The organism is Streptomyces sp. NPDC088923, assembly GCF_044749745.1.
Taxonomy (GTDB): Bacteria; Actinomycetota; Actinomycetes; order Streptomycetales; family Streptomycetaceae; genus Streptomyces.
On the sequence record NZ_JBIVIO010000005.1, the window covers coordinates 170,757 to 226,763 of the forward strand.

The window sequence follows — 56,007 nt, forward strand, 5'->3', positions numbered from 1 at the left end:
TGAGGCCGTCCGGGACGGCGGGCCCGTCCGAGACCGCGAGAGGGAGACCGCCCCGTGACGTCCGCCGAAGGAATCCTCGAAGCGACGGGCGGCACCCACGGGCGGCTCTACCGCGCCGCCTGCCCCGGGTGCGGGGCCCGCTTCGAACTCTCCGCCGCCGCGCTGCGGCTCGCCATCGGCGGCAGCCGCAAGACCACCTTCTACTCCTTCACGTGCCCCGAGTGCGGCGAGGCGGTCCGCAAACCGGCGGGGGAGCGGATTGTGGAACTCCTCACAGAAGGCGGCGTCCGCACGCTGCGGCTGCACTCCGCCCACTGACCCCGGCTCTCCTCACCCAAGGAACTAGGCTCGCCCGCATGCCCTCGCCCTCCGCTCTCTCCTGGTCCATGATCGCCGTCGCCCTCGGCTTCGCCGGGCTCGCTGTCCTCGGGGTTCTCGGGGTGCGGGTGTGGATCGAGGTCCGCCGGCTGGGCGTCCAGGTGGCCCGCACCTCGCAGCGGATCAGCGAGGCGACCGGGGACCTGGAGCGCGCGGCCAGCGATCTCGCCCGCACCTCGGGCAGCCTGCCGGCCCAGCGGAGGTGAACGACCGGCGCAGCGACCTGTCATAATCCCTGACCCGCCAGGTACGCTGCTGGCGCGGCCCGGAGCGAGGCGCGGGTCGCGAAACCGGGAATGCGCACAGGGATAGCCCGGTGTTCACCTGTGAGCGCTACGATCGCGGAGCGTACGGAAACCGGACGAGTGTCCAGCTCCCGCTCGTAGCTCCCCATCCCAGCCGCCTCGGTGAGAAGGTAGTACGCCTATGTTGTTCGGAAAGATCGGCGCCCCCGAGATCATCCTCATCCTCGTCGTCGTGGTGCTGCTGTTCGGCGCGAAGAAGCTTCCGGACATGGCCCGTTCGCTCGGCAAGTCCGCGCGCATCCTCAAGAGCGAGGCCAAGGCGATGAAGTCCGAGGGCAAGCAGGACGAAGCCGCCCCGGCCGACCCGCCCGCCGACCAGGCGGTCCCGCGTACCATCCAGGCCGCCCCCGGTGACGTGACCAGCTCCCGCCCGGTCGCCGAGCCCACGGACACCCCCCAGCGCTGAGCGCCCACACGGCGCCGGAGCAGGCCGGCGCCGCCGTACGCACGAGATGAGGACGTGGGTTGCTGAAGTCTGCCCGCACACGAGCCGAGAAGGACCCCGAGGGGCGCATGCCGCTCATGGATCACCTCCGTGAGCTGCGCAACCGCCTGGCGAAGGGGGTCCTCGGCATCGTTGTCGTGACGATCGTGGCCGCGTTCTTCTACCAGGACATCGTCGACTTCGTCACGCGTCCCATCATGCACTCGGTGGGGTGCGAGCAGGCGTTCTCCGACCTCGCGCGGCGCGAGAAGGGCGAGTGCGCCAGGATCGTGATGAACGGGCTGCTCAGCCCCTTCAGCCTGGCGATCAAGGTCTCGCTCATGGCCGGAGTCATCGGCGCCTCGCCGATCTGGCTCTACCAGCTGTGGGGCTTCATCGCGCCCGGCCTGCACCGCAACGAGAAGAAGTACGCGGTCGGTTTCGTCGGCGTGGGCGTCCCGCTCTTCCTCGTCGGGGCCTTCATCGCGTACCGCACCCTGCCGACGATGGCGGAGGTGCTCCTCGGTTTCACCCCCGAGAACGCCGAGAACCAGCTCCCTCTCGACGACCTGCTGAACCTGATCACGCGCATGGTGCTCGTCTTCGGCGCCTCGTTCGAACTGCCGCTGCTCCTCGTCATGCTCAACCTGACGCACGTCCTGACGGGCAAGCGGATGCTGAGCTGGTGGCGCTGGATGATCATGGGCATCACGGTCTTCGCCGCCGTGGCCACCCCCAGCACCGACCCGGTGAGCATGCTGGCCCTCGCGGGCCCCATCTGGGTCCTCTACTTCGGCGCCACGGTCTTCTCGCTCCTCAACGACCGGCGCCGCGTGCGCAACGACCCGTACGCCGGCCTCGACGACGACGAGGCGGCACCCCTCGACCTCAGCCCCGAGGACATCGGCGAGGTCGAACGCGTCACCACTCCCCGCGCCCTCCCCGAGCAGACCGGCCGGGACCGCGTCAACGGCTACGACGACGTGACCTGACCGCCCCTGTCCCGCGAGCCCTACCGGACGGTAGGGTCGCGCCGTGACCAGCGAGATCACCCTCTTCGTCAACCCCACCGCAGGCCGCGGCCGAGGCGCCGCCGCCGCCCGGCCCGCCGCGTGCGTCCTGCGCGAGGCGGGCTTCCGCGTGCGCACGGTCGTCGGGGCGGACGCCGAGGACGCGGCCCGTCGCGCGAAGGAGGCCGTCTCCGCGGGAACGGGCGCGCTCGTCGCCGTCGGCGGGGACGGGCTGCTCTCGCTCGCGCTGGGAGCCGTCGCGGGGACCCGTACCCCCCTCGGTGTCATCGCGGTCGGCAGCGGCAACGACTTCGGGCGCTCCCTGGGACTGCCGGTACGGGCGCCCGCCGAGGCCGCCGCGGTCATCGCGCGGGCGCTGCGCGAGGACACCCGCCGCCCCATCGACCTCGGGCGGGTCGCGGGCCGCTGGTACGGCACCGTCCTCGCCACCGGCTTCGACTCGCGCGTCAACGACAGGGGCAACCGGATGCGGCTCCCGCTCGGCCGCTTCCGCTACGACCTCGCGATCCTCGCGGAACTCGCCGCCTTCAAGCCCACCGCGTACCGGCTGCGCCTGGACGACGGGCCCGTGCGCGAGATCGAGGCGACGCTCATCGCCGTGGGGAACTCGACCTCGTACGGCGGCGGCATGCGGATCTGCGCGGACGCCCGCCTCGACGACGGGCTCCTCGACGTCACGGTCGTCGGGCCGTGCGGCCGCGGGACGCTCCTCAAGGTCTTCCCGCGCGTCTACCGGGGCACCCACCTCTCGCACCGCGTCGTCACGAGCTACCGCGCGGGCCGCGTCGAACTCGACGCGGTGGGCCTCACGGGATACGCGGACGGCGAGCCGCTCGGCCCCCTCCCGCTCACGGCGACGGCCCACCCCGCGGCCGTACGGCTGCTCGCCCCGCCGGTCAAGGAGAAACGCCGGCCGAATTTCAGCCCCTCCGGCGTTTGAGGAGCGGGGTGCGGGGCGGAGCCCCGCGGGGACGGTGCTCCGGGCAGGAGGGGCACGTATACGGATCGTGCTCCCTCCGCCCAGGCCGGTAGGCTCGCTCACACGATGACAGAGGACCTCACCCCGGCCGAGCGGTACGCGGCCAGCCGCGCCCGCACCGCCGAAGCCGCCACCGCGCTCGGTTCCTTCCGCGAGATGTACGAGTTCGGGCTCGACCCCTTCCAGATCGAGTCCTGCCAGGCCCTGGAGGCCGGCAAGGGCGTACTCGTCGCGGCGCCCACCGGCTCCGGCAAGACGATCGTCGGCGAGTTCGCCGTCCACCTCGCCCTGCGCGAGGGCAAGAAGTGCTTCTACACCACGCCCATCAAGGCGCTCTCCAACCAGAAGTTCGGTGACCTCAGCAAGCGCTACGGCGCCGACAAGGTCGGGCTGCTCACCGGGGACAACAGCGTCAACGCGGACGCCCCTGTCGTCGTCATGACGACCGAGGTGCTGCGGAACATGCTCTACGCGGGCAGCCCGGCGCTCACCGGGCTCGGCTACGTCGTCATGGACGAGGTGCACTACCTCTCCGACCGCATCCGCGGCGCCGTCTGGGAAGAGGTGATCATCCACCTGCCTGAGTCGGTCACGCTCGTCTCGCTCTCCGCGACCGTCTCGAACGCCGAGGAGTTCGGAGACTGGCTCGACACCGTCCGCGGTGACACCGAGGTCGTCGTCTCCGAGCACCGGCCCGTCCCGCTCTTCCAGCACGTCCTGGCCGGGCGCCGGATGTACGACCTCTTCGAGGAGGGCGGGGGCCGCAAGCGCGCGGTCAACCCCGACCTGCTCCGCATGGCCCGCATGGAGGCCGGACGCACCGGTTACGGCGGCAGGCGGCGCGGGCGCGAGGCCGACAGGGAGCGCGAGCGGCGCCAGCGCAGCCGGACGTGGACCCCGGGCCGCCCCGAGGTGATCGACCGGCTCGACTCCGAGGGTCTGCTCCCCGCGATCACCTTCATCTTCAGCCGCGCGGGCTGCGAGGCCGCCGTGCAGCAGTGCCTCTTCGCCGGGCTGCGCCTCAACGACGAGGCCGAACGCCTCGCCGTGCGCGAGATCGTCGAGGAGCGCACCGCCTCGATCCCGCCCGAGGACCTGCACGTCCTCGGCTACTTCGAGTTCCTGGAGGGCCTGGAGCGGGGCATCGCCGCGCACCACGCCGGGATGCTGCCGACCTTCAAGGAGGTCGTCGAGGAGCTGTTCGTACGGGGCCTGGTCAAGGCCGTCTTCGCGACCGAGACCCTCGCGCTCGGCATCAACATGCCGGCCCGCTCCGTCGTGCTGGAGAAGCTCGTCAAGTGGAACGGCGAGCAGCACGCCGACATCACGCCCGGCGAGTACACCCAGCTCACCGGGCGCGCCGGGCGACGCGGCATCGACGTCGAGGGGCACGCCGTGGTGCTGTGGCAGCGCGCCATGAGCCCCGAGCACCTCGCCGGCCTGGCGGGCACCCGTACGTACCCGCTGCGCTCCAGCTTCCGGCCCTCGTACAACATGGCCGTCAACCTGGTCCAGCAGTTCGGGCGGCACCGCTCGCGCGAACTCCTGGAGACCTCCTTCGCGCAGTTCCAGGCCGACCGCTCCGTCGTCGGCATCTCCCGCGACGTCCAGCGCAACGAGGCGGGCCTCGCGGGCTACAAGGAGTCGATGACCTGCCACCTCGGCGACTTCGAGGAGTACTCGCGGCTGCGCAGGCAGCTCAAGGACCGCGAGAACGAACTCGCCCGCGAGGGAGTCAGCCAGCGGCGTGCCGCCGCTGCCGCCGCGCTGGAGAAGCTTCGCCCCGGCGACATCATCCACGTGCCCACCGGCAAGTTCGCCGGGCTCGCCCTCGTCCTGGACCCGGGCGTCCCGGCCGGGCGCGCGGTGGGTGGCCGCCGCGGACGCGACGTCGACGCCTTCGACGGGCCCCGCCCCCTCGTGCTCACCGCCGAGCGGCAGGTCAAGCGGCTCAACGGCATCGACTTCCCCGTGCCCGTCGAGGCCCTGGACCGGATGCGCGTGCCGAAGTCCTTCAACGCGCGCAGCCCGCAGTCCCGCCGCGACCTCGCCTCCGCCCTGCGCACCAAGGCCGGGCACCTCGTCCCCGAGCGGCACCGCAAGGGCCGCGCCGAGGCCGCCGACGACCGCGAGATCAACCGGCTGCGCGCCGCACTGCGCGCACACCCCTGCCACGGCTGCGCCGAGCGCGAGGACCACGCCCGCTGGGCGGAGCGCTACCACCGGCTGCTGCGCGACACCAAGCAGCTGGAACGCCGTATCGAGGGCCGGACGAACACCATCGCGCGCACCTTCGACCGGATCGTCGCGCTCCTGACCGAACTCGACTACCTGCGTGGCGAACAGGTCACCGAGCACGGCAGGCGGCTCGCGCGGCTCTACGGCGAACTCGACCTGCTCGCCTCCGAGTGCCTGCGCGCCGGGGTCTGGGAAGGGCTCGGCCCGGCCGAGCTGGCCGCCTGCGCCTCCGCGCTCGTCTACGAGTCGCGCTCGGGGGACGACGCGGGCGCGCCCAAGGTGCCCTCGGGCAAGGTGACGACGGCGCTCAACGAGATGGTGCGGATCTGGGGCAGGCTCGACGCGGTCGAGGAGGACTTCGGGATCAGCCGGACCGAGGGCGTCGGCCAGCGCGAGCCGGACCTCGGCTTCGCCTGGGCCGCGTACGAGTGGGCCTCGGGCAAGGGGCTCGACGAGGTGCTGCGCGAGGCGGAGATGCCGGCCGGGGACTTCGTGCGCTGGACCAAGCAGATCATCGACGTCCTGGGCCAGATCGCCGCGGCGGCACCGGGGCAGGGGAGCACGGTGCCGAAGGCCGCCCGGCGGGCGGTCGACGCGGTCCTGCGCGGAGTGGTCGCGTACACCTCGGTGAGCTGAGGATTTCCGGCGATCAAATCCAGTCGCTACTGATCGGAATTGATCCCGAAAGAAAGAAGGTGGGCTCCTTTCTCCCGTGAGGGAAAGGAGCTCGCCTTCTTTTGTGCGAAAAAGTATTAGCGCATATGTGCGTCGGTGGAGCCGAAAGAGTGAACGCGGGGCCTCTGACCTGCGGTGATTCCCGGCGGTCGAGGTGGAACAAGCCGCTTTCCCCGCCCCCGTTGGCGTATAAATGGGCTCGATTCTAGGCCGTGCGCGGTGCGCGGTGGGCTTGCTCGCGGAATATGACACCCGGCGCGTCGAGGCGCATTAGGCTCACCGACGCAGCGCCCCGGTCCCCCGGTCGTGTCCTTCGCGCATGTCCGCGCCCCGGACCGGATCGCGCCGTCCTTTCCGTCAATCGCGCTTGAGGGCATACATGGTGAGTGTCGCTTCACCCCCCGCTTCGCCTCCCGCCGTCCGGCTGGCGCCTCTGCCGAGGATGCTGCTGACCGGCCTCCCGCTCCTGGCGGCCACCGCGGTGGCGGGCTCCCTGCTGACCGGGGCCGCCAGGATCACGGCGCTCGTGGGGGGAGTGGTCGCCCTCGCGCTCGGGCTCGCCCTCACCGCCGAGGTGACCCGCGCCCAGCGGGCCCGGGCGGCCGAGTACCGCGCCTTCCGCAGCCACCTCGCCGAGGTCCAGAACCTCGTGGACACCAACGACGAGCGCCTCTACTACCTCACCGACGTCGTCCTGCCCCGCATCCACGAACTCGCCTGCGCCGGCATCATGGACCGGCGCATGGAAGAGCTGATCCGCGAGTACCCGAAGTGGCGCGACGACTTCACGGACCCGGAACTGCACCTCGTCAGCTCCATCATCGGCTCCCTGCACGAGATGGAGAACATCCGTCACTCCACGGTGTGGCACTACATCAACATCACCCGCAGGCTCCAGGCCGTCGCGCACTCCATGTCCGAGGAACTGCGCGAGATGGAGGAACGCCACGGGCGGGCCCCCGAGTACTTCGACGACCTGCTCCGCGTCGACCACGCCTGCTCGATGATGATCCGCTGGGCGGACGACCTCGCCACCCTCGGCGGCGGTCGCCCCAGCCGCCGCTGGCCCGGGCCCGTGTCCCTGCTCAGCACGCTGCGCGGCGCACAGGGCCGCATCCTTGAGTTCCCGCGTATCCACATCATGGACATCCCGGACATCGACCTCAAGGGCAACGAATGCGAGGGGGTCCTGCAGGCCGTCGCCGAACTCATGGACAACGGTTGCAAGTACTCGGCGCCCAGCTCCAAGGTCTTCGTCAGCGCGATGCGCGTGGAGAAGGGCATCTCCATCTCGGTGGAGGACCAGGGCGGCAGCACCGACATGATCGACAAGATCATGCGCCGCTTCAAGAACATCTACCGCTACGCCAAGACCAACCGGGACATCGGCCAGTACCGCTACGAGACGGGCATCGGCTACTTCGTCCTCGGGCGCCTGTGCCTGAGCTACGAGATGAACCTGGAGGTCCGCCCCTCCGCCTACGGCGGCCTGCGCGCCATCCTGTTCGTGCCCGAGCACCTCATCGAGGGCATCAACATCGACTACCCCGCCCTCAAGCGCAAGCGCCTGCTCGCCCACGGCATCGGCGCCGAGGCGGTGCCCCGCTTCGACGAGAACGACGAGCCGATCGTGCCGCTCCCGCGCCGGGAGCACATCCCCTACAGCAAGTACGCGGGACCGCCCGAGCGGAACGAGGACGGCGAGGCGATCCCGCCCACGACGCCGCCCGACGCGCCGGTCTACACCGAGCGCACCCCGGAGGGCCTGCCGCAGCGCCGCCGCACGATGCCGTACCACCCGGGCGTCGGCTTCGCCCAGTACGCCACCGAGGAGGAGTACCTCGCCGAGCAGGCGAGCATCGCGGAGCAGACGGAGATCAACATGCGCGCGGCCGCGGCCGAGTCGTGGAACGGCCCGGCGCGCGAGCGCGAAGCGCCCTACGGCACGGGTCGCGAGGCGCCGTACGGAGCGGACCGCCGCGAGGCACCGCACGAGGACGACGACTGGGAGCAGCCCGAGCCCGGTATCGCGATGGCCGCCTTCTTCGCGGCGGCCAAGGGCGGCGGCCTTCCCGAGGGACACGGCGAGGCCGAGAAGAAGCCCGCCGACAGCGAGTACGACGACAACGAAGAGGGGGACGAGTACTGATGGCGCAGTTCGATCAACTGCTCAAGGAACTGGACGAGACGGTGAGCGGCATCCACCAGATCGTGGTCCTCTCCGCCGACGGGCTCCAGATCGCCCGGTACGGCGGGGAACAGGACGCCGCCGACCGCGTCGCCGCCGCCTGCGCCGGGCTCCAGAGCCTCGCCGCGGCCGTGGGCCAGGAACTCCCCGGCTCCAAGGGCCAGATGCAGATGGTCGTCATCGAGGTGGACGAGGGCTACTTCTATCTCATGGCGGCCGGTACGGGGGCGTACCTCGCGGTCCTGGCCGACGCGCGCACCGAGGCCGGAGTCGTCGGCCACCGCATGCGTGAACTCGCCCGACGCCTCGGCCCGCACCTGACGAGCCCGCCGCGCCGGACGGGCACCGTCGTCCGATGACCATCCCTTCCCGGCGCAGGCGCCGCAGCACGCAGGAGAGCCCGGCACCGGGCGGTGCCACGCGGGGGAGCCCGCACCCGGACGGCACGGCGGGGGAGCGGGACGACGCGACGGACGGCGGTCCGCGGGCGCACGACACGGCGGAGGAAGGCCCCCGGAAGGCCGGCGGGCCGGTGCAACCCGGGCGCTTCTACGCGCTCACCGGCGGCCGGGGCGGCGGCGAGGAGATCGACCTCGTCTCGCTGGTCCAGACCGTCGCCGTCCCCGCCTCCGGCCTCCAGCCCGAAGGCGCCGCGGTCCTGCGCCTGTGCCGCACCTCGCTCTCGGCCGCGGAACTCTCGGCCTACCTGCGGCTGCCCTTCAGCGTGATGGCCGCGCTCCTCGCCGGTCTCCACGCCGAAGGGCTCGTACGAATCCTGCGCCCGGTACGGCCGTCGCACGACACAGCCGACCGTTCCCTCCTCGAAGCGGTGATGCATGGACTTCAACGACTCTGACCTCCTCCCCGGCCCGCGGACCGAGGACCTGCTCCCGGACACCGTCACGGCCGGTGTGAAGCTCGTCGTCGTCGGCGGCTTCGGCGTCGGCAAGACGACGATGGTCGGCTCGGTGAGCGAGATCAGGCCGCTCACCACCGAGGAGACGATGTCCAAGGCGAGCATCGGGGTCGACAGCCTCTTCCGCACCCGCGCGAAGACCGCGACGACGGTCGCGATGGACTTCGGCCGTATCCGCATCAACGACGAACTCGTCCTCTACCTCTTCGGCACCCCCGGCCAGGAACGCTTCTGGTTCCTGTGGAACGGCCTCTTCGAAGGGGCGCTCGGCGGGGTGGTGCTCGTCGACACCCGCCGTCTGGAGACGAGCTTCGAGGTGATGGGGCGGCTGGAGGAGCAGGGCGTGCCGTACGTCGTCGCCGTCAACCGCTTCCCGAAGTCGCCCCGTTACCCGGCTCAGACGCTGCGCGCCGCGCTCGACCTGCCCGCCGAGGTCCCGATCGTGGAGTGCGACGCCCGCGAGCGCTCCTCCAGCAAGAACGTCCTGCTCGCCCTCGTCCACTACCTGGGTGTCATCGCGGACCGGCGGGGCCCGCGGGCCTGAGCCGCACCTGTCCGCCCGGCGACCGCACGTCCCCGTGCCCACGCACCCGCCCACCCCCGGCACCCTTCTCCCGGAGATCCCGTGACCACACCCGTCCCGCCCGAGGGCGCCGTCCCGCCGCCCGGCTGCCCCGCCCACGTACCCCCCGCCTCCGGCATCCCCGCCGCGCGGGCCCGGCCGCGCCCCGACTACTCCGGCGTGCCCGCTCCCGAGGGGCGCGACCCGGCGACGGAGGCGGACAACCCCAACATCGGCCCCGGGCGGGCCCGCAGGCTCAACGGCCCGGACGCCGAGCGCGACCAGCAGGGGCTCTACGACACGCTGCGCCTGGAGTACGGCGAGGTCGCCCCCGTGCTGCTGCCGCGTGACGTGCCCGCCTGGCTCGTGCTCGGCCACGAGGAGAACCGCTTCGTGTGCGCGCACCCGGAGCTGTTCACCACGGATGGCCGCCAGTGGCGTCTGCTCCAGGACGGCACCGTCGGCCCCGACCACCCCATGGCGCCCATCTTCATGTGGCAGCCCGTCTGCGCCTTCGTCGAGGGCGAGGAGCACGAGCGCCTGCGCGAGCCCCTGGAGGAGAACCTCCGCGTCACCGACCTGCGCGAGCTGCGCCGTCTCGTGCAGACGGGCACCTACACCCTCCTCAACGACCTGTGCGAGGAGGGCTTCTGCGACCTCACCGAGGACTACTGCGAGCGCCTCCCGATGATCGTGCTGCTCGGTCTCTTCGGCATGTCGCACCTCTACGACGACCGCTTCCTCGAAGCGGCCCGCGACCTCATCAAGGGCACCGAGACCGCCAACGCGAGCAACGAGCACCTCATGAAGCTCTTCCGCGCCGAGGTCGAGCGGGCGCGCGAGGAACCGGGCGACGACCTCGCCTCGCAACTCCTCGCCCACCCGGCCGGGATGAGCCCGCGCGAGGTCTCCGAGCACCTGCGGATCGTCCTCATCGCCGCCTACGAGACCACGGCGAACCTCCTCGCCAACGCGATGCGCATCCTGCTCGTGCAGATGGAGGTGCGCGGGCGGGTCGGGGCCGGGCGGCTCAACATCTACGAGGCGATCGAGCAGGCACTGTGGGACGAACCGCCCTTCAGTGCCATGCTCGGCCGCTACGCGCTCCAGGACGTGGAGCTGGGCGGACGGCGCATCAGGAAGGGCGACGCCGTCATGCTCGGCTACGCGGCCGGGAACGTGGACACGCGCGTGCGGCCCGAACTCGACGCGCCGGTACGGGACAACCGCTCCCACCTCGCCTTCGGCCGCGGCCCGCACGCCTGCCCGGGGCAGTACCTCGGCCGTCAGCTGTGCCAGCTCGCCCTGGACGATCTGCTCGCCTGGCTCCCCGACATGCGCCTCGCCGTGCCCTCCTCGCAGCTGCGCTGGTCGGGCTCGCTGCTCAGCCGTCACCTCGTCGAACTCCCGGTCCGCTTCGAGCCGCGCTCCCAGCGCGACGAGGAGAGCATCGGCACCTTCGGGCTCCCGCTTCCCAAGGGCGTGGGCCTCTTCCCGCCACCCGACGAGGAGTACGACCTGATGCCCGTCGAGGTCCCGGAGGGGATTCTCGAAGCCGAGCGGGAGGCGGGGGAGTGGCGGGCGGCGAAGAAGCGGCGCGAGCAGGCCGAGCAGGACGGTCCCGCGCCGGTGGACGCCGGGTGTGCGGGGGCGGAGGCCGAGGCGCTGCTTCCGGGGCCGCGTCGCCCGCTGCGGGACTGGCTGCGGCGCTGACCGCCGCTCAGTCGCGCGCGGTGCGGGCCCAGCGAAGCGGGTCGTGCCAGGCGGTGAGCGTGCGCCCGCTCGTGAAGCGGCGCCGTTCGCCGCTCAGCGGGTCCGTGAACTCGATGGATCTGGCGAGGAGTTGGAGGGGGCGGCGGTAGTCGGTGGGGTCCGGGTCCGTGACGCACGGGTAGAGCGGGTCGCCGAGGAGGGGGAGGCCGAGGCCGTTCATGTGGGCCCGCAGCTGGTGGGTGCGCCCGGTGCGGGGGAGCAGCCGGTAGCGGGCGAGGAGCGGGGGAGTGCCGGCGAGGGCGGGGGCGGTGCGCACGCCGAGGAGTTCGACGCGGGTCTCGCTGTTCGGCTCGGCGCCCGCCACCTCGCGCGCCGCCATCTCGCCGCGCTCCTTGACGAGGTGGCTGCGGACCGTGCGCGGCAGGGGCAGCTCGGGCGCGTACGCGGCGACCGCCTCGTACTCCTTGCGCACCTCCTTGCGCGCGAAGAGCGACTGGTACGCGCCGCGGTCCCCGGGCCGTACGACGAAGAGCACGAGCCCCGCGGTGAGGCGGTCGAGGCGGTGCGCGGGGCTCAGCGCGGGGAGGCCGAGGTCGCGGCGCAGGCGGGCGAGGGCGGTCTCGGTGATGTGGCTGCCGCGCGGGGTCGTGGCGAGGAAGTGCGGTTTGTCGACGACGAGGAGGCGGTCGTCACGGTGCACGACGCGGAGCGGGAAGGGGACGGCGGGCTCGGGGGCGCGGGTGCGGTGGAACCAGTACGTGGCGCCGGGGCCGCACTCCTCGCCGTGCGCCGGACGCCCGCTCGCGTCGACGAACTCGCCCGCGCCGAGCATCGCGTCGACGACGGCCGGCGACACGGGAAGCCGGGAGCGGAGGTACGAGCGGAGGGTGCCCTCGTGGGTGTCGGGGACACGGAGCCGGATGGCGTCGATGCCGTCCCGCTGAGGCAGGGGGGAGGAGGGACGGGGGCGACGCGGCACGGGCTAAGGGTACGGGGGCGGGGGCGTCGGAGTCGGCCCTCCCCGTACGCCCCCCCGTACCCCGGCGCTTCTCAGGCGGCCTCTCCGCCCTCCTGTTCGGCTTCGATCCGGGCGTTCCAGTCCCTCTTGCTCGCCTGCCAGCCGTCCTCGTTGTGGCCGAGCCGCCAGTAGCCGGAGATGGAGAGGCGGTCGCGGGTGATGCCGCGGTCGAGGCGGAGGTGGCGGCGGAGGTCCTTCACGAAGCCGGCCTCGCCGTGGACGAAGACCTGGACCGTCTCCGGGTCGCACTCGGCGGTGCGGACGGCGGCGACGAGCGCCTCGCCCACCGGGCGCTCGCCGCGGTGCAGCCAGCTCAGGTTCACCCCGGCGGGAACGTCGAGCTTCTGCTCCTCGGCGGCGTCCGCGACCTCGATGAAGACGTCGCCCCTCGCGTCGGCGGGCATGTTCTCGACGGCCGCCGCGATCGCGGGCAGCGCGCTCTCGTCCCCGGCCAGCAGATGGCTCGCCCCGGGCTCGGGGCGGTAGGCGCCGCCGGGACCGCCGAAGTAGAGGACGTCGCCCGGCTTCGCCGCCGCGGCCCAGGGGCCCGCGAGGCCCTCGTCGCCGTGCACGACGAAGTCGACGGTCAGCTCGCGGGCCGCGCCGTCCCAGCGCCGCACGGTGTACGTACGGGTCACGGGCCACTGCTCGCGCGGGAAGTCGGCCCGTACCCGCCCCATGTCGAAGGGCTCGGGGTACGTGACGCCCTCGCGCGGGAACATCAGCTTGATGTAGTGGTCCGTGAACTCGTCGGCGGCGAACTCGGAGAGTCCCTCGCCGCCGAAGACGACCCTGACCATGTGCGGGGTGAGCTGCTCGGTGCGCAGCACCTGCCCGGAGTGGGTGCGGCCGCCCTTGCGCGCGGGCCGTTCGGTGTCAGCCATGGGTTCCCCCCGATCGATCTGCTTAGGTAAGCCTAAGCTAGCACTTCACCCCGCGAGGGTGTGCAGCACGCGATCGAGGGAGCTGCCGAGGCCCCAGCGCTCCCCGAGGGCCGCGAGGACCTCTCCGTCACGCGGTTCGTCGGGCAGCCGCTCGTCGAGGTCCTCCGGTACGGGGATGTCCCGCGCGACCCGGACCACCGCGGGGGCCACGTCCAGGTACGGGGCCGACTCGACGAGGCGGCGGCGCTGGGCCGGGGTGATCTTCGAGGCGGGGTCGGCGGCGGCGGCGCGGATGCCGTCGAGGTCGCCGTAGGCCGCGAGGAGCTTCGCGGCGGTCTTCTCGCCGATCCCGGGAACCCCGGGCAGTCCGTCGCTCGGGTCACCGCGCAGGGTCGCGAGGTCCGCGTACCCGGGCCCGTCCACCCCGTACTTCTCGCGCAGCAGCGCCTCGTCCGTGACCTGGAGGCTGCCGACGCCCTTGAGGGGGTACAGCACGCGGATTGCGCGCGCGTCGTCGACGAGCTGGAAGAGGTCGCGGTCGCCCGTGACGATGTCCACCGGGCCGTGCGCGCGGGTGGCGAGGGTGCCGATGACGTCGTCCGCCTCGTACCCCGGGACGCCGAGCCGCGCGATGCCGAGCGCGTCGAGAACGGCCTCGATCACCGGGACCTGCGGCGAGAGGGTGTCGGGCACCTCCTCCTCGTCGGGTCCCGTCTCGGTCTCCTCGGCCACCCGGTGCGCCTTGTAGCTCGGGATGAGGGAGACCCGCCACTCGGGCCGCCAGTCGGCGTCCATACAGGCCACGAGGGCGTCGGGGCGGTGGTCCTGGACGAGCCGCGCGATGAAGTCGAGGAGGCCGCGCACCGCGTTGACCGGGGTGCCGTCGGGGGCACGCACCGAGTCGGGGACGCCGAAGTAGGCGCGGAAGTAGAGCGAGGCGGTGTCGAGGAGCATGAGCGGGGGAGTCTGCGTCACGCCTGGCATCTTGCCGCACCCGCGGCGCCGTGGCCGAACCTTTGCGGTGCGCGCCCCTCTCCGGGTGTGGGCGCACACCTCACACCATAACGGGGAGGTAACGCAAGCACTTTGGGGCGATCGGGAAGTGATCTGAATCACATAATCGTTTGATGGGTATAGCCATGGGCAGCAGCGCCCCCGGAGCGAACCCGACGCGCCGATTGGAACGACTCGGGTCAGCGGACGGAATCCGCAAGCTTCACGGCTCGCCGCGACAGGGGGTGGCGGGCCGCTTTCCGTGCGATCCGAGAGGTGTTTGTGGCAAAGCTACAAGCCGAGAACTTGTTCAAGGTCTTCGGCAGACAAGCCGAGACCGCCGTCAGCCGACTGAAGGACGGTGCCGCGCGCGAGGACCTGCGCGCCGAGGGCACCACGGCCGCCGTGATCGATGCCTCGTTCTCCGTGGACGAGGGCCAGATCTTCGTGGTCATGGGCCTCTCCGGGTCCGGGAAGTCGACGCTGCTGCGGATGCTCAACGGGCTCCTGGAGCCCACCGCGGGCCACGTCCGTTTCGACGGGCAGGACCTCACCGAGCTGAGCGCCGCCGGGCTGCGCGAGGTGCGCGCGAAGAAGATCAGCATGGTCTTCCAGCACTTCGCGCTCTTCCCGCACCGCAGCGTCCTGGAGAACGCCGCCTACGGCCTCCAGGTGCAGGGCGTGCCGCGCGAGGAGCGCGAGCGCCGCGCCACCGAGGCACTGGAACTCGCCGGGCTCAAGGGCTGGGAGAAGTCCTGGCCCGACGAGCTGTCCGGCGGCATGCAGCAGCGCGTGGGCCTGGCCCGCGCGCTCGCGACCGACGCCGACCTGCTGCTCATGGACGAGTCGTTCAGCGCGCTGGACCCGCTGATCCGCCGTGACATGCAGGACCAGCTCGTCGAACTCCAGAAGCGCCTGAAGAAGACCATCGTCTTCATCACCCACGACCTCAACGAGGCCATGCGGCTCGGCGACAAGATCGCCGTCATGCGCGACGGCCGCATCGTGCAGACCGGGACGGCCGAGGACATCCTCGTCACCCCGGCCAACGACTACGTTGCCGCCTTCACCCAGGACGTCGACCGTTCGCGTGTGCTCACGGCCGGGGCCATCATGGCCGAGCCCGAGACGGCGTACGGCAGCGATCTGCGCGCCCCCGCCGACGTCCTCGCCGCAGCGCCGGCCACGGTGCGCGACACCACCCCGATCTTCCAGCTCTTCGGCCCGAGTTCGACCAGCAGCGTGCCGGTCGCCGTGACCGACGCGGACGGCTCGCTCGTCGGCGTCGTGCCGCGCGACCGCCTGCTCGCGGTCCTCGGCGAGCCGATGACTCCCCAGGATCAGGACGTCACGCTCGCCAAGACTCCGGAACAGCGCCCCGAGGACGCCACCGGAAAGGTGAGTGCACGTGCCTAGGCTTCATCTCGGGGACTGGGTCGACTCGATCGTCGACTGGCTCCAGACCAACCTCTCCTGGCTCTTCGACTTCATCTCCACGTGTGCGAAGGGCATGTACGACGGCGTCAACGCCGTGCTCACCGCGCCCGAACCGCTGCTGCTCGCCGGAATCCTCGCGATCATCGCGTTCTGGCTGCGCGGGCTCACCGCCGGGGTGCTCTCCTTCGTCGGCTTCGCGCTGATCGACTCGCTCGAACTGTGGGAACCGGCGATGAACAGCTTCTCGCTGGTCATCGTCTCCACCGTGATCGCGCTGGTCATCGGCGTCCCGCTCGGCATCTGGACCGCGAGATCGCAGCGGGCGAGCGCCATCGTGCGCCCCCTGCTCGACTTCACGCAGACGATGCCCGCCATGGTCTACCTGATCCCGGCGATCTTCTTCTTCGGGCTCGGCGTCCCGGCCGGCATCGTGGCCACGATCATCTTCGGCTTCGCGCCCGCCGTGCGCATGACCGAACTCGGCATCCGGCAGGTCGACGAGGAACTCGTCGAGGCGGCCGACGCCTTCGGCACGACGCCGCGCAAGACGCTCCTCGGCGTCCAGCTGCCGCTGGCCCTGCCGACGATCATGGCCGGTGTCAACCAGGTCATCATGCTCAACCTGTCGATGGTCGTCATCGCGGGCATGGTCGGCGCGGGCGGCCTCGGCGGCTCCGTCTACCAGGCGATCGGCAACGTCGACATCGGTCTCGGCTCCGAGGCCGGTGTCTCCATCGTCGTCCTCGCGATCTTCCTCGACCGCGTGGTCGCGGCCCTCGGCCAGCAGATCTCGCCGCTCGGCCGCCGCGCCGCCGCGCGTGTGCGCGCCATGCAGGGCCTGAAGCTCTGGAGCTACCGGCCCCGCCCGACCGTCGCCGTCATCGGTGTCGTGATCCTCGGGCTCGTCGCGGGCGGCATGGGCGTCTTCGGCGGCTCGAACGACGCGAAGACCGTCGACGCCACCGACGTCGGCAAGGGCAAGACCGTCAGCGTCGGCTACATCCCCTGGGACGAGGGCGTCGCCTCCACCTTCCTGTGGAAGGAGATCCTCGAACAGCGCGGCTTCAAGGTCGACGCCAAGCAGTACGAGGCGGGCTCGCTCTACACCGGCATGGCCAACGGCCAGGTCGACTTCCAGACCGACTCCTGGCTGCCCACGACCCACGCCCAGTACTGGAAGAAGTACGGCGACAAGCTGGAGGACCTGGGCAGCTGGTACGGCCCGACCTCGCTGGAGATCGCCGTCCCCTCCTACGTCAAGGGCGTGAAGTCCACGGCGGATCTGAAGGGCAAGGAGTCGGAGTTCAAGAACCGGATCGTCGGTATCGAGCCGAGTGCCGGTGAGATGGGTCTGCTCAAGGACAAGGTCGTGAAGGACTACGGCCTGTCGAAGTACAAGGTGATCGACGGTTCGACGCCGGGGATGCTCGCCGAGCTGGACCGGGCGTACAAGAAGAAGGAGCCGATCGCGGTCACTTTGTGGTCGCCGCACTGGGCGTACGACAAGTACGACATGACCAAGCTCAGCGACCCGAAGGGCAGCTGGGGCAAGGGCGACGAGGTCCACACCCTCGCGCGCAAGGGCTTCTCGAAGGACTTCCCCGAGGCCGCGAAGTGGCTGAAGGACTTCAAGCTCGACGAGAAGCAGCTCGCCAGCCTGGAGAGCGAGATCCAGGACGCCGGCAAGGGCAAGCAGCAGGAAGCCGTCAAGTCCTGGATCAAGAAGAACCCCGGCATCGTCGACAAGCTCGCCCCCGTCCAGCAGACCGACGTCAACGTCGGCAAGGGCAAGACCGTCAACATGGGCTTCATCCCGTGGGACGAGGGCATCGCCTCCTCGTACCTCTGGAAGGAGATCCTGGAGCGTCGCGGCTTCAAGGTCTCGGCCAAGCAGTACGAGGCCGGAGCGCTCTACACCGGCATGGCCAACGGCCAGGTCGACTTCGAGACCGACTCCTGGCTGCCCAACACGCACAAGCAGTACTGGGACAAGTACGGCGACAGACTGGAGGACATGGGTGCCTGGTACGGGCCCACGTCCCTGGAGATCGCCGTCCCCTCCTACGTCAAGGGCGTGAAGTCCACGGCGGATCTGAAGGGCAAGGAGTCGGAGTTCAAGAACCGGATCGTCGGTATCGAGCCGAGTGCCGGTGAGATGGGGCTTCTGAAGGACAAGGTCGTGAAGGACTACGGCCTGTCGAAGTACAAGGTGATCGACGGTTCGACGCCGGGCATGCTGGCCGAGCTGGATCGCGCGTACAAGAAGAAGGAGCCGATCGCGGTGACCCTGTGGTCGCCGCACTGGGCGTACGACAAGTACGACCTGACCAAGCTCAGCGACCCGAAGGGCAGCTGGGGCAAGGGCGACGAGGTCCACACCCTCGCGCGCAAGGGCTTCTCGAAGGACTTCCCCGAGGTCGCCAAGTGGCTGAAGGGCTTCAAGCTCGACGAGAAGCAGCTCAGCAGCCTCGAAGGCGCCATCCAGGACGCCGGCAAGGGCAAGCAGCAGCAGGCGGTCCAGGGCTGGATCAAGGACAACCCGGGCATCGTCGACAAGCTCGCCCCGGTCCGGGCCGCCTCGTCCTCGGCCTCCTCCGCCGTCGACTTCAAGAACGGCGCGGGCAAGGACGAGCGCGACCGCGCGATCAACGTCGCCTGGTTCCCGTGGGAGGAGGACATCGCCGCCACGTACCTGTGGAAGCACGTCCTCGAAGACCGCGGCTACAAGATGAACCTCAAGCAGTTCGAGGTCGGCCCGATGTACGCCGCCATGTCCCGCAACCAGCTCGACGTCCAGTTCGACGGCTGGCTGCCGTACACCCAGAAGAACTACTGGGACAAGTACGGGAGCAAGCTGACGAAGATCGGCGAGTGGTACTCGCCGACCTCGCTGGAGATCGCCGTGCCGAGCTACGTGAAGGACGTCAAGTCCCTCGGCGACCTCAAGGGCAAGGGCGACAAGTTCGACGGGCGCGTCATCGGCATCGAGCCGGGCACCGCGACGATGGACATCCTGAAGAACAAGGTGCTGCCCTCGTACGGCCTCGACAAGGAGTACAAGGTCGTCGACGGCTCGACGCCCGGGATGCTCTCCGAGCTGAAGCGGGCCTACGCCAAGAAGGACCCGATCGCGGTCATGCTGTGGTCGCCGCACTGGGCGTACAACCAGTACGACCTGACCAAGCTCAAGGACCCCAAGGGCTCCTTCGGCAAGGGCGACCGCATCACCACCGTGGCCTCCAAGCAGTTCCCCGAGCAGTACCCGCAGCTCACGAAGTGGCTCAAGGACTTCAAGATGAGCGACACCCAGCTCTCCTCGCTGGAGAACGAGCTGCACAAGCAGGGAACGGGGCACGAGGACGAGGCCGTCGACAACTGGGTCAAGAAGAACCCCGGCATCGTCGACAAGATGGCGCCGATGTAATCGCGTCGGCTTCGCCTCCGGGAGCGCCCAAGCCGGTGTCGAGTCACCCGACGTGCTCGGTCACTCGTTCCTCGCGACCTGCGCGCGACGGGCGTCTCGACACCGTCGCGCTCCCTTCGGCTCTGCCGACGCTGCTCGGCCCTGCGGGCCTCGGGTGGCGGAGCCTGTCACCTGGGCTCTGCCACTCCCCCCACGTGGAGCGGTACGGCGGGAACCCGCCGTGTGCGCGCACGGACACCCGGCAGGGGTCCCGCCGCCGCTTCGCCACCCGGCCGCCGCTCCAGTGTGGAACGGCGGCCGGCTTCCCCACCCCGTGAGGGCGGGACCCATCCCGGGGTCCCGCCCTCACGGGCGTTCCCGCGCGGGGCCGACCGCGGTACTCGGCTCCCCTCGCGCGCCCCGACTGCGTAGGCTGCTCACATGCCCCGGTGGACGGGGCCCGCAGGAGGGAGCGGCAGCGATGGACGAGAAGGAAGCCCCGAGGGTCGGCAACGCCGTACGCCGTCGCCGGCGTGCCCTCGAACTCACGCTCGCCACCGTGGCCCGCCGCTCGGGTCTCTCGGTGCCCTTCCTGAGCCAGATCGAGAACGAACGCGCCCGCCCCTCCACCCGCTCCCTGCGCGCCGTCGCGCACGCCCTGGAGACGACCGTCGACGAGCTGTTCGCCGCAGCCGACCCCGCACACACCGTGGACGTCGTCCGCGGGGACGACGAGGACACCGCCCTGATGGCCCCGGCCCCCGGCGTGCGCTCCCTCGTGCGGGGCCAGCACCAGCTCCAGGCCATGGAGTACTGCGGCGACCACGACTCGGGCCGCGAGTTCCAGTACCGCAACGACTCGCTGCTCTACGTCGCCGACGGCGCGGTCACCGCCGAGGCCGAGGGCCGCGTCCACCAGCTGTGCGCCGGGGACACGCTCTACCTCAGCGGCGGGGTGCGGCACAGGTGGCGGGCCACCGAGCCCGACACACGGCTCCTCGTCGTCGCGGTCGGAGACCACATCGAGGCGGGCGAGGCACCACCCCGGTAGGGGCGCTCAGGCCGTTGCCGCGGGGCGCGCGCCCAGTTCCCGTACCGTGCCGAAGGCCGCCGCGCACCACGCGAGCAGCAGGAAGACGTAGATCACGGCGGCGAGCCAGCGGTACGCGGGCAGGCCCGTGTGGGCGGCGAGCTGGGTCGCGCCCGTGACGCACGTGCCGACCGGGAAGGTGAACGCCCACCACGTCGCCGAGGGCCGCAGGCCCCGGGCGAGGGCGCGGGCCACGAGCGCGCCGGCGATGAGCAGCCACAGCAGCGCGAAGCCCATCACGGGGACCCCGTACACGAGCGAGAAGACCCGCAGCCCCTCCGCCGTCCCGTCCGGGAGCACCCCGCGCGCCGCGTCCGCGATCGCGCCCGTCGCCGTCGTGGACTGACCGAGCGGCCCGAGGACGAGGAAGAGTGAGGGTGCGAGCCGAACCGGCCAGCCCCCGCCGGTGAGCAGTCGCGCCCCGACGAGCGGCAGCACGACGAGGACCGCGAGCAGCGAGGTGCCGAAGAAGGCCAGGCACGCGTACACGAGCGTCTCGCGCGCCTGCCCGGCGGGCAGCTCGGCGACCAGCCCGGGACCCACGGAAGCGGCCACCATCGGCGCGACGAGCGGCAGCAGCCACACCGGCGACACGTCGGCGAAGCGCGCCCGCGCGTGCACGATCATCAGCGCCGGAATCCCCGCGGCGACGAGGACGGCGAGCACCGCGCCGATCGCGAAGAGCACCTCGGCCACACCCATCGCCGCGCCGTGCCCGAGCACGTCGGGACCGACCCGCTGCGTCGCGGCCGACAGCGCCAGGAATGCCATCGCGAGACAGCCGTAGAACGGGGCGACGGCGGGGGAGCGCAGGTGGTCCCGCGCCTGGTCGCGGTGGCGTGCCCAGTGCGCGCCGCGCGCCGCGAGCACGGCGCACAAGGCGAGCGCGGCGAGCACCCACAGCGCCGTGCACAATCCCCGCAGCCCCCCGACGTGCTGGGGCAGACCGCTGCCCGCCGTCGCGAGGATCGCCGTGCCCATCACCGCCGCGTAGTGGTTCGGCCCGAAACCGCGCAGACGCGAGACGGGAGCGGGTGCGTGGGTGGCGGGGGACGGGGCCACGGCGACGGATGGGAGGCTCATGCATCCATCTTGTCCGGGGCGTCAGTGCCCTCACCAGGGACGATGTGGCTATGAGGGCATAAGGTGAGCTTATGAGCGGGCGGAACGGGCGCAAGGCGGACGGCGGTTCGGGCGGCGAGCGGGCCGAGGAGCCGCCACGGAGCGTGAGCGGAATCACGGGCGGCGCGCTCGCGGACGGCTGCCCCGAAGGCGGTTCGCTCGCCCGGCGCGTCCCCGACCTCGGGCTGCTCGAAGTCCTCCTCGCGGTGGACCGGCTCGGGAGCCTCGGGCGCGCGGCGAAGGAACTCGGCATCACGCAGCCCGCCGCTTCGGGACGGGTGCGCAGCCTGGAGCGCCACCTCGGGGTCGGCCTCGTCGCACGCTCCCCGCGCGGCTCACGGCTCACCCCGACCGGGGTGCTCGTGGCGGGCTGGGCGCGGCGCGTGACCGAGGCGGCGGAGGCCTTCGACGCGGGGGCGCGGGCGCTGCGCGGGCGGCGCGACTCACGGCTGCGGGTCGCGGCGAGCATGACGATCGGCGAGTACCTGCTGCCCGGCTGGCTCGTCGCACTGCGCGCGGTGCGCCCGGACACGGCGGTGTCGCTGCGGGCGGGCAGTACGCGCACGGTCGTGCGGGGGCTGCTGGACGGGGAGGCCGACCTCGGTTTCGTCGAGGGGCTCGGCGTCCCGGCCGGTACGGACGGCGCCGTCATCGCCCGCGACCGGCTGCTCGTGCTCGTCCGCCCGGGGCACCCGTGGACCGCCGTACGCGGCGGACTCGAACCGGCGGAGCTCGCGCGGACGCCGCTCATCCTGCGCGAGGAGGGCTCGGGCACGCGGGAGGTCCTGGACGCCGCGCTCACGCCGTACGGGGGCCCCGAGCGGCCGCTGCTCGAACTGTCCTCGACGACCGCGCTGAAATCGGCGGCGCTGAGCGGCGTGGGACCGGCGGTTCTGAGCGAGCTGGTCGTGGGGGAGGAGGTGGAGGCGGGTGTGCTGGTGCCCGTTCCCGTGCGGGGCCTGGGGCTCGGGCGGGTGCTGCGCGCGGTGTGGCGCCGCGGCGAGCGCCCTTCAGGAGCGGCAAGAGACTTGCTGTCGCTCACGAGGGGAAACGCGTAGGGAGCGCGGGGGCCTCGGATGCGCCGGACGGACGCGGCTCAGGCCGTCAGGCTCACCGGGGTCGCCGCCGCCCGCACGAACGCCTCGGTCACCCGCAGGTCCGTGTGGTCCATCTCCGGGTGCCACTGGACGCCCAGGGTCCAGGCTGGGCCCGGGAGTTCGACGGCTTCGACCGTGCCGTCCGGGGACTCCGCGCCCACCACGAGGCCCGTGCCGAGGCGGTCCACGCACTGGTGGTGGTGGGTCGCGACCTGGACGGGCCCGGGGGCGAGGCGCGCGTAGCGGGTGCCGGGGCGGGGGTGGACGGGGTGGGTGCCGAAGACGCCCCGGCCGCCCTCGTGGCCGCTCATGTGCTGGCGCAGGGTGCCGCCGAGCGCCACGTTCAACAGCTGCATGCCCCGGCAGATGCCGAGCAGCGGGGTCCCGCTCGCCAGGGCGGCCGCGATGAGGGCCAGCTCCCACGCGTCCCGCTCCGGCGCGGGCGGACCGCACTCGGCCTCGCGGGCGGCCCCGTACCTCGCCGGGTCCACGTCCGCGCCGCCCGCGATCACGAGCCCGTCGAGCCGCGCGAGAAGCCCCGCCGCACGCGCGGGCGCGTCCGGCGGGAGCAGCACCGCGGTGCCGCCCGCCTTCCGTACGAGCGCGGGGTACTGCGCGGGCAGCAGCGCGGCCGGGAGCGTCCACTCGCCCCAGCGGGCCTCCGCCTCCCAGTACGTGCTGATCCCGATGACCGGCTCCGCGCCCCACGCCGCCTCGGACACCCCGGACCACCTTTCGCTCACCCGTCGCGCTTCAAAGGTACGGTCCCATACCTTTGTGTCGCGCGAGTTTCCCCCCGACAGGGGCCCGCCCTCACGCCAGGAAGCCCCGCAGCAGCGCCGCCGTGCCCGCGCAGTGCTCCCGCATCCGCTCGCGCGCCCCGGCCGCGTCGCCCGCGAGGATCGCCCGGGCGAGCGCGGAGTGCTGCGCCTGGGAGTGCTCCAGACTCCTGACGAGGAGCGGGATGCGGTCGAGGAGGTCGTTGACGGCCGCGCGCACCGAGGCGTAGGAGGCGGCGAGCGAGGGAGAGCCGGTGCGCTCGGCGAGGCCCAGGTGGAGCCGCGTGTCCGCGCGCCGGTAGGCCGCGACGGGGTCCAGCGGGGCGTCGTCGAGCGCGGTGAGGCGCGCCGAGAGCCACGCCCGCAGCGCGGGCCCGTGCACCGGGTCGACGGCCCGCCGCGCGCACAGCTCGGCGGCCCCCGTCTCCAGGACCTCGCGGTGCGCGAGCACGTCCTCCAGGTCCACGCCCGCACGCCGGGGCGCCCGCGCCCCCGCCCGTACGAAAGTGCCCCCGTACCGCCCCCGCCGGGACTCGGCCAGCCCCTCGGTGTGCAGTACGGAGACGACTTCCCGCAGCGTCGCCCGGCTCACCCCCAGCCGTTCCGCCAACTCCCGCTCGGGCGGCAGCCGTTCACCCGGAGCGACGAGGCCGAGGCGCAGCACCTGGAGCACCTGTTCCAGGGCCTCCTCGAAGCCGTTGCCGCCCCGCACGGGCCGCAGGACGCGGCCGAGGCCGTCGTCGCCCCCACCGGTCGCACCCCCGCCCCCACCGGTCGCGCCCCCGCCCTCGTCTTCCATCCAGCCGGACACGGCCCCGCCCTCTTCCGTCCAAAGGTCCCCGGCCCTACCTTAAGGTTCCCGGCTCACCGAAGGAGACCTCCGTGGCGGACCGCACCACCTCCCCCCGTACCGCGCCCCTCGGCGTCGAGGCGCTGACCGCGCAGGTGAGGACGGGCGAGGTGGACACGGTCGTGCTCGCCTTCCCCGACATGCAGGGCCGCCTCCAGGGCAAACGCTTCGCCGCCCCCTTCTTCCTCGATGAGGTGCTGCCGCACGGCACCGAGGGCTGCGACTACCTCCTCGCCGTCGATGTCGAGATGAACACCGTGGACGGCTACGCGAGTTCGTCGTGGGAGCGCGGGTACGGCGATTTCGCGCTCACCCCCGACCTCGCGACACTGCGCCGCCTCCCCTGGCACCCCGGCACCGCGCTCCTCCTCGGCGACCTCGCCACGACCGACGGCGCCCCCGTCACCGTCGCCCCGCGCCAGATCCTGCGCCGTCAGCTCGACCGCCTCGCCGAGCGCGGGCTCTCCGCGCGGGCGGGCACCGAGCTGGAGTTCCTCGTCTTCAACGACACCTACGAACAGGCGTGGGACCGGGGCTACCGGGGACTGACCCCGGCGAACCAGTACAACACCGACTACTCGGTGCTCGGCACGGGTCGCGTCGAGCCGCTCCTGCGCCGCATCCGCAACGAGATGGCGGGCGCCGGACTGACCGTCGAGTCGGCGAAGGGCGAGTGCAATCCGGGACAGCACGAGATCGTCTTCCGCTACGACGAAGCGCTCACGACGTGCGACCAGCACGTGCTCTACAAGACCGGGGCCAAGGAGATCGCCGCGCAGGAAGGGCGCGCCCTCACCTTCATGGCGAAGTTCAACGAGCGCGAGGGCAACTCCTGCCACATCCACCTCTCCCTCGCGGGCACCGACGGCACGTCCGCGATGCCGGGCGAGGGGCCGCTCGGCATGTCGCCCCTCATGCGGCACTTCCTCGCGGGACAGCTCGCCGCGCTGCGCGAGTTCACCCTGCTGTACGCGCCCACCATCAACGCCTACAAGCGCTTCCGGCCCGGCTCCTTCGCGCCCACCGCGGTTGCCTGGGGCCCCGACAACCGCACGTGCGCCTTCCGCGTCGTCGGCCACGGGCAGGGGCTGCGCTTCGAGAACCGGCTCCCCGGCGGCGACGTCAACCCGTACCTCGCCGTCGCGGCGATGATCGGCGCGGGGCTGCACGGCGTCGAGCGGGAACTCGAACTCCCCGAGCCCTGCACCGGCAACGCCTACGAGGCCGACTTCCCGCACGTCCCCGCGACGCTCCACGAGGCCGCCGCGCTGTGGCGGGACAGCGCCCTCGCCCGCGAGGTCTTCGGCGAGGACGTCGTCGCCCACTACGCCAACATGGCGCGCGTCGAACTCGACGCCTTCGACGCCGCCGTCACCGACTGGGAACTGCGCCGCTCCTTCGAACGGCTCTGAGCGGGACGGCGCCGAGCCGTGCGAAGGAGCGGCGGCGGTACGGGCCCCGCCCTCGCCACCCGCCCCGCCCACGCCCTGGCCACCCGCCCGCGCCGCCCTCGTCCCGTCCACCCCCCCCCGTACCACCCGCGCTTCCCCGAGCCCCCGCGAGGACCCCGCCATGCCCGAAGCCCCCACCGAGCTCCCCGTCCTCAACCCCGCCACCGAGGAACTCCTCGCCACCGTCCACGCCGCCACCCCCGAAGAGGTCGACCGCGCCGTCCACCGGGCCACCGCCGCGCAGCGCCGCTGGGCCGCCCTCGCCCCCGCGGACCGCGCCCGCCTCCTGCGCCGCTTCGCCGCAGCGGTGGACGCGCACGTCGAGGAGTTGGCCCGCCTGGAGGTCGCCGAGGCGGGGCACACCCTCGGCAACGCGCGCTGGGAGGCGGGCAACGTGCGCGACCTCCTGGAGTACGCCGCCGGGGGAGTGGAACGCCTGACGGGACGGCAGATCCCAGTCGCGGGCGGCGTCGACCTCACTTTTCTCGAACCCCTCGGCGTCGTCGCCGTCATCGCCCCCTGGAACTTCCCGCTGCCCATCGCCGGCTGGGGCAGCGCCCCCGCGCTCGCCGCCGGGAACGCCGTGATCATCAAGCCCGCCGAGACCACCCCGCTCACCGCCCTGCGCCTCGCGGAACTCGCCCTGGAAGCCGGACTGCCCGACGACCTCTTCCAGGTCCTGCCGGGCACCGGCCCGGGCGCGGGCGAGGACCTCGTGCGGCACCCGGGCGTGCGCAAGGTCGTCTTCACCGGCTCGGCCCGCACCGGCAAACGCGTCATGGCGCTCTGCGCGGAGCAGGTCAAACCGGTGACGCTCGAACTCGGCGGCAAGAGCCCCAACCTCGTCTTCGCCGACGCCGACCTCGAAGCCGCTGCCTCCGCCGCCCCCATGTCCTTCCTCGACAACGCGGGCCAGGACTGCTGCGCCCGTACCCGCGTCCTCGTCGAACGCCCCGTCTACGAGGACTTCCTCGCCCTGCTCGAACCGGCCCTGCGCGCCGTCGTCGTCGGCGACCCGGCCGACCCCGCGACGCGGATGGGCCCGCTCATCTCGGCGCGGCAGCGCGAGCGCGTCGAGTCGTACGTCGGTCCCGACCTCGACGTCGTACGCGGCAACGCGCCCACCGGGCCGGGCTTCTGGTACCCGCCGACGCTCGTGCTCGGCGCGCGCCCCGAGGACCCCGTGGCGGTCGAGGAGGTCTTCGGGCCCGTCGCCGTCGTGCTGCCCTTCGACGGCGAGGAGGAGGGCGTACGGCTCGCGAACGCGACCCCGTACGGGCTCTCGGGCTCCGTGTGGACCCGCGACGGGGCCCGCGCGCTGCGCGTCGCGCGCGGCATCGCGGCGGGCAACCTCTCCGTCAACTCGCACAGCAGCGTCCGCTACCACACCCCCTTCGGCGGCTACGGCGAATCCGGGCTCGGGCGGGAACTGGGCCCCGACGCGCTCGCCGCCTTCACCGAGACCAAGAACGTCTTCATCAGCACGGAAGGCTGAGGACCACCCATGAGCGAACAGCGGGACACGCCCCCCGGCACGGACACCCCCGTCTGCCGCCGCCTCGTCGGCCGCACCGCCGTCGTCACGGGCGCGGGCAGCGGCATCGGCCTCGCGACCGCGCGCAGGCTCGCCTCCGAGGGCGCCCACGTCGTGTGCGCGGACCTCGACGAGGAGACCGGCAAGGCGGTCGCCGAAGAGGTCGGCGGGCTCTTCCGCCGTACCGACGTCACCGTCCCCGAGGACGTCACCGCCCTGTTCAAGACGGCCTTCGACACCTACGGCAGCGTCGACGTCTCCTTCCACAACGCGGGCATCTCGCCCCCCGAGGACGACTCCATCCTCACCACGGGGCTCGACGCCTGGCGCCGCGTCCAGGAGGTCAACCTCACCTCCGTCTACCTGTGCTGCCAGGCCGTCCTGCCGTACATGCGCCAGCAGAGGCGCGGCTCCATCATCAACACCGCCTCCTTCGTCGCCCGCATGGGCGCGGCGACGAGCCAGATCTCCTACACCGCCTCCAAGGGCGGCGTCCTCGCCCTGTCGCGCGAACTCGGCGTGCAGTTCGCCCGCGAGGGCATCCGCGTCAACGCCCTGTGCCCCGGGCCCGTGAACACCCCGCTGCTGCGCGAACTGTTCGCCAAGGACCCCGAGCGCGCCGCGCGCCGCCTCGTGCACATCCCCGTCGGCCGTTTCGCCGAGGCCACCGAGATCGCCGCCGCCGTCGCCTTCCTCGCGAGCGACGACTCCTCCTTCGTCAACGCCGCCGACTTCCTCGTGGACGGCGGAATCTCCGGCGCGTACGTAACTCCCCTGTGAACCAGGGATGTACGGTGCATGACATCCGGGGTCGCCACCCCTCCCGCGTCCCGCGTCCCGCGGCCGCGGGACGGCGGCGGCCCCGCGCTCCGCCCTGCCGTCGGACAGATCGGACCCCCCATGCGCCGCACCACCCCCCTGCTCGCCTCGCTCGGCCTCGCCGCCGCCGCGCTGCTCGCCACCACCGTCCCCGCCGAGGCCCATTCCCCCGCACCTCGCACGCACTGCCCCCAGCTCAGCAAGAAGCTCCCCTGGTACGGGCACAACAGGGCCGCCCTCCAGCGCGTCGTCGACGAGCGCGGTACGTGCTCCCACCCGGCCCTCGCGAGCGAGCGCTACGAAGGGCAGCGCCCGGTCGCCGCCTTCGACTGGGACAACACGATCTCCAAGAACGACATCACGGACGCGACGATCGCCTGGTCCCTGCGGCACGACAAGATCCTGCGCCCGCGCGACTGGAAGGACACGAGCGCCTGGCTCACCGACGAGGCCGCCGCCGCGCTCACCGAGGCGTGCGGCACCGACGTCCCCGCCGGAGCCCCGCTGCCCACCTCGAAGCGGACCGCGTGCGCCGACGAGATCTTCGAGATCCGCAGCGCCGCCCGCACCATGAGCGGCGCCGAAGCCTTCGCGGGCACCTGGAACCACCGCCGCACCGTCCCCGAGTACGCCTGGGTCCCCCAGCTCTTCGCCGGGCACACCCCCGCCGAACTCACCGACTACACGCGCCGCGCCCGCGCCGAGTCCCTCGCCGCACCCGTCGGTGCCACCCAGCGCGTCGGCACCCACACCATCCCCGGCTACGTGCGCTACTACGAGCAGCAGCGCGACCTCGTCGACACCCTCCAGCACGCCGGCTTCGACGTCTACATCGTCTCGGCGGGCTCCGAACCGGTCACCGAGGTGTGGTCGGCGGGCATCGGCATCGACAAGAAGCACACCATCGCCATCCGGAGCCTCCTCGACCGGCGCGGCCGCATCACGACGGTCAACGAGGGCTGCGGCGGCGAACCCGCCTCCCAGGGGGCCGACATCCCCTACATCGACGGCAAGCGCTGCTGGATCAACCAGGAGATCTTCGGCGTGAAGGGTCCGCGCGCCTGGCAGCGGCAGGACTTCGCCCACCGCATCGCGATCGGCGGCGGCGACGCGGACACCGACGTCACCTTCGTCGGCGACGCGACGGGCGCGCACCTCGTGCTCAACCGGAACAAGAACGAGATCATGTGCCGCGCCTACGACAACGAGGACGGCCGCTGGCTCGTCAACCCGATGTTCATCGAGCCACTGCCCCGCAAGAAGGACGTCTACCCCTGCGCGACGACCGCGCGCACCGAGGAGGACGGCAGCCAGGGGCCCGCGCGGCGCGACGACGGCTCGGTCATCCCCGACCAGCGGGACAGCGCCTTCGGCGGGGCCTGACGGGGAGTGACCGCCGCGAGCGGGGAGCGCACGTTCCGCGCGGGACGGAGGGGCGCGTGGCACGGCCGCGCGCTCCTGTCCGCGGGAACGGGCGCGGCGTCCGGGTGAGTTCACCCGGCCGAACGGGCGAAACGCCCTAAAGTTGCCGCCATGGAGACGCCCCCCGCCCGGCCGGGCTGGTACCCCGACCCCCACGGCACCCACAGCGAACGCTGGTGGGACGGCGCCACATGGACCCCCGAGGTCCGGGCGCCCGGCTCCTCCTGGTTCGTCCCCGGGGGGCGCGGCAGGCCCCCGGGCCGCGCGATGCTCCTCGCCCTCCTGCTCGGCGGCGCCGCGCTCCTCACGGGTCTCGTCGTCGGCATCGCCGCGCTCAGCACCCGCGACGACCCCCTCGTCCGCGTCACCGACTCGGCGGACGGCGAGCGGGGGAGCGCGCCGGGCGGCGACGCGGGAAGCCCGGCGGGCGGCGCGGGCGCGACACTCCACGGTGTCGTCGTGCCCGTACCCGAGGGCTGGCGCGCCGAGGGCCCCGCGCTCGTCACGGGCCGCCCCCGGCCCTGCCACGACGCCGGCGGCTGCACCCCCGGCCGCATCACCGTCACCGCGCTCCCCGGCCCCCCGGAAGCCGTGCGCGCCCGCGCCGAGCGCGACAACGCGGCGGCCGCCGAGGCCGCCTACCCCGGCGCGAGCCACCGCCTCGCCGCCGCGGGCCCCGTCGAGGCCGCGGGCCAAAAGGGCTGGCTGGTGCGCCGCCGGTGCGAGCCACGCGAGGGCGCGGGCGGCTACGTCCAGTCCCTCGTCTTCCCCGCCCCCCACGCACCGGGCACGCTGCTCGTCGTACGGGCCCGCCTCGACGCGGACGCCGACCCGGCGGGACCCGAGGTGCTCGACGAGACGGCGGAGGGCATCGAGGCGGCGAACTGACCCTTGCCCGGGCGGCGTTCAGAGGAACGTACGGCCCTCGCCCCGGTACGTCGGCACCGTCTCCGTCACCACGTCGCCCCGCACGAGGTGCAGCCGGTCGAAGCGCTCGCACAACTCCCCGGCCTTGGCGTGCCGGAACCACACCCGGTCGCCGATGAGCAGGTCGTCGGCGACCGCGCCGAGCAGCGGCGTCTGCACCTCGCCGGGCCCCTCCTGCGGGTCGTAGGAGAGCCCCTCGGGCAGGTACGGGACGGGCAGCCGGTCCCGCCCGGCGACCCCCGACGCCGGGTAGCCGCCGCCGAGCACCGTGACCACCCCGACGCCCGGACGGCGTACGACGGGCATCGCGAAGAGCGCCGCGGGACGGCCCGTGAACGACGTGTAGTTGTCGAAGAGCCGCGGCACGTACAGCCCCGAACCCGCCGCGATCTCCGTCACCGCGTCCTCGGCCGCCGTGTGCTGCACGCTCCCGGTCCCGCCGCCGTTGACGAACTCCAGACCGGGCGCGACCGCGCGCACCGCGCGCACCACCTCAGCCCGGCGGGCGGCCAGTTCGCGGCGCGCGGCGGCCTGCATGAGCCGTACGGCCCGGGACCGCAGCGGACGCCCCGCCAGCTTGTCGCCCACGCCGGCCACATGGCCCTCGTACGCCATGATCCCGACGAGCCGGAAACCCGGCGTCCGGTCCACCGCGCGCGCCATGTCGGCGACCTGCGCCGGTGAGTGCAGCGGCGAGCGGCGCGCGCCCACCCGTACCCGTCCGCCCAGCAGCCGCAGCGAGGTGTCCAGTTCGAGGCAGACCCGGATCTCCTCCCTGCCGCCGTCGCGGGCCGCGTCGATGAGCCTGAGCTGCGCCGGGTCGTCGACCATGACCGTCACGGCGGCGGCGAGCTTGGGATCGGCGGCGAGTTCGGCGTACGCGGGACGGTCGGTGGAGGGATAGGCGAGCAGCACGTCGTCGAAGCCCTCGCGGGCCAGCCACAGCGACTCCGCCAGCGTGAAGGACATGAGCCCCGCGAACCCCGGCCGCGCGAGGACCCGTTCGAGCAGGGCGCGACAGCGCACCGACTTGCTCGCGACCCGGATCGGCTTGCCCTGGGCACGGCGGACGAGGTCGTCGGCGTTCGCGTCGAAGGCGTCCAGGTCCACGAGGGCGAGCGGCGCTTCGAGGTGTGCGGTGGCCCGGTCGTAGCGGGCCCGGTCGGCTGCGCGGGCGGTCATGCGCGCAGCCTGCCAGACCCCCCTACCGATGGGTAGAGGGAGGAAGCGAACCCACCGCCCCCGAGGGGATGTTCCGGGCCAAAGAGACGGCCCGCGCACACCGGCCCCGGAGGACTCCGGGACCCCGTAAAGTGACCGGCACCCGAGCCGCCGCGCCCGCCCGCCGCGCGGGCCCGGGCCCGTCGGCGAGCGGAAGGACACGGGCAGCGCATGAGCACGGACGCCCGGCCCCTCCCGCCCACACCGGAGCGCCCCACACCCGAGCGCCCCACACCGGAACACCCCGCGTCGGCGCCCACGCCCGCCCCCCGCGTCCCGCTGCCCCGCCTGCGCCCGCCGGGCGCGGAGAGGGCGAGCGGGGAGGCGCCGGAGGCCGCTGGTGCGGAGGCCCGCGAGCGGGACGCTCCGCGAACGGGCGGGACGAGGCTCCGGGAGCGGGGCGGGGCCGAAGCGCGGGAGCGGGAGGGCGGCGGGGCCGAAGCGCGGGAGTGGGAGCGGGGCGGTGCGGGGGTACGGGAGCCGGGTGGCGCAGGCGTGCGGGAGAGGGGCGGTGCGGGGGTACGGGAGGGTGCCGAGGCCGACGCGCCGAGCCGCATACCCCCGTACCCGCGGCACCGCCCGCACATGACCGGTACGCCGGGCGTCGCGCGGCCACTCCCCAGCCCCGCGCCGCCCCCGGCACCGCTCCCGCCCCTGGCCCCACCCCCGCTCCCCGTCCCCGGCGACCTCCTCGCACCGCCCGGGACCCTCCCCGGGAGCCTCGCGGTGCCGCGCCGCTCGCGGGTCTCCGCCGCCGTCTGCCTCGTCCTCGGGCTCGGTCTCGTCGGCGGGGCCGTGGCGGGGGGCGTGCTCGCCGAGGGGGCGGAGCCCGCCGTGCCGACGCGGTACGAGGCCGCCGCCGGGCTGTGGCACAGCGTCCCCGTGGACACGCTCTTCCCGCCCGTCGTGGACGGCGAGGGCGCGGGGCCCGGGGGCGCCGACCGGACCTGGACGCGGATCGCCGTCGCCCCCGACAGCGGCTGCGCGCACGCCTTCGACCCGCTCCTGCGCCAAGCACTCGCCTCCGCGGGCTGCCTGCGGCTGCTGCGCGCCACGTACACCGACGAGACCCGCAGCCACCTCACCACCGTGGGGCTCCTCTTCACCAGGGCCGACCCCGCCGGGATGACCGCGCTGCGCACCCGCTTCCGCGCCGAACACCTCGACGCCCGCACCGACCTGCTCCCCCTTCCCTACGGCCCGAAGGGCACGCCCGCCGAGGGCTTCGGCGCGCGGCAGCGCGTGAGCTGGAGCCTCGCGGTGCGCGCGGACCTGCCCGTCGTGGTCTGGGCCGTCTCCGGCTTCGCCGACGGACGCTCCTTCACCACCCCGGTCCCCGCCGCGCGCGCGACACGTAGGGGCGAGGAGGGCACCGTCGCCCTCTCGGGGCTCGGCCACGACACCGCCGCGCTCGCGGCCCGTACCGACCGCGCCCTCACGAAGGCCGCCGCTCCCACGGGGAGGCTCACCGGATGACCGCCCGCCGCGCCCTCCTCGCCGGGGCAACGAGCCTCGCCCTCGTCCTGCTGCCCGCCCACAGCGCCGCGGCGGACGGCATCCGCGCGCAGCAGTGGGGGCTCGGCGCCGTGCACGCGCAGAGCGCCTGGACCACGACGAAGGGCAAGGGCGTCACCGTCGCCGTGCTCGACACGGGCGTCGACGCCGACCACCCGGACCTCACGGGGAACGTGCTTCCCGGCAAGGACCTCGTCGGCTTCGGCGCGCACGCGGGCGAGAAGCACTGGGCCGAGCACGGCAGCGCGATGGCCGGGATCATCGCCGCGCACGGCCACGGGCCCGGCGCGGCCGACGGCGTCATGGGCATCGCGCCCGAGGCGGAGATCCTGCCCGTGCGCGTGATCCTGGAGGACGAGGACCCGCAGCGGCCCCGCGCCGGGCGCACCCGGGGCGAGGCGCTCGCCGAGGGCATCCGCTGGGCCGCCGACCACGGCGCCGACGTCATCAACCTCTCGCTCGGCGACGACAGCACCGAGGCCCGCCCGCAGCCCGCGCAGGACGCGGCCGTGCGGTACGCGCTCGGCAAGAACGTCGTCGTGGTCGCCTCGGCGGGCAACGACGGCGAGAAGGGCGATCACGTCTCCTACCCCGCGGCCTACCCCGGCGTCATCGCGGTCGCGGCCGTCGACCGCTACGGCGAGCACGCGCGCTTCTCGACGCGCCGCTGGTACGCGACCGTCGCGGCGCCGGGCGACGACATCGTCACCCTCAACCCGGACCTGCGCTACTACGAGGGCTGGGGCACGAGCGCCGCCGCCGCCTTCGTCTCCGGCACGGTCGCCCTCCTGCGCGCCGCGCACCCGGACCTCCCTCCCGACCGCGTCCGGTCCCTGCTCGAACGGACCGCGAGCGCCCGCCCGCCCGGCGGCCACGACGACTCCCGCGGCTTCGGCACGGTGGACGCGCGGGCGGCGCTCGCCGCGGCGGCGAAGGAGGACCCGGACCACCCGCGCACCACGACGGAACGCGCCCGCTACTTCGGCAAGGGGCCCAGCCCGCTCCCGCACGGGGGCGGCGGGACGCTTCCCTGGACGGTCCCGGCGGCGGCGACCCTGGGCGCGGTCTTCCTCGGCGCGGCGGCACTGCTGTGGCGGCGCGGGCGAGGGACGCGGTAGCGGGCCGGGGCCCGCCCGGCGGGAACAGCCGGCAGGCCCGGGCCGATCGGTCCGCGCGTCAGCGCCCTCCGCCGCCTCGGTAGGGTCGACGCGTGGCGAACAAGAACATCCCTGATTCCGGCTTCGGCGACGACGACGGCTCGGCCGATCCCGCGCTCGGCGCGGCGCTCGCCGCCTGGGCCGAGGACCGCACGGCGACGGGGCCGGTGCTCGCGGCGCTGCGCGGGGCGCGGCTCCTGGTGCCCGTCGTGGCCGTGCTCGGGGAGACCGAGGAGGCGCCGGACGGGCTCAAGCGCGAGAAGAACAGTGAGATGGCGGTGCCGACGCTCAAGGCCGGGGACCGCACGGCGCTGCCCGCCTTCACGTCCACGGCGAGCCTCGCCCGGTGGGACCCGACGGCCCGCCCGGTCGCCGTACCGCTCCACCAGGCGCTCCAAGCCGTCGCGCACGAGGGGGCCGACACGCTCGTCCTCGACCTCGCCGGGCCCGTTCCCTTCGAGGTCAGCGGCGGCGCCCTGCGCGCGCTCGCCGAGGGCAGGGACAGCGCGGCGCCGCTCGCGGACCCGGCCGTCACGGAGGCGGTACGCGACACGCTCGCCGCCGTACCGGCGGTGCTCCGCGCCCACCTGCTCCCCTCCCGCGCGGCGGACGGCACGCTCGCGCTCGTCCTGGCCGAGGGAGCGGAGGCGGAACCGGCCGCGCGCGCGGCCGCCGAGGCCCTCGCCGCCCACCCGGTCCTGCGCGAGCGCCTGGAACGCGGGCTGGAACTCGCGCTGTTGCCCGCGACGGCGACGGTGCCGGGGCAGCCGCTGTTCATTCGGTGAGGGGGGCGCTGTTCATGTGGTGAGGGCGGGGCGCTCTTCATCTGCTGAGGCCGGGGGGAGGCAGACCCCCGCCCTCCCAGGGGGGCGACCCCGAGAACAATTCTTCCAGCCCCGCCCCACCCCCCCGACCAATCCGCCCCGCACCCCCCGAATCTGTGGACAACTTCGAGGAAGTCGTCACGCGGCTCACCCTCAAGGGTGAGAGCCGTCGCGCGACAGCCCGAGTTGTCCACAGGTGCGCTCTGTACATGCGCTTTCCAGACAGGCGTGGCGTCGCGAACGTCAGCCGAACACCGCCCCCGTGTACTTCTCGCCCGGCCCCTGCCCCGGCTCGTCCGGGAAGACGCTCGCCTCGCGGAAGGCGAGCTGGAGGGACTTGAGGCCGTCGCGGAGCGGGGCCGCGTGGAAGGAGCTGATCTCGGTGCCGCCCGCGTCGAGGAGCCCCGCGAGCGCGTGGATCAGCTTGCGGGCCTCGTCGAGGTCCTTGTGCGCCTCGCCGTCCTCGGCGAGCCCCAGCTTTACCGCGGCCGCGCTCATCAGGTGCACCCCGACGGTGGTGATCACCTCGACGGCGGGGACCTCCGCGATGTCCCGGGTCGCGTCGTCGTGGTCGGCTGCGGGCGTCGCTTCGCTCATCGCGGGGGGCTTCCTTCATTTGCGTACCGTGGGCAGGGCGGCACAGCGCCCGCATCCCGTTCGCGGGCGGGCGCCCGCGAGCCCCGTCAGCCTAGTGGCCGCCCCCGGGACGCCCCGGCCCCCGGTACCGACCGCACACGGGGGCTCCGGCCCCGTACGCCCTGGTATGCTGGAGGGACGACCGGCCGGAGTGTGTCAGTGGTGCCCGCGAGGGAGCCCGAGACTCCGGCCACAAGTGGAGGCTCCGCACTCCCACCTGATCGCCCTCACGGGCGGCGGGTCACCGGTCAGACGGCACCGCACCCGAGGCGGTGAGCGTCCGAAGTCGCGCCCCGCGTCCACGCGGCGGTGCTCCGGTCAGTACAGGAGCCCCGCTCGTGATCGTCCGGGGCATTTTTCATGTTCCGGCGCGGTTGGTCTCAGAAGAAGCAAGAGTTGTGCGGCTGTCTGCCAGGCGGCCGTGCGGTGCTACCGAGGAGGATCCATCAGCGCCGAGCCCCGCATCGCCGAGCCCCGTATCAACGACCGGATTCGTGTTCCCGAGGTACGACTCGTCGGCCCCAGTGGTGAGCAGGTGGGCATCGTCCCGCTCGCGAAGGCCCTGGAACTGGCGCAGGAGTACGACCTGGACCTGGTCGAGGTCGCGGCGAACGCCCGTCCGCCCGTGTGCAAGCTCATGGACTACGGGAAGTTCAAGTACGAGTCGGCCATGAAGGCCCGTGAGGCGCGCAAGAACCAGGCGCACACGGTCATCAAGGAGATGAAGCTCCGGCCGAAGATCGACCCGCACGACTACGACACCAAGAAGGGTCACGTCGTCCGGTTCCTCAAGCAGGGTGACAAGGTCAAGATCACGATCATGTTCCGTGGTCGCGAGCAGTCCAGGCCGGAGCTCGGCCGCCGGCTGCTCCAGCGCCTCGCGGACGACGTCCAGGACCTCGGCTTCATCGAGTCGAGCCCCAAGCAGGACGGCCGCAACATGATCATGGTGCTCGGCCCGCACAAGAAGAAGACCGAGGCGATGGCCGAGGCCCGCGAGGCCCAGGCCGCCCGTAAGGCCGAACGGCAGGGGCGTGGCGCCTCGGCCGACGACCAGGACGAGGACCTCTCCGGCGCGGACGAGACCGCCGAGGAGCAGGAGCACGCCGAGGCCTGATCCGGGACAGCCGTCCCGGTGACACGGATACAACTGACGCCCCCGCGCGTCCGGTCCCCCCGGGGTCCGGCTGGGGGCGTCACCGACGAGGAGATAGACGGCGCCATGCCGAAGAACAAGTCGCACAGCGGTGCCAGCAAGCGCTTCAAGGTCACGGGCTCCGGCAAGGTGCTGCGCGAGCGGGCCGGCAAGCGCCACCTGCTGGAGCACAAGTCGTCCCGCCTGACGCGCCGCCTCACCGGCAACGCCGAGATGGCCCCGGGCGACGCCAAGAAGATCAAGAAGCTTCTCGGCAAGTGAGGCCGCGGCTCCCTCGCCGGGGGCCCGCAGCCCCGTACCGGGACCCAATCGAACCGGGCCGTGTGAACACCCCACGGCCCCGCTACAAGGAGTAATCAAGTGGCACGCGTCAAGCGGTCCGTCAACGCCCACAAGAAGCGCCGGGCGATCCTGGAGCAGGCCAGCGGCTACCGCGGGCAGCGCTCGCGCCTGTACCGCAAGGCGAAGGAGCAGGTCACCCACTCCCTCGTCTACAACTACAACGACCGCAAGAAGCGCAAGGGCGACTTCCGTCAGCTGTGGATCCAGCGCATCAACGCCGCTGCCCGCGCCAACGGCATCACCTACAACCGCTTCATCCAGGGTCTGAAGGCCGCCAACATCGAGGTGGACCGCAAGATCCTCGCCGAGCTGGCCGTGCACGACGCCGGTGCCTTCGCGGCCCTCGTCGAGGCCGCCCAGAAGGCGCTGCCCGAGGACGTCAACGCCCCGAAGGCCGCCGCCTGATCAGGGCCACCGCCCAGCCAGGCTCCGCGCGCCGCGTGTCGGCGCGCCGCTCCACCGGACCCGCAGGCCCGCGACGGCCTGCGGGTTCCGTGTGTTCCGGCGGCGCCCCGCGGCCCGCGCCGGACCCGTCCCCGTACGCCCGTCCCCGTCGCCCGTCCTCGTACGTCCGTCCCCGTACGTCCCCGAGAGTGAGCACATGCCGGCCCCCGAGCTGACCTCCCTGCGCTCCCCCCGCGTCGTCGCCGCGCGACGGCTCGCGAAGCGGAGCTTCCGCGGCAAAGAGCGCCGCTTCCTCGCCGAGGGCCCGCAGGCCGTGCGGGAGGCCGCCGGGCACCTGGTCGAGGTGTACGCGACCGAGGACGCCGCGCGCCGCCACCCCGAACTCCTCGCCGACGCCCGGGCCCGGGACGTCCCGGTGATCAGCGCGAGCGAGGAGGTCCTCGCCGCGATGGCCGACACCGTGACCCCGCAGGGCGTCATCGGCCTGTGCCGCTTCCTCGACACCGATTTCGCCGAGGTCCTCGCCGCGCGCCCCCGCCTCGTCGCCGTCCTCGCGCACGTCCGCGACCCCGGCAACGCCGGTACGGTGCTGCGCTGCGCGGACGCGGCGGGCGCCGACGCCGTGGTCCTGACCGACGCCTCGGTGGACGTCTACAACCCCAAGTGCGTGCGCGCCTCGGTCGGTTCGCTCTTCCACCTGCCCGTCGTCACCGGCGTGCCGGTCGAGGAGGCCGTCGCGGGGCTGCGCGGGATCGGGGTACGGGTCCTGGCCGCGGACGGGGCGGGCGCCGACGACCTGGACGACGAGCTCGACCGCGGCACGATGGGCGGCCCGACCGCGTGGGTCTTCGGCAACGAGGCCTGGGGCCTGCCCGAGGAGACCCGCGCCCTCGCCGACGCGGTCGTCCGCGTCCCGCTGCACGGCAAGGCCGAGTCCCTCAACCTCGCCACGGCCGCCGCGGTCTGCCTCTACGCCTCGGCACGCGCCCAGCGCGGCCGGACGGCGTAGCGGACGCGCGTACGCGGCCCGTCCCACCCCGATAAGGTGGCTCCTTCCAGCCCCTGCGGGGACCGCGAACCGGTCGGGAAGGTGGGGTACGGGGATGGCGGACGGTGGTACGGAGGGCGGGGCCCGCGAGGTCGTGGCGGGGGAGTGGCGCGGGCGGGTACGGCGTCCCGCGGCCGGGGACGAGGCCGCGGCGAGCGGCGTTCCCGCGCCCCGCACCCCGGACCCCCTCAGGCCCGACGACCTGCCGGACGGGCTCGTCGTCGCGGACGCGCGCGGGCTCGTGACCTGCTTCAACGCCGCGGCGACGCGGATCACGGGGAGGCCGGCCGAGGCCGTGCTCGGCAGCCCGCTGGAGGACGTGCTGCCGCTCGAGGACCTCGACGGGCGGCGGTGGTGGCGGCTCACCGATCCCTACGGGGGGCTCGCGATCAGGACCCGGCAGCCGGAGAGGAACCTGCTGCTCCCGGGAGGCCGCGAGGTCCTCGTCTCGGCCCAGTACGTGCGTGCGCGGCCGCGCGGGCCGCTGGACCGGCTCGTCGTCTCGCTGCGCGACACCGGGGCCAGGCGCCGTACCGAGCGCAGTCACGCCGAGCTGATCGCGACCGTCGCGCACGAACTGCGCTCCCCGCTCACCTCCGTCAAGGGCTTCACCGCGACGCTCCTCGCCAAGTGGGAGAGGTTCAACGACGACCAGAAGCGGCTCATGCTGGAGACCGTCGACGCGGACGCCCACCGCGTCACGCGGCTCATCACGGAACTCCTCGACATCTCCCGTATCGACGCGGGCCGCATGGAGTTGCGGCGCCAGCCGGTGGACATCGCGGGGGCGGCGGCCCGGCACGTGCAGGCGCACATCGCCGCGGGGCGCTCCTGCGACCGTTTCCTGGTCACCGTGCGCCGTCCGCTGCCCGCGCTGTGGGCCGATCCCGACAAAGTCGACCAGGTCCTGAGCAACCTCCTGGAAAACGCGGTGCGCCACGGCGGCGGAACTGTCACGATCGACATCGCGCCCACGGCGGGCGGCGAGGGACCGGAAGGGACCGTGATCACGGTGAGCGACGAGGGGCAGGGCATCCCCGAGGAGTCGATGAACCGTGTCTTCACCCGCTTCTGGCGCGGCTCCAAGCGCGGGGGCACCGGTCTCGGCCTCTACATCGTGAAGGGCATCGTCGAGGTGCACGGCGGCTGGATCACGGTCGGCCGGGCTCCGCGCGGCGGCGCCCGCTTCCGATTCATGCTGCCCGTCGCGCTGCCGGCCCACCTCCAGTAGCCGCGACGGGCGCCCTCCCCCGCCAGGCCCCCCGCCCCGTACCCCCTGTGACGTACGGCTCCGGGGCCGCCCACCCGCGCCGCCCCCCACCTGCCCCCCGGTAGACTCGGTCTTTGGCACGTCCGCGTCCCCTTTCGTGGACGAATCGTCCGCAGACCGAGACGGGACCCTCAGCCACCCACGTCGGAAGCACGGGAAGAAATGTCGGCACCCAACAAGTCGTACGACCCAGTAGAGGTCGAGGCGCTGAAGCCGGACGAGATCGCGCGGATGCGGGACGAGGCGTTCGCCGCCTTCGCCGCGGCCGCCGACCTCGACCAGCTCGCCCACGCCAAGACCGCCCACACCGGCGGCACCTCGCCGCTCGCCCTCGCCAACCGCGAGATCGGCGCCCTGCCCCCGCAGGCGAAGGCCGAGGCGGGCAAGCGGGTCGGCCAGGCCCGCGGCGCCGTGAACAAGGCGCTCGCGGCGCGGCAGGCCGAGCTGGAGGCCGAGCGGGACGCGCGTGTCCTCGTCGAGGAGACCGTCGACGTCACGCTCCCGTACGACCGCGTCCCCGCCGGAGCGCGCCACCCGCTGACCACGATGATGGAGCGCGTCGCGGACGTCTTCGTCGCGATGGGCTACGAGGTCGCCGAGGGCCCCGAGGCCGAGGCCGAGTGGTTCAACTTCGACGCGCTCAACTTCACCCCGGACCACCCCGCCCGGCAGATGCAGGACACCTTCTTCGTCCAGGGCCCGAAGGGCACCGAGGGCGACGAGTCCGGGGTCGTGCTGCGCACCCACACCTCGCCCGTCCAGGCCCGCTCGCTCCTGGAGCGCGGCGCCCCCGTCTACGTCGTCTGCCCGGGCCGCGTGTACCGGACCGACGAGCTGGACGCGACGCACACCCCGGTCTTCCACCAGATCGAGCTGCTCGCCGTGGACGAGGGCCTGACGATGGCCGACCTCAAGGGCACGCTCGACCACATGGTCCGCTCGCTCTTCGGCCCCGACATGACGACGCGGCTTCGCCCCAACTACTTCCCCTTCACCGAGCCGTCCGCCGAGATGGACATGCTCTGCTACGTGTGCAAGGGCGAGTCGGTCGGGAACCCGGACCGCCCCTGCCGCACCTGCTCCAGCGAGGGCTGGATCGAGCTGGGCGGCTGCGGCATGGTCAACCCGAAGGTCCTCACGGCCTGCGGTGTCGACCCGGAGAAGTACAGCGGATTCGCCTTCGGCTTCGGTATCGAGCGAATGCTGATGTTCCGCCACAACGTCGAGGACATGCGAGACATGGTCGAGGGTGACGTCCGGTTCACCCGGCCGTTCGGGATGGAGATCTGATGCGGGTCCCGCTTTCCTGGCTGCGGGAGTACGTCGACCTCCCCGCCACCGAGACCGGCCGTGACGTGCAGGCCAAGCTGGTCTCCGCAGGTCTTGAGGTCGAGACCGTCGAGCAGCTCGGCGCCGGGCTCAAGGGCCCCCTGGTCGTCGGCCAGGTCCGCGCCATCGAGGAGCTGGAGGGCTTCAAGAAGCCCATCCGCTTCTGCCACGTCGACGTCGGGGAGGCCAACGGGACGGGCGAGCTGCAGGAGATCGTCTGCGGCGCCCGCAACTTCGCCGTCGGCGACAAGGTCGTCGTGGTCCTGCCCGGCGCCGTCCTACCCGGCGACTTCGCGATCGCCGCGCGCAAGACGTACGGCAAGACCTCCCACGGCATGATCTGCTCCGCCGACGAGCTCGGTATGGGGAGCGACGGGACGCACGGGATCATCGTGCTGCCGCCCCAGTACGAGGTGGGCACCGACGCGATCGAGCTGCTCGAACTCGTCGACGAGGTCCTCGACATCGCCGTCACGCCCGACCGCGGTTACTGCCTCTCGATGCGCGGCATCGCCCGCGAGACCGCCATCGCCTACGGGCTCCCGCTGCGCGACCCGGCGCTCATCGACGTACCCGGGCCCAACGCCCACGGCTACCCCGTCGAGATCGCCGACCCCTTCGGCTGCGACCGCTTCACGGCCCGTACCGTCGCGGGGCTCGACCCCGAGGCCCGTACCCCGATCTGGATGGCCCGCCGCATCCAGAAGGCCGGGATGCGGCCCGTCTCGCTCACCGTCGACATCACCAACTACGTGATGCTGGAGCTGGGCCAGCCGCTGCACGCCTACGACCGCGCCCAGGTGCGCGGCCCGATCGGCGTGCGCCGCGCCCAGGCCGGCGAGAAGCTCAAGACGCTCGACGGGCAGACGCGCACGCTCGACCCCGAGGACCTCGTCATCACCGACGAGCGCGGGCCCATCGGGCTCGCCGGGGTCATGGGCGGCGCCGAGACCGAGATCGCCGACCACGGCGCCGAACTGGGCACCACCGAGGTCGTCGTCGAGGCCGCGCACTTCGACCAGATCACCATCGCCCGCGCCTCGCGCCGCCACAAGCTCGCCTCCGAGGCGTCCCGGCGCTTCGAGCGCGGCGTCGACCCGCAGGCCGCCTCGGCCGCCGCGCAGCGCACCGTCGACCTGCTCGTCCTCCTCGCGGGCGGCACGGCCGACGCGGGCGTCACCGAGGTCATCGCGCCCTCCGCGCCGCGCACCGTCACGATGCCGGCCGGTCACCCCGACCGCGTCGCGGGTGTCGAGTACGGCCGGGAGACCGTCGTGCGCCGCCTCCAGGAGGTGGGCTGCGACGTGTACGGCCAGGACGAGCTGATCGTCACGATCCCCTCGTGGCGGCCCGACCTCACCGCGCCCAACGACCTCGCCGAAGAGGTCATCCGCCTGGAGGGCTACGAGAACCTGCCCTCCACGCTGCCCAAGCCCCCGGCCGGGCGCGGCCTCACCGAGCGCCAGCGCTTCCACCGCCGTGTGGGCCGCGCGCTCGCGGGGCGCGGGTACGTCGAGGCGCTCAGCTACCCGTTCCTCGGGACCGACGCCTTCGACGCGCTCGGCCTCGCGGACGACGACCCGGCCCGCCGCGTCGTGCGCCTCGTCAACCCGCTCTCGGACGAGGAGCCCGCGCTGCGCACCACGCTGCTGCCCGGGCTGCTCGCGGCCCTGCGCCGCAACGAGGGCCGGGGCAGCCACGACCTCGCGCTCTTCGAGTCGGGGCTCGTCTTCCACCCGCGCGCCGAGTCCGTCGTGCCCGAGCGGCTTCCCGTGGCCCACCGCCCCGAGGAGACGCAGCTCGACGAGCTGAACACGGCCCTGCCCGAGCAGCCCCGGCACCTCGCCGTGGTCCTCGCCGGGTCCCGCGAGCAGTCCGGCTGGTGGGGCAAGGGCCACCCGGCCGACTGGGCCGACGCCATCGAGGCCGCGCGCACGGCCGCCGCCGAGGCCGGCGCGGACCTCGTCGTCCGCAAGGGCGCGTACGGGCCCTGGCACCCGGGCCGCTGCGCCGAACTGGTCGCCTTCGTGGACGGCGCCGAGCGCGTCATCGGTCACGCGGGCGAACTGCACCCGCGCGTCATCAAGGCGCTCGGCCTCCCGGCCCGTACGTGCGCGACCGAACTCGACCTGGACGCCCTGGAGAAGGCGGGAGCCGGAGCCGTGCAGGCCCCGCGCATCTCGAACTACCCCGTGGCCACGCAGGACGTCGCGCTCGTCGTCCCCGCCGACGTCCCGGCCGCCGAGGTCGAGTCGGCGCTGCGCGAGGGCGCGGGTGAACTCCTGGAGTCGCTGCGGCTGTTCGACGTCTACACGGGCGACCAGCTCGCCGAGGGCCACAAGTCCCTCGCCTACGCGCTGCGCTTCCGCGCCGCCGACCGCACCCTGACCGTCGAGGAGGCCACGACCGCGCGCGACGCGGCGGTGGCCCTCGCGGCGGAGCACACGGGGGCGGTGCTGCGCGGGGTGTGACCTCTCGTCGGGGAGCCCGGCTCCTCGTACCGGCGTGATCGGCCGGGTCCTGTCGAGACGACGGGGCCCGGCCGATGCGCGTGGCGATCCGCGCGCCGATCGGCTGCCGGTCCGCGTGCGGAGCGGGGCGTACGGGGGTGACGAGGACGCGGTACGGGGAGTGCCACTCGTTCCGGTGAACCTCGCACGCGCTTTCCGGTGAACCCGCGAACACACACCCGTGGGCGAGGGCGGCCCGGAGCCGCGGTGATCACCCGGCCGGAACGCCGCCCGCGGGGAAACCCGAAACCCCTCCGGCCGGGGGGGGGGAGAGGCCGGAGGGGCCGGGCGGCTGGGGCGCCGCCCGCCGGGCCGGAGGTGAAGCGGCTGCGGCAGGCGGGACGGCGCCGGTGGGGACGCCGTACTTGTCGAGGGGGGAGCCCGGCGTCCGCGAGACACAGTCAAGCGCCCCCGCGCGCCCCGCGAAAGCGCGCGCGGAGCTCCGGTGCGTGCGCTCCTTTCACACCCCGTGTGAATCCCGCTCCGTTACGCTGTGCCACAACGGGTGTCTGTTCGCTCACCCGCAGCGATGACAGCGCCCCAGCCCACCCGGAGACAGCATGGAGCCCAACTCCCTCCTCGACGCGATCCTCGACGAGGCCGCGATCTCGCACGCCGGGCTCGCCGCCCACGTCAACCGGGCGGGCGTTGCCCGCGGACTGACCCTGCGCTACGAGCACACCGCCGTCTCGCGCTGGCTGCGCGGCCAGCGCCCGCGCGGGCAGGTCCCCGACCTGATCTGCGAAGTCCTCTCCCGCCGCCTCGCCCGCCCCGTCACCCTCGACGACATCGGTCTCGGCATCCCGGGCGAGGCCGCCGCGGCGCGTCCGGGCTCCCTCTCCGGCTTCGTCGAGCGCGCCACCGCGCTGTGGCGCTCCGACCAGCAGCAGCGCCCGCACGTCCTCGGCGCCCCCGCCGTCACGGGCACCCCCGCGATCGTCCCCGTGTGGGAGTGGGAGAACCCGCCGGAGGACACCGACGTCTCGCGCGGCGGCCCCCGCCGCGTCTCCGGCGCCGACATCGAGATGCTGCGCGCGGCCCGCGCCCACTACGAACAGCTGTACCGCAAAGCGGGCGGCGTCGTCATCCGTCCCCGCGTCGTCTCCTTCCTCAACGCCGAGGCCGCGCCGCTCCTGCGCGGCAGCTACGGCGACGACACGGGACGCGCCCTGCACCGCGCGACGGGCGCGCTCGTCGCCGTCGCCGGGATCTGCGCGTACGACGCCGACGCGCACGGCCTCGCCCAGCGCTACTTCCACCAGGCGCTCCGGCTCGCCAAGGCGAGCGGGGACCGGGCCTTCGGGGCGTACGTCATCGCCCTCCTCGTCAACCAGTCGCTCCACCTCGCGGCCCACCGGCAGGCCGTCGCCTTCGCGGAGGCGGCGCTGCGCGCGGCCGGGCGCGCGGTGTCCCCCGCGCTCGCCTCGGACCTGCACGCGATGCAGGCGAAGGCGTACGCGCACCTCGGCGACGCGGGCGGCGCGCTCGACTGCATCCGGCGCGCGGAGACCGCCGCCGAGCGCATCCGCCGCGGCCATGAACCCGACGAGACGGGGTACGTGCAGCCGGGCCTCGTCAACGTCCAGGTCGCCGAGGCCCTGTTGAGCCTCGGCGACCTGCGCGGGGCGCGCGAGCACGCGCGGGCGGCCGTGGCCAGCCCGGCGCACGACAGGGGGCGCGTCCACCGCCTCGCGATGCTCAGCCACATCGCGCTGCGGCAGGGCGAGACGGACGGGGCCGTCGAGGCGGCGGTCGAGATGGCCGAGCGGGCCACGGGCATGGAGTCCAGGCGGCTGCGGGAGCGCCTTCGCGCGGTCCGTGAGCACCTGGTGCGCACCGGGGGCAGCGGTACGGGGCAGGCGGCCGAGCTGATCGACCGGGCGCTGCGGGTGCCGGTGTGAGCCTCGGTGACCGGCGACCGGCGGTGGTGCGCCGGGGTGGGTGCGCGCCGGACCCCGGCCGCGCGGCCCGCTGTGCTCCGGTGAGCGGCCCGGGCGCCTGCCCCGCGTGCGGCGGGGACTGCGATAGTGCCACCTCCTCATGAAAGGTGGCAGAAACGTGCGTTGGACGAAACAGAGCGAACAATTTGTGTATGGAAATCGCTGGTTTCGCGTGCACCTCGCCGATGTGGAGTTGCCGGACGGGCGCCATCTCGACCACTTCCTGATCCGGCAGCGCCCGGTCGCGGCGGCGACCGTCGTCAACGAGGCCGAGGAAGTGCTCCTGTTGTGGCGGCACCGCTTCATCACCGACACGTGGGGCTGGGAGTTGCCCGCGGGCGTGGTCGAGGAGGGGGAGGACCCGGAGCGGGCCGCCGCGCGCGAACTGGAGGAGGAGTCGGGCTGGCGTCCGGGTCCCCTCCAGCACCTGCTGAGCGCCGAGCCCTCGAACGGGCTCAGCGACGCGGTCCACCACGTCTACTGGGGCGAGAGCGCGGAGTGGACGGGCGAGCCCGTCGACGGCTTCGAGTCCTCGCGTCGCGAGTGGGTCCCGCTCAAGCTCGTGCCCGATCTCGTGAGCCGGGGCCAGGTCCCCGCGGCCACGATGGCGGCGGCGCTGCTCCTGCTGCACCGGATGCGGGAGGAGTGAGGGGCGGGAGCGCCAGCCGGTACGGGCGGGAGCGCGAGCAGGTAGGGGCAGGGGTGCGAGCCGGTACGGGCAGGCGGTGCCCCCCGCCCGTACCGGCCGTTCACCCCCGGGGCACTCTCAGACGGCCCGCGCCGGCTCCTCGTCCAGGTCGGAGACGTCCAGGACGAAGCGGTAGCGCACGTCGCCCCGCTCCAATCGCTCCAGGGCCTCGTTCACCCGGGCGGAGGGCAGCACCTCGACGTCCGCCGTGATGCCGTGCGTGCCGCAGAAGTCCAGCATCCTGGCCGTCTCGGCGAGGCCGCCCGTGGCCGAGGAGCTGAGCTTCTTGGCACCGAGCAGGAGGCCCATGAGCTGGACCGGGGCCTCGCCGAAGAAGCCGAGCACGCTGAGTGTGCCGTCCACGGCGACCGTCGAGAGCATCCGGTTGAGGTCGTGCGGGGCCGAGATCGTGTCGAGCACGAGGTCGAAGCGCCCGCGCGCGCCCGCCATCGCCGCCTCGTCGCTCGTCACGAGCAGCGCGCGGGCGCCGAGCCCGGTGGCGTCGGCGGCCTTCTCCGGGGTCCGGCTCAGGACGGTCACCTCGGCGCCGAGCGCGACGGCGAGCTTCACGGCCAGGTGCCCGAGACCGCCGAGACCGGCCACGGCGACCTTGCTCCCCGGGCCGACGCCGGCCGCGCGCAGCGGCCCCCACACCGTGATCCCCGCGCACATCAGCGGCGCCGCCGCCGCCGGGTCGAGCCCGGCCGGCAGGTGATGGGCGAACTTCTCGCGCAGCACGTACTCGCGGCTGTACCCGCCGTGCGTCGGCAGCCCGTCCACGCGGTCGACCGCGCCGTACGTGACGGTCGGGAACTGTGCGCAGTAGTTCTCGCGCCCGGCCAGACACATGGGACAGGTCCCGCAGGAGTCGATGATCGTGCCGATCGCGACCTTGTCGCCGGGTGCGAAGCCGGTCACGTCGGCGCCGGTCTCCGTGACGGTGCCGACGAACTCGTGGCCGGGGACGAGCGGGCCCGTGCGCCGCCCGGCGACGTCGTTGACCTGGTGCAGGTCGCTGTGGCAGACCCCGCAGTAATCGACGCGCACGGCGAGGTCGTCGGCCCGCGGCTCGCGCCGCTCGATCGTGACGCGCTCCAGGGCGGGGGCGCCGACGGGGTGCTGCCAGGCAGGGGTGGAACGCATGGGGCAACTCCAAAGACAGACTGTTCGGTCTGTTTCAGCGTAGGCGCTCCGGCGACAAAAGCAAACCAACTGTTCTGTTTGCTAACGTGACCCCATGCCCGAGCTGCCCAGTACGCCGCGCGGTGCCGCGACCAGGCGCCGCATCCTCGACGCGGCGACCGAGGAATTCGCCCTGCGCGGCATCGCCGGGGCCCGGATCGAGCGGATCATCTCCGCCGCGCGCACCAACAAGGCGCAGCTCTACGGGTACTTCGGCAACAAGGACGGGCTCTTCGCCGCCGTGATCGCCGACCGCACGAGCGACATCACCGCGAGCATCCCGTTCGACGCCGACGACCTGCCCGGCTGGGCGGTCGGCATCTACGAGCAGAACCTGCTGCGCCCCGATCTCGTCCGGCTCATCGCCTGGACCCGCCTGGAGCGGCGCTCCGGCGGCCTGTTGCTGGACGACCCGGAGCACGGCCCGAAGCTCGCCGCCCTCGCGCGCGCTCAGGAGGAGGGGCGGCTGCGGGCGGGCGAGCCGTACGACCTCCTCGCCCTCGTCATCGCGATGGCCTGCGCCTGGTCGCCGGTGAGCAACGTCTGGGCGGCGACGGGGGACGAGCCGGAGGGCGAGCACGAGCGACGCAAGGCGTTCCTGCGCGACGCGGTGGCGCGAGCCGTGGCGCCGTAGGGACGTGCGGCTGGACGGGTCCGTCACGCTGATGGAGCTACGTCCCGCCCCGTTCCCCAGTCGCCGCAAGGGTCCCGTGAGGTAAACCTCTTCCGGTCGATATGGGTCCAATGAAGTATTTCGCCCCGATATGCCCTCCCTCGGTTGCCGGAAGGCGCCGATGCGCGCCGCATAGAAGGAGTGGCGCGCGTCTCTCGTGGAGGGGACCCCGGCCCCTTCGCCGCGCGCTCTCGCAGGAAGAGGGCACTCATGACTTCAGACGAGGGCTTCCTCAGCGTTGACCAGCTCGTGGGCCTGACCGCGTACGACCGGGACGGGGCCAAGGTCGGCAGCGTCGAGCAGGTCTACCGCGACGACCGCACCGGCCGCCCGGAGTGGGTGACGGTGAAGACCGGTCTGTTCGGGATGAAGGAGAGCTTCGTCCCGCTGGAAGGTGCGCGCTCGGACGCCGAGGGTCTGCACCTGGAACACGACAAGAACGCGATCAAGGACGCCCCCCGTCTCGACGCCGGGCAGCACCTGGACGCGGCCGGTGAGGAGGAGCTGTACGCCCACTACGGGGTGACGGCGACCGGCGGCGGCATGTCCGGCGGGGGCGAGGGCAAGCAGGGGGCCGCCGCACCCGGCGGGATGGACGCGGAGGACGAGTCGCTGGCCGGTACCGGCCAGCGGGGCACCACCTCCGCGGACCAGGCGGGCATGAGCGGGGCCGGCTCCGGTCTCGGCCCGGCCAACCCGAACGAGGCGACGGGCGAGAGCACCGAGCGGGAACTCGCCGGCGCGGGTGCCCGGAGCTCCTGGGACGGTGAACCCGGCGAGGAGATGATCCGCTCCGAGGAGCGGCTGCGGGTCGGTACGCAGGAGGAGGAATCCGGCCGGGCACGGCTGCACAAGGTCGTGGTGACGGAGAACGTCACGACGACGATCCCGGTCAGTCACGAAGAGGCCAGGCTCGTACGCGAACCGATCCGCGAGGGCGACGCGGTGGACGCCGCCATCGGCGAGGAGAACGCCGAGGTCACCTTGCACGCGGAACGGCCGGTCATCCGCAAGGAGTCGGTCCCCGTCGAACGGGTCCGCCTGGAGGCGGAGCGTGTCACCGAGGAACAGGAGGTCAGCGACTCCGTACGCAAGGAGCGCGTCGACTACGACGACGGCTCGGCGGGACCCGGGCGCAGCACCGAGCGGGACGCCCCGCCCGAGGAGTACTGACCCCTCCACCACCACGGCCGAGGCCCCGCCCGACGGCCGAGACGCCCGTACCGCGGGCCGAGGCCCCCGGCGGCCCCCTCAGGGGCGCCGGGGGCCTCTCTCGCGCGTTCAGTCCGTGATCGTGCGGGCTTCCACCTTCGGGAGACCGAGCCCGTCCGCGGGGATCACCGAGTACGCCACGAGGTCCACCCGGCCCTCGTGCACGTGGCCCGCGTTGCGCAGCACGCCCTCCCGTACGAAACCGGCCCGCTCGGCCACGGCCTGCGAGGCGAGGTTCCCCGTGGCCGCGCGCAGTTCGAGGCGTTCGAAGCCGCATTCGCCGAGCAGCCACCCCGCGACGGTCCGCGTCGCCCCGACAGCGACGCCCTGCCGCCGGCTCCAGGGAGCGACCCAGTAGCCGACCTCGCTGACGTGCGCGGTCCAGTCGGTCGACTTGAGGCCGATCGTGCCGAGAAGACGGCCGCTGTCGCGGTCCGTGATCGCCCAGTGGATGCCGTCGCCCGAGGTGCGCAGGTGGTGGCTGAAGTCGGTGCACCAGCCCCGCGCCGCCTCCAGGTCGTACGGGCGCGGCAGCGGCAACCAGCGCAGTATCTCCTCGTCGGAGCACGCCAGCCGGACGTCCTCGACGTCCCCCGCGCCGAAGGCCCGCAGCCGCAGATTCCCCGAGACCAGCTCCGTCTCGGGGAAGACGTTGTCCGTCCACGTACCGCCCATGTCCCGCTCCCCACCTCGTCACCTGCGGGTATCTCCCCCAGTGGGCGGATGCTAGCAAGGCGGAAAGGGCTTGCGGGGAGGAAAAAAACGGGGGAGCGGACCCGCCCCCTCCGCCTCGGACCCGCCCCCTCGGCCTCGCTGCCGGCCTACTGGTACGCGTAGAAGCCCGAGCCCGACTTCCGGCCGAGGCGACCCGCCTCGACCATGCGGCGCAGCAGCGGTGGGGCCGCGTACAGGGGCTCCGCGTACTCCTCGTACATGCCCTCGGAGATCGAGACGATCGTGTCGAGGCCGATGAGGTCCGCGAGCTTGAGCGGACCCATCGGGTGGGCGCAGCCCAGCTCCATGCCGCTGTCGATGTCCTCGCGGCTCGCGATGCCCTGCTCGAACATGCGGATCGACGAGAGCAGGTACGGCACGAGGAGCGCGTTCACGACGAAGCCCGAGCGGTCCTGCGCGCGGATCGCGTGCTTGCCGAGGACCTTCTCGGCCCACACGTGGGCGCGGCTGATGGTGCCCTCGGAGGTGGTGAGGGCCGGGATCAGCTCGACGAGCTTCTGCACCGGGGCCGGGTTGAAGAAGTGGATGCCGATGACGTGGTCGGGGCGCGAGGTGGCCACCGCGAGCTTCACGATCGGGATCGAGGAGGTGTTCGAGGCGAGGATCGCGTCCTTGCGGGTCACGACCTGGTCCAGGACCTGGAAGATCTCCGTCTTGACCTGCTCGTTCTCGACGACGGCCTCGATCACGAGGTCACGGTCGGCGAACTCGCCGAGATCAGTGGTGAAGCTGAGCCTGGACTGCGTCGCGGCCAGTTCGTCGGCCGTGAGCTTGCCGCGCTCGGCTGCCTTGGCGAGCGAGTTGCTGAGCCGGGTACGGCCGTACTCCAGCGCGTCGCCGGTGGTCTCGGCGACCTTCACGTCGAGACCGGCACGTGCGCAGACCTCCGCGATTCCCGCGCCCATCTGTCCGCAGCCGACCACTCCGACGCGTGCTACATCGGCCTTGAAGTCCGTCACCTCGTGCCTCTCGCCGTCCGGGGATGAAGTCTCGGGCGGCCCACGACGCACTCCGCGTCGCGTCGGGACACCATCCCGCGCCGCGTCACGACGCGTCTCGGCGCCGCGCACGACGCATTCCGGCATCACGCGTGACGCACCGGGCGCCGCCGCCCAGGCGTGAACGTTACCGCGCGGTCAATGTGTGGCGGCTCCCCCGGGGAGGGCATGAGAGGGGGGTGCGCGTGTGACATGTGTGACAACCGAGCCCGTGGAGGCACCGGATGGACAACAGGGGAACGCTCAGCCGCAGAGGCTTCACCGCCCTCGCCGCCGGGGTGGTGGCGGCTCTCGGCACCACGGGCGCAGCCCTCCCGAGCGGAACCGGGCACGGCGGGGGTCACCCGCCGCGCGGGCGGCGGATGCGCGGGGAGTGGGTGGCGAGCATCACCAACCGCGACTGGCCCTCGGCGCCGGGGCTGCCCGCCTCGGTCCAGAAGGACGAGCTGCTCGGCCACCTCGACACGGCCGTCGAGCGCCGCCTCGACACCGTCATCCTTCAAGTGCGCCCCTCGGCCGACGCGCTGTGGCCCTCGCCCTACGAGCCCTGGTCGGCGTACCTCTCGGGGGAGCAGGGCGAGGACCCCGGCTACGACCCGCTCGGCTTCGCGGTGCGGGAGGCCCACAAGCGGGGGCTGGAGCTGCACGCCTGGTTCAATCCGTACCGCATCGCCGTGCACGACGACCCGACCCGCCTCGTGCCCACCCACCCGGCCAGGGTCAATCCGGACTGGGTCGTCACCTATCAGGGGCAGATGTACTACAACCCCGGGCTGCCCGAGGTGCGGCGGTACGTCGAGGACGCGATGCTCGACGCGGTCGCGCGCTACGACATCGACGCCGTGCACTGGGACGACTACTTCTACCCCTACCCGGTGGCCGGGCAGCCCTTCGACGACGACCGCGCCTTCGCCCTGTACGGCGGCGACTTCCCCGACCGGGCCGCCTGGCGCCGTCACAACACCGACCAGCTCGTGCGCGAGACGAGCGCCCGCATCCGCCGCCTCAAGCCGCGCGTCCGCTTCGGCATCAGCCCCTTCGGTGTGTGGCGCAACGCGAGCACCGACCCGCGCGGCTCCGACACCACCGCCGGCGTGCAGAGCTACGACGACCTGTACGCGGACACCCTGCGCTGGGTGCGCGAGGGCTGGATCGACCACATCGTGCCGCAGCTCTACTGGAACATCGGCTTCCCCGCCGCCGACTACGCGACCCTCGCCCGCTGGTGGGCGGGGGCCGTGCGCGGCACCGGCGTGGACCTCTACATCGGTGAGGCCCTCTACAAGGTGGGCGACCCCGCGCAGCCCGCCGCCTGGGCCGACCCCGCCGAACTGTCGAAGCACCTCGACCTGACCGCGCGCCTCCCCGAGGTGCACGGCCACGCCTTCTTCGCGGCGAAGGAGGTCGCGGCCGACCCGCTCGGCGCGATGAGCCGCCTCGTGCGGGACCACTACCGGGAGCGGGCGCCGCTGCGGGGTTAGGAGGGGCGGCGTCGCGGGGGCCGCGGGCGCCCGTCGCGGCGTCAGGGAGTGGTGTCGGCGGACTTCTCGTACGGCGGATCGTTCGCGGCCCTCTCGTGCGGAGCCGAGCGCGCCGTACGGGAAGGCCGCGTGGCCCACTGCGTCCCCGCGATGCACAGCACCACCCCCACCGCCGCGGGCGGAGCGGCGGCCGGGAGCGACTCGCCCAGCAGCGTCACCGCCCACAGCAGGGTCAACAGCGGCTGCGCGAGCTGGAGTTGGCTGGCGCGGGCGACGCCGGTCTCGGCCATGCCCCGGTACCACACGAAGAGCCCGACGAAGGTGGACCCCACCGAGACCCACGCGAGACCGGCGACCCCGTGCCCGCTCCACCGCACGGGGTGCTCCAGGCACAGCGCCACCACCGCGCCCACGCCCGTCAGCGGGAGGCACGCCACGAGCGCCCACGCGCTGACCTGCCACCCCGGCATGACCGCCGCGAGCCGCCCGCCCTCCGCGTAACTCGCCGCACACACCAGGAGCGCCGCGAAGAGCAGCACGTCCCCGCGCGTGAACCCGCCCCCGCCCTGTCCCAGCGTGAACGCCAGCACGATCGCCGCGCCCGCCCCCGCCGCCGGCCAGAAGACGCGTGGCGGCCACACGCCCGAGCGTGCGGCGGCCACGAGCGCCGTCGTGAGCGGCAACAGGCCCACCACGACCGCCGAGTGGGCCGTCGTGGACGTACGGAGCGCGAGCGTCGTCAGGAGCGGGAAGCCGAGCACCCCGCCCCCGGCCACGACCGCGATCCCGGCCCAGTGCGCGCGTACCGGCACCTCGGCACGCACCGCGCGCAGGAAGACACCCGCGACGGCCGTCGCGAGCACGCAGCGCAGGCACACGAGCGACCACGGGCCGAAGCTTTCGAGGCCCCACGCGGTCGAGGGGAAGGTGAGCGAGAAGCACAGCACGCCGAGCGCGGCGAGGAGCAGGCCGGGGCGGCTCCGGTGGGTGCGGCCCGGGCTGGCCCGGCGAGCGTCGCGCGCCCCAGCCGCTACCGTGGATTCGCTGATAGCGCTATTGTCACGTCTCATGCAAGAGCGTAGCAGCGTCGGGGAATTGGCGGACTCCCTCCGTGTCGAGTTCGACCGCTATCCAGCCGGTGGAAAGCTGCCATCGAGCCGTGAACTCGTCGCCCGGTACCGCGTCGGGCCCGTCACCGTCTCGCGCGCCCTCGCGCGACTCGCCGCCGAGGGGCTGCTCGTGACCCGGCCCGGCGCGGGCGCCTACCGCGCGGGGAAGGCCGCGCTCCCCGCGGAAGGCGACACCTCCTGGCAGCACCTCGCGCTCAGCGCCGAGTCCCCCGAGGGCCTGCCGCGCGCCGTGGACGCGAGCGGCGTCCTCGCCACGCTCGCCGAACCGCCCACCGGGGTCATCGAGTTCAACGGCGGCTACCTCCACCCGGACCTGCGCCCCGAACGCGCCCTCGCCGCCGCCCTCGCCCGCGCCGGGCGCCGGCCGGGGGCCTGGGGCCGGCCGCCCGCCGAAGGACTGCCCGAACTGCGCGCCTGGTTCGCGCGGGACCTCGCCACGGACGGCGGAGGCGGCCCGGGCCCGGGGGGCGCGCTCGTCAGCCCCGGCGGGCAGTCCGCGCTCAGCGGCGTCCTGCGCGCCCTCGCCCCGCCGGGCGCCCCCGTCCTCGTGGAGTCCCCGACCTACCCCGGCCTGCTCGCCGTGCTCCGCGCCGCCGGACAGCGCCCCGTCCCCGTCCCCGTGGACGCCGACGGGCTCCGCACCGACCTGCTGCCCGAGGCGTTCCGCGCGAGCGGCGCGCGCGTCCTCGTCTGCCAGCCGCTCCACCAGAACCCGACAGGCACCGTCCTCGCCCCCGCGCGCCGCCCCGGACTCCTCGCCGCCGCGCGCGCCGCCGGGGCCTTCGTCGTCGAGGACGACTTCGCGCGCCGCCTCGGCCACGCCGACGCGGGCCCGCCGCCCCCGCCGCTCGCCGCCGAGGACCCGGACGGCGTCGTCGTGCACATCCGCTCGCTCACGAAGGTCACCGCGCCGAGCCTGCGCGTCGCCGCCGTCCTCGCGCGCGGCCCCGTCCTGGAACGGCTGCGCGCGGTGCAGGTCGTGGACCACTTCTTCGTACCGCGTCCGCTCCAGGAGGCCGCGCTCGAACTCGTGGGCTCCCCCTCCTGGCCGCGCCATCTGCGCACCGTGGCGAGCGAGTTGGGCGCGCGGAGGGCGGCGCTCGCGACGGCTCTCGCCCGTCGGCTTCCCGAGGCGGTACCCGCACGCGTGCCCACCGGGGGCTACCACCTCTGGCTTCCGCTCCCCGAGGGCACCGACGAGTCCGCCCTCGCCGCCGAGGCGCTGCGCCGGGGCGTCGCCCTCGCCCCGGGCCGCCCGTACCACCCGGCCGAACCGGACCGCCCGCACCTGAGGATCAGCTACGGGGGAGTGGCGGACGGGAACGAACTGGAGGAGGGCGTACGGAGGCTGGCGGAGGCGTTCGCGGCGGTACGGGGGTGAGGCGGGCGCAGGAGGTGGGGTGGCCGTACGTGGTGAGGCGTCGCGTTTCGCGGTGCTCCGTTTCGCGCGGGTCGCGCGGCCTTCCTGGGCTCACTCCAGCGGCAGGATCATCCACTTGCCCGGCTCCACCTCGTCGTACCCCACCGAGCGGTACAGCTCCTGCGCACTGCTCGTGACGAGCAGCACGCGGCGCACGTCGTACTCCTCCATCCGCGCCCGCACGGCGGCCAGGAGGGCCTTCGCGAGCCCCTGGCCCCTGGCCTCGCGCGGCACGTAGACGTCGCAGAGCCAGGCGAAGGTGGCGCGGTCGGTGACGACCCGCGCGTAGGCGCGCTGCTCGCGGCGCACCGTGCCCTCCGCGTCCGGCATCTCCTCGTACACGCCGAAGTTCAGCGAGGCGGCGATGGCGGCGCGCTGCTTCTCCACGCTGCGGCCGAGCGCCCAGTAGGCGTCGGTGGAGAGCCAGTGGTGGACGCGTTCGACGTCGACGAGTTCCGGCGCGTCCGAGAGGAAGTGGCCGGGCGGGAGGGGGACGGCGGGCAGGTCCGTGTACGTGGTCATGCGGGCAGTCTCGCAACGCCCGGGCAGCGCCGCCCAGCCGGTTTCACTCCGTGGACGGGGCCTCGCGGGTGTGCTCCGTGCGCAGCACCAGGTCCTTCGCAGGACCCGCGACGCGCCACACCACGCTCCACAGGTCCGGGCCGCTCACGGTGAACTCGCCCTGGTAGAGGTCGAGGGCGCAGGGGTGATCGGCGATCGCGTGCCCCGTGCGCAGGTCGAGGTCGTGGAAGAAGCGTCCGTCCTCGAAGGTGACGCGCGCGGAGCCGGCGCCGCCCGGGCCCGGCAGCCAGCGCAGGGTCCGGTAGGCGGGGCGCGCGACGCCGTCCCACGTGAAGGTGCCCTCCTCGTGGTGCCGCAGCCCGCCTCCGGGCAGCGCCG

General features: G+C 73.2%; 50 protein-coding genes (1 of these 50 cut by a window edge). 36 read left to right on the forward strand and 14 right to left on the reverse strand.

All coding sequences use genetic code 11. From position 1 onward, the window contains the following. The first annotated feature begins 54 nt into the window (after positions 1-54). The 11 genes from ACIP4O_RS21075 to ACIP4O_RS21125 all read left to right on the forward strand — a co-directional run bounded on the left by ACIP4O_RS21075 (position 55) and on the right by ACIP4O_RS21125 (position 11,409). Positions 55-318 carry a hypothetical protein gene (locus ACIP4O_RS21075; RefSeq protein WP_401576464.1) on the forward strand — a complete coding sequence of 88 codons (264 nt, stop codon included), beginning with the start codon at positions 55-57 and terminating at the stop codon, positions 316-318. Between the two features lie 38 nt (positions 319-356). Then, positions 357-584, forward strand: coding sequence for a hypothetical protein (locus ACIP4O_RS21080; RefSeq protein WP_401576466.1), 228 nt, complete (start codon positions 357-359; stop codon positions 582-584). Positions 585-807: 223 nt separating this feature from the next. Continuing rightward, positions 808-1,089: a Sec-independent protein translocase subunit TatA gene (gene tatA, locus ACIP4O_RS21085; protein WP_361328142.1), complete on the forward strand. Its 282-nt coding sequence runs from the start codon at positions 808-810 to the stop codon at positions 1,087-1,089. A 59-nt stretch (positions 1,090-1,148) separates the two neighbouring features. Beyond that, entirely contained in the window at positions 1,149-2,099 is a 951-nt protein-coding gene (tatC, locus tag ACIP4O_RS21090; protein WP_401576468.1) for a twin-arginine translocase subunit TatC, read from the forward strand. A gap of 43 nt (positions 2,100-2,142) precedes the next feature. Then, on the forward strand, positions 2,143-3,078 hold the full coding sequence (locus tag ACIP4O_RS21095; protein WP_401576470.1) for a diacylglycerol kinase family protein: 936 nt from the start codon (positions 2,143-2,145) through the stop codon (positions 3,076-3,078). Between the two features lie 105 nt (positions 3,079-3,183). Further along, complete coding sequence (locus ACIP4O_RS21100; protein WP_401576472.1) at positions 3,184-5,991, forward strand: DEAD/DEAH box helicase; 2,808 nt, start codon at positions 3,184-3,186, stop codon at positions 5,989-5,991. 481 nt (positions 5,992-6,472) lie between these two features. After that, the gene (locus ACIP4O_RS21105; RefSeq protein WP_401576474.1) at positions 6,473-8,179 is read left to right on the forward strand and encodes an ATP-binding protein; all 1,707 of its coding nucleotides are present in this window, start codon (positions 6,473-6,475) and stop codon (positions 8,177-8,179) included. Then, entirely contained in the window at positions 8,179-8,577 is a 399-nt protein-coding gene (locus ACIP4O_RS21110; protein WP_361327647.1) for a roadblock/LC7 domain-containing protein, read from the forward strand. The genes ACIP4O_RS21105 and ACIP4O_RS21110 overlap by 1 nt, the downstream gene beginning before the upstream one ends. Beyond that, positions 8,574-9,074: a DUF742 domain-containing protein gene (locus ACIP4O_RS21115; protein ID WP_401576477.1), complete on the forward strand. Its 501-nt coding sequence runs from the start codon at positions 8,574-8,576 to the stop codon at positions 9,072-9,074. The genes ACIP4O_RS21110 and ACIP4O_RS21115 overlap by 4 nt, the downstream gene beginning before the upstream one ends. After that, positions 9,055-9,678 carry an ATP/GTP-binding protein gene (locus ACIP4O_RS21120; RefSeq protein ID WP_361327653.1) on the forward strand — a complete coding sequence of 208 codons (624 nt, stop codon included), beginning with the start codon at positions 9,055-9,057 and terminating at the stop codon, positions 9,676-9,678. Before ACIP4O_RS21115 ends, ACIP4O_RS21120 begins: the two co-directional genes overlap by 20 nt. A gap of 81 nt (positions 9,679-9,759) precedes the next feature. Beyond that, the gene (locus tag ACIP4O_RS21125) at positions 9,760-11,409 is read left to right on the forward strand and encodes a cytochrome P450 (protein WP_401576479.1); all 1,650 of its coding nucleotides are present in this window, start codon (positions 9,760-9,762) and stop codon (positions 11,407-11,409) included. Positions 11,410-11,416: 7 nt separating this feature from the next. Here ACIP4O_RS21125 and ACIP4O_RS21130 read toward each other — a convergent pair whose 3' ends face one another. From ACIP4O_RS21130 to ACIP4O_RS21140, 3 genes are all read right to left on the reverse strand, one after another. Beyond that, positions 11,417-12,388: a pseudouridine synthase gene (locus tag ACIP4O_RS21130; RefSeq protein ID WP_401576481.1), complete on the reverse strand. Its 972-nt coding sequence runs from the start codon at positions 12,386-12,388 to the stop codon at positions 11,417-11,419. 71 nt (positions 12,389-12,459) lie between these two features. Next, positions 12,460-13,311, reverse strand: a complete 852-nt coding sequence (locus ACIP4O_RS21135) for a siderophore-interacting protein (RefSeq protein WP_401576483.1) — start codon at positions 13,309-13,311, stop codon at positions 12,460-12,462. Between the two features lie 45 nt (positions 13,312-13,356). Then, entirely contained in the window at positions 13,357-14,265 is a 909-nt protein-coding gene (locus tag ACIP4O_RS21140) for a 5'-3' exonuclease H3TH domain-containing protein (protein ID WP_401576824.1), read from the reverse strand. A 321-nt stretch (positions 14,266-14,586) separates the two neighbouring features. Between ACIP4O_RS21140 and ACIP4O_RS21145 the strand changes: the two genes are divergently transcribed. The 3 genes from ACIP4O_RS21145 to ACIP4O_RS21155 all read left to right on the forward strand — a co-directional run bounded on the left by ACIP4O_RS21145 (position 14,587) and on the right by ACIP4O_RS21155 (position 20,195). Beyond that, a complete protein-coding gene (locus ACIP4O_RS21145) occupies positions 14,587-15,720 on the forward strand; it encodes a glycine betaine/L-proline ABC transporter ATP-binding protein (RefSeq protein WP_401576484.1) in 1,134 nt (377 codons plus the stop codon). Beyond that, entirely contained in the window at positions 15,713-19,165 is a 3,453-nt protein-coding gene (locus ACIP4O_RS21150) for an ABC transporter permease/substrate binding protein (RefSeq protein ID WP_401576486.1), read from the forward strand. The genes ACIP4O_RS21145 and ACIP4O_RS21150 overlap by 8 nt, the downstream gene beginning before the upstream one ends. A gap of 460 nt (positions 19,166-19,625) precedes the next feature. Next, positions 19,626-20,195 (forward strand): XRE family transcriptional regulator, encoded by a 570-nt coding sequence (locus ACIP4O_RS21155; RefSeq protein ID WP_361327671.1) that lies wholly within the window; start codon positions 19,626-19,628, stop codon positions 20,193-20,195. A gap of 6 nt (positions 20,196-20,201) precedes the next feature. Here the strand turns inward: ACIP4O_RS21155 and ACIP4O_RS21160 are convergent, their stop codons facing one another. Then, positions 20,202-21,317: a TDT family transporter gene (locus ACIP4O_RS21160; RefSeq protein WP_401576488.1), complete on the reverse strand. Its 1,116-nt coding sequence runs from the start codon at positions 21,315-21,317 to the stop codon at positions 20,202-20,204. A 71-nt stretch (positions 21,318-21,388) separates the two neighbouring features. Between ACIP4O_RS21160 and ACIP4O_RS21165 the strand changes: the two genes are divergently transcribed. Then, on the forward strand, positions 21,389-22,414 hold the full coding sequence (locus ACIP4O_RS21165) for a LysR family transcriptional regulator (RefSeq protein ID WP_401576489.1): 1,026 nt from the start codon (positions 21,389-21,391) through the stop codon (positions 22,412-22,414). 38 nt (positions 22,415-22,452) lie between these two features. Here the strand turns inward: ACIP4O_RS21165 and ACIP4O_RS21170 are convergent, their stop codons facing one another. Both ACIP4O_RS21170 and ACIP4O_RS21175 read right to left on the reverse strand, forming a co-directional pair. Next, positions 22,453-23,175, reverse strand: a complete 723-nt coding sequence (locus ACIP4O_RS21170; RefSeq protein ID WP_401576491.1) for a gamma-glutamyl-gamma-aminobutyrate hydrolase family protein — start codon at positions 23,173-23,175, stop codon at positions 22,453-22,455. Positions 23,176-23,266: 91 nt separating this feature from the next. Beyond that, entirely contained in the window at positions 23,267-24,043 is a 777-nt protein-coding gene (locus ACIP4O_RS21175; RefSeq protein ID WP_401576493.1) for a FadR/GntR family transcriptional regulator, read from the reverse strand. Positions 24,044-24,114: 71 nt separating this feature from the next. Between ACIP4O_RS21175 and ACIP4O_RS21180 the strand changes: the two genes are divergently transcribed. The 5 genes from ACIP4O_RS21180 (at position 24,115) to ACIP4O_RS21200 (ending at position 30,196) form a co-directional block, all read left to right on the forward strand. Next, the gene (locus tag ACIP4O_RS21180) at positions 24,115-25,494 is read left to right on the forward strand and encodes a glutamine synthetase family protein (protein WP_401576495.1); all 1,380 of its coding nucleotides are present in this window, start codon (positions 24,115-24,117) and stop codon (positions 25,492-25,494) included. A 160-nt stretch (positions 25,495-25,654) separates the two neighbouring features. Then, the gene (locus tag ACIP4O_RS21185) at positions 25,655-27,028 is read left to right on the forward strand and encodes an aldehyde dehydrogenase family protein (protein WP_401576497.1); all 1,374 of its coding nucleotides are present in this window, start codon (positions 25,655-25,657) and stop codon (positions 27,026-27,028) included. Between the two features lie 9 nt (positions 27,029-27,037). Then, complete coding sequence (locus ACIP4O_RS21190) at positions 27,038-27,847, forward strand: 3-oxoacyl-ACP reductase (RefSeq protein ID WP_401576498.1); 810 nt, start codon at positions 27,038-27,040, stop codon at positions 27,845-27,847. A 120-nt stretch (positions 27,848-27,967) separates the two neighbouring features. Then, a complete protein-coding gene (locus ACIP4O_RS21195) occupies positions 27,968-29,269 on the forward strand; it encodes a haloacid dehalogenase-like hydrolase (protein WP_401576500.1) in 1,302 nt (433 codons plus the stop codon). A 150-nt stretch (positions 29,270-29,419) separates the two neighbouring features. Beyond that, a complete protein-coding gene (locus ACIP4O_RS21200) occupies positions 29,420-30,196 on the forward strand; it encodes a DUF2510 domain-containing protein (protein WP_401576502.1) in 777 nt (258 codons plus the stop codon). 18 nt (positions 30,197-30,214) lie between these two features. Here the strand turns inward: ACIP4O_RS21200 and ACIP4O_RS21205 are convergent, their stop codons facing one another. Further along, positions 30,215-31,417, reverse strand: coding sequence for an amino acid deaminase/aldolase (locus tag ACIP4O_RS21205; RefSeq protein WP_401576504.1), 1,203 nt, complete (start codon positions 31,415-31,417; stop codon positions 30,215-30,217). Between the two features lie 624 nt (positions 31,418-32,041). On the opposite strand from ACIP4O_RS21205, the gene ACIP4O_RS21210 reads away from it, so the two are divergent. The 3 genes from ACIP4O_RS21210 to ACIP4O_RS21220 all read left to right on the forward strand — a co-directional run bounded on the left by ACIP4O_RS21210 (position 32,042) and on the right by ACIP4O_RS21220 (position 34,913). Then, complete coding sequence (locus ACIP4O_RS21210; protein ID WP_401576506.1) at positions 32,042-32,932, forward strand: hypothetical protein; 891 nt, start codon at positions 32,042-32,044, stop codon at positions 32,930-32,932. Further along, a complete protein-coding gene (gene mycP, locus ACIP4O_RS21215; protein ID WP_401576508.1) occupies positions 32,929-34,089 on the forward strand; it encodes a type VII secretion-associated serine protease mycosin in 1,161 nt (386 codons plus the stop codon). The genes ACIP4O_RS21210 and mycP overlap by 4 nt, the downstream gene beginning before the upstream one ends. A gap of 92 nt (positions 34,090-34,181) precedes the next feature. Beyond that, a complete protein-coding gene (locus ACIP4O_RS21220; protein WP_361327710.1) occupies positions 34,182-34,913 on the forward strand; it encodes an SseB family protein in 732 nt (243 codons plus the stop codon). A gap of 282 nt (positions 34,914-35,195) precedes the next feature. Here the strand turns inward: ACIP4O_RS21220 and ACIP4O_RS21225 are convergent, their stop codons facing one another. After that, entirely contained in the window at positions 35,196-35,549 is a 354-nt protein-coding gene (locus ACIP4O_RS21225; protein WP_361327713.1) for a DUF1844 domain-containing protein, read from the reverse strand. Between the two features lie 460 nt (positions 35,550-36,009). Here ACIP4O_RS21225 and infC point away from each other — a divergent pair, with 460 nt between their 5' ends. The 9 genes from infC to ACIP4O_RS21270 all read left to right on the forward strand — a co-directional run bounded on the left by infC (position 36,010) and on the right by ACIP4O_RS21270 (position 46,237). After that, positions 36,010-36,705: a translation initiation factor IF-3 gene (gene infC, locus ACIP4O_RS21230; RefSeq protein ID WP_164283108.1), complete on the forward strand. Its 696-nt coding sequence runs from the start codon at positions 36,010-36,012 to the stop codon at positions 36,703-36,705. Positions 36,706-36,810: 105 nt separating this feature from the next. Further along, positions 36,811-37,005 (forward strand): 50S ribosomal protein L35, encoded by a 195-nt coding sequence (gene rpmI / locus ACIP4O_RS21235; RefSeq protein ID WP_007829094.1) that lies wholly within the window; start codon positions 36,811-36,813, stop codon positions 37,003-37,005. Between the two features lie 99 nt (positions 37,006-37,104). Further along, positions 37,105-37,491 carry a 50S ribosomal protein L20 gene (gene rplT / locus ACIP4O_RS21240; protein ID WP_008748864.1) on the forward strand — a complete coding sequence of 129 codons (387 nt, stop codon included), beginning with the start codon at positions 37,105-37,107 and terminating at the stop codon, positions 37,489-37,491. Positions 37,492-37,687: 196 nt separating this feature from the next. Next, the gene (locus tag ACIP4O_RS21245; RefSeq protein WP_401576511.1) at positions 37,688-38,500 is read left to right on the forward strand and encodes a TrmH family RNA methyltransferase; all 813 of its coding nucleotides are present in this window, start codon (positions 37,688-37,690) and stop codon (positions 38,498-38,500) included. Positions 38,501-38,594: 94 nt separating this feature from the next. Further along, the gene (locus ACIP4O_RS21250) at positions 38,595-39,770 is read left to right on the forward strand and encodes an ATP-binding protein (RefSeq protein ID WP_361327721.1); all 1,176 of its coding nucleotides are present in this window, start codon (positions 38,595-38,597) and stop codon (positions 39,768-39,770) included. A gap of 201 nt (positions 39,771-39,971) precedes the next feature. Further along, positions 39,972-41,099: a phenylalanine--tRNA ligase subunit alpha gene (gene pheS, locus ACIP4O_RS21255; protein ID WP_361327724.1), complete on the forward strand. Its 1,128-nt coding sequence runs from the start codon at positions 39,972-39,974 to the stop codon at positions 41,097-41,099. After that, positions 41,099-43,609 (forward strand): phenylalanine--tRNA ligase subunit beta, encoded by a 2,511-nt coding sequence (pheT, locus tag ACIP4O_RS21260; RefSeq protein ID WP_401576514.1) that lies wholly within the window; start codon positions 41,099-41,101, stop codon positions 43,607-43,609. The genes pheS and pheT overlap by 1 nt, the downstream gene beginning before the upstream one ends. Positions 43,610-44,208: 599 nt before the next feature. Continuing rightward, a complete protein-coding gene (locus ACIP4O_RS21265) occupies positions 44,209-45,549 on the forward strand; it encodes a transcriptional regulator (protein WP_401576515.1) in 1,341 nt (446 codons plus the stop codon). A gap of 157 nt (positions 45,550-45,706) precedes the next feature. Beyond that, entirely contained in the window at positions 45,707-46,237 is a 531-nt protein-coding gene (locus ACIP4O_RS21270) for an NUDIX hydrolase (protein WP_401576517.1), read from the forward strand. Between the two features lie 117 nt (positions 46,238-46,354). On the opposite strand, the gene ACIP4O_RS21275 is transcribed toward ACIP4O_RS21270, so the two are convergent. After that, the gene (locus tag ACIP4O_RS21275) at positions 46,355-47,419 is read right to left on the reverse strand and encodes an NAD(P)-dependent alcohol dehydrogenase (RefSeq protein ID WP_401576519.1); all 1,065 of its coding nucleotides are present in this window, start codon (positions 47,417-47,419) and stop codon (positions 46,355-46,357) included. 94 nt (positions 47,420-47,513) lie between these two features. Between ACIP4O_RS21275 and ACIP4O_RS21280 the strand changes: the two genes are divergently transcribed. After that, positions 47,514-48,092 (forward strand): TetR family transcriptional regulator, encoded by a 579-nt coding sequence (locus ACIP4O_RS21280; RefSeq protein ID WP_361327738.1) that lies wholly within the window; start codon positions 47,514-47,516, stop codon positions 48,090-48,092. Between the two features lie 249 nt (positions 48,093-48,341). Continuing rightward, a complete protein-coding gene (locus ACIP4O_RS21285; protein ID WP_401576521.1) occupies positions 48,342-49,304 on the forward strand; it encodes a PRC and DUF2382 domain-containing protein in 963 nt (320 codons plus the stop codon). Positions 49,305-49,412: 108 nt separating this feature from the next. Here the strand turns inward: ACIP4O_RS21285 and ACIP4O_RS21290 are convergent, their stop codons facing one another. Then, positions 49,413-50,018, reverse strand: coding sequence for a GNAT family N-acetyltransferase (locus ACIP4O_RS21290; RefSeq protein ID WP_401576523.1), 606 nt, complete (start codon positions 50,016-50,018; stop codon positions 49,413-49,415). A 146-nt stretch (positions 50,019-50,164) separates the two neighbouring features. Next, positions 50,165-51,037 (reverse strand): 3-hydroxybutyryl-CoA dehydrogenase, encoded by an 873-nt coding sequence (locus ACIP4O_RS21295; protein WP_401576525.1) that lies wholly within the window; start codon positions 51,035-51,037, stop codon positions 50,165-50,167. A gap of 263 nt (positions 51,038-51,300) precedes the next feature. Here ACIP4O_RS21295 and ACIP4O_RS21300 point away from each other — a divergent pair, with 263 nt between their 5' ends. Next, positions 51,301-52,557: a glycoside hydrolase family 10 protein gene (locus tag ACIP4O_RS21300; RefSeq protein ID WP_401576527.1), complete on the forward strand. Its 1,257-nt coding sequence runs from the start codon at positions 51,301-51,303 to the stop codon at positions 52,555-52,557. Positions 52,558-52,598: 41 nt separating this feature from the next. Here the strand turns inward: ACIP4O_RS21300 and ACIP4O_RS21305 are convergent, their stop codons facing one another. Then, positions 52,599-53,627, reverse strand: coding sequence for a DMT family transporter (locus tag ACIP4O_RS21305; RefSeq protein ID WP_401576529.1), 1,029 nt, complete (start codon positions 53,625-53,627; stop codon positions 52,599-52,601). Here ACIP4O_RS21305 and ACIP4O_RS21310 point away from each other — a divergent pair. Further along, positions 53,626-55,068: a PLP-dependent aminotransferase family protein gene (locus ACIP4O_RS21310; RefSeq protein ID WP_401576531.1), complete on the forward strand. Its 1,443-nt coding sequence runs from the start codon at positions 53,626-53,628 to the stop codon at positions 55,066-55,068. The genes ACIP4O_RS21305 and ACIP4O_RS21310 overlap by 2 nt on opposite strands. Before the next feature lie 90 nt (positions 55,069-55,158). Here the strand turns inward: ACIP4O_RS21310 and ACIP4O_RS21315 are convergent, their stop codons facing one another. Both ACIP4O_RS21315 and ACIP4O_RS21320 read right to left on the reverse strand, forming a co-directional pair. Continuing rightward, positions 55,159-55,629 (reverse strand): GNAT family N-acetyltransferase, encoded by a 471-nt coding sequence (locus ACIP4O_RS21315; RefSeq protein ID WP_401576533.1) that lies wholly within the window; start codon positions 55,627-55,629, stop codon positions 55,159-55,161. Positions 55,630-55,672: 43 nt separating this feature from the next. Next, positions 55,673-56,007: the 3' portion of a DUF6314 family protein gene (locus ACIP4O_RS21320; protein WP_401576535.1), read on the reverse strand. The gene runs 169 nt beyond the window's last position; only the last 335 of its 504 coding nucleotides appear in the window; its start codon lies beyond the right edge, outside the window; its stop codon occupies positions 55,673-55,675.

Coding starts and splice junctions, on each gene's coding strand:
- pheS (WP_361327724.1), top strand. CDS start 39,972: ATGTCGGCACCCAACAAGTCGTACGACCCAGTAGAGGTCGAGGCGCTG.
- ACIP4O_RS21120 (WP_361327653.1), top strand. CDS start 9,055: ATGGACTTCAACGACTCTGACCTCCTCCCCGGCCCGCGGACCGAGGAC.
- ACIP4O_RS21100 (WP_401576472.1), top strand. CDS start 3,184: ATGACAGAGGACCTCACCCCGGCCGAGCGGTACGCGGCCAGCCGCGCC.
- ACIP4O_RS21110 (WP_361327647.1), top strand. CDS start 8,179: ATGGCGCAGTTCGATCAACTGCTCAAGGAACTGGACGAGACGGTGAGC.
- ACIP4O_RS21165 (WP_401576489.1), top strand. CDS start 21,389: ATGAGCGGGCGGAACGGGCGCAAGGCGGACGGCGGTTCGGGCGGCGAG.
- ACIP4O_RS21225 (WP_361327713.1), bottom strand. CDS start 35,549: ATGAGCGAAGCGACGCCCGCAGCCGACCACGACGACGCGACCCGGGAC.
- ACIP4O_RS21155 (WP_361327671.1), top strand. CDS start 19,626: ATGGACGAGAAGGAAGCCCCGAGGGTCGGCAACGCCGTACGCCGTCGC.
- ACIP4O_RS21210 (WP_401576506.1), top strand. CDS start 32,042: ATGACCGGTACGCCGGGCGTCGCGCGGCCACTCCCCAGCCCCGCGCCG.
- mycP (WP_401576508.1), top strand. CDS start 32,929: ATGACCGCCCGCCGCGCCCTCCTCGCCGGGGCAACGAGCCTCGCCCTC.
- ACIP4O_RS21305 (WP_401576529.1), bottom strand. CDS start 53,627: ATGAGACGTGACAATAGCGCTATCAGCGAATCCACGGTAGCGGCTGGG.
- ACIP4O_RS21195 (WP_401576500.1), top strand. CDS start 27,968: ATGCGCCGCACCACCCCCCTGCTCGCCTCGCTCGGCCTCGCCGCCGCC.
- ACIP4O_RS21300 (WP_401576527.1), top strand. CDS start 51,301: ATGGACAACAGGGGAACGCTCAGCCGCAGAGGCTTCACCGCCCTCGCC.
- ACIP4O_RS21200 (WP_401576502.1), top strand. CDS start 29,420: ATGGAGACGCCCCCCGCCCGGCCGGGCTGGTACCCCGACCCCCACGGC.
- ACIP4O_RS21185 (WP_401576497.1), top strand. CDS start 25,655: ATGCCCGAAGCCCCCACCGAGCTCCCCGTCCTCAACCCCGCCACCGAG.
- ACIP4O_RS21285 (WP_401576521.1), top strand. CDS start 48,342: ATGACTTCAGACGAGGGCTTCCTCAGCGTTGACCAGCTCGTGGGCCTG.
- ACIP4O_RS21205 (WP_401576504.1), bottom strand. CDS start 31,417: ATGACCGCCCGCGCAGCCGACCGGGCCCGCTACGACCGGGCCACCGCA.
- ACIP4O_RS21080 (WP_401576466.1), top strand. CDS start 357: ATGCCCTCGCCCTCCGCTCTCTCCTGGTCCATGATCGCCGTCGCCCTC.
- ACIP4O_RS21280 (WP_361327738.1), top strand. CDS start 47,514: ATGCCCGAGCTGCCCAGTACGCCGCGCGGTGCCGCGACCAGGCGCCGC.
- ACIP4O_RS21250 (WP_361327721.1), top strand. CDS start 38,595: ATGGCGGACGGTGGTACGGAGGGCGGGGCCCGCGAGGTCGTGGCGGGG.
- ACIP4O_RS21115 (WP_401576477.1), top strand. CDS start 8,574: ATGACCATCCCTTCCCGGCGCAGGCGCCGCAGCACGCAGGAGAGCCCG.
- ACIP4O_RS21245 (WP_401576511.1), top strand. CDS start 37,688: ATGCCGGCCCCCGAGCTGACCTCCCTGCGCTCCCCCCGCGTCGTCGCC.
- rpmI (WP_007829094.1), top strand. CDS start 36,811: ATGCCGAAGAACAAGTCGCACAGCGGTGCCAGCAAGCGCTTCAAGGTC.
- pheT (WP_401576514.1), top strand. CDS start 41,099: ATGCGGGTCCCGCTTTCCTGGCTGCGGGAGTACGTCGACCTCCCCGCC.
- ACIP4O_RS21105 (WP_401576474.1), top strand. CDS start 6,473: ATGCTGCTGACCGGCCTCCCGCTCCTGGCGGCCACCGCGGTGGCGGGC.
- ACIP4O_RS21140 (WP_401576824.1), bottom strand. CDS start 14,265: ATGCTCCTCGACACCGCCTCGCTCTACTTCCGCGCCTACTTCGGCGTC.
- ACIP4O_RS21190 (WP_401576498.1), top strand. CDS start 27,038: ATGAGCGAACAGCGGGACACGCCCCCCGGCACGGACACCCCCGTCTGC.
- ACIP4O_RS21160 (WP_401576488.1), bottom strand. CDS start 21,317: ATGAGCCTCCCATCCGTCGCCGTGGCCCCGTCCCCCGCCACCCACGCA.
- ACIP4O_RS21265 (WP_401576515.1), top strand. CDS start 44,209: ATGGAGCCCAACTCCCTCCTCGACGCGATCCTCGACGAGGCCGCGATC.
- ACIP4O_RS21290 (WP_401576523.1), bottom strand. CDS start 50,018: ATGGGCGGTACGTGGACGGACAACGTCTTCCCCGAGACGGAGCTGGTC.
- ACIP4O_RS21135 (WP_401576483.1), bottom strand. CDS start 13,311: ATGGCTGACACCGAACGGCCCGCGCGCAAGGGCGGCCGCACCCACTCC.
- ACIP4O_RS21315 (WP_401576533.1), bottom strand. CDS start 55,629: ATGACCACGTACACGGACCTGCCCGCCGTCCCCCTCCCGCCCGGCCAC.
- ACIP4O_RS21275 (WP_401576519.1), bottom strand. CDS start 47,419: ATGCGTTCCACCCCTGCCTGGCAGCACCCCGTCGGCGCCCCCGCCCTG.
- ACIP4O_RS21310 (WP_401576531.1), top strand. CDS start 53,626: ATGCAAGAGCGTAGCAGCGTCGGGGAATTGGCGGACTCCCTCCGTGTC.